Source organism: Kitasatospora sp. NPDC057015 (assembly GCF_042673745.1).
GTDB lineage: Bacteria > Actinomycetota > Actinomycetes > Streptomycetales > Streptomycetaceae > Kitasatospora.
In genome coordinates this window covers 56,843-113,629 of sequence record NZ_JBHUSG010000033.1, presented here as the reverse complement: position 1 = coordinate 113,629, position 56,787 = coordinate 56,843, and the positions used below count along the sequence as shown (strand labels likewise).

Genomic DNA, 56,787 nt, shown 5'->3' with positions numbered 1-56,787 from the left:
CGACCACTTCCCACAATCCATCAGGAACGATCCATCCCCACTCAGCACTCCCCATGACCCATACAACGAGACCACCACCACGTAGGACACGGTCTTAGTGGCCCGCCGGGACGCCGACCAGGGGACGGCACGGCGATGAATGCGGGGGCGGGACCCCGCCGGCCCGGGGGTCGGTCGGTCATCGGCGATGGACCGGTTCCGACGCGATGGTGGCAGCGCACCCTGCCGGCGCGTCCCGTCATGCAGTGCCGCCCGCCTGTCCGGCCGGCGCTCCACCGACGCGGCCGTGCCGTGGACCGGCCTGCGGTGATGCCGGCGGGTCCCGCGACAGGACGAGAGTGCGCCGGGAGCGACACGTCCGGCAAGGGCCACCGAACAACCCGTTACCCAGCCGTGTCCCAACCCGGCAGCGCTGCGCCGGGCGTGGACCGACATGTCGCGGCGAGCATGAAAGCCGGATCTCCGCCCGTACGATCGACGCTGCGGGGCCGGTCGGGCCAGCGCCGGGCCCGAGCCCGGACGCACGGGAGCACCGGCGTCGGGCTGGCGATCGTCCAGCTGTCGTGTCCGCCCAGGGCGGTACCGTGACGCTCACCAGCCGCCCCGGGAAGAGCACCTTCACCGTGGTGCTGCCTTCGGAGGCCCTGCCGTCACCGCCTGAACCGGCCACGGTTTGACAGGTGGGGCACGTCGACCGTCGGGCGGGCCTGCTCGCCGACGCACGGAAGGTGCGGCCCCGGGCAGCGCCGGCGGGGGTCTCACGGGCGGCGCCTCAGGTGACGGACCGGACCCGAGAGGTGCGGCTCATCGTCCTGAGACGGTCAGGGTCACGAGGTTCTGATCAGGCGACCGGTCACCCGGGTAGGGCGGATCCGCACCCAGAGATCGCGGATTCCGGCCGCCCAGGACTCCGCTCCGGGCTGCGCGGCGAGCCCCAGTGCGGTGTCGTCGTCGATCCGTTCGGCCGTGCCGACGACGAGGACGCTCCAGCCTCCACTGTGGGGGTCGTCGAGGTGGTCCACCTCGAAGGCGACCTCACTGCCGTCCGCAGCCGCGGCAGTGCCCCTCCGGGAAGTCCGGTAGACGACCGAATGCGCGTCGACGAGGTAGTTGACGGGCAGGATGGCGGGGCTCGACTGCGAGGACAGGGCCAGCCGCCCGATGCCGTGATCCGACAGCAGGTCCCAGCATTCGTCCGGGGTCAGCTTCGCCAACGTGGGATCCGGTCCCGGCGGTGGCTGCCCGGGCGGAAGGTCGGCTCTCCCGTGCAGAAGCTCGTCGTAGGTCATCTGCAGAACAGCGGCCAGCCGCACGACGGCAGCCGGGTCGAAGTCCTCGCCGAGTTCCTCCAGGTGCTGGAGGTACCGGAGTGACATACCCGCTCCGTTCGCCAGCTCCGCGCGGGTGATTCCGAGCTGCCGGGTGCGCAGGGCGATGCGCTCGGCCACACTCCCCCTGGCGGGTGGGGCCCCGCGGGTCTCCTCGGGCGGGGGGCTGCTTCCGGTCATGTCATCGACCTCCTGCGGTCAAGCGTGTCATCGGTGGCGGGGGAAGGGGGCTGCCGACGGCTCCGGTCCGGGTAGGGCGAGGCGCCCGCACTCACTGGTCGCCGAACTCCGGGCGACGGCGGGGGCGGCGGGGACGGCCGGACCATTCGGGTTCCACACCCTCCCACTCCTTCGCCCAGGCCGCCGTGGTGCGTCGGTCGATCCGGCGGTTCCCGAGCCAGTAGGCCGCGAAGACGGCGCCCGACGACAGCATCATGGTTCCCGTCCCGGTCAAGGCGGCCGTCGTGGCGATTTCCGTCCCCGGACGGGGCGCGGACACCGGCAGCCCGTGGTCATCGACCCAGACCGTGCTCTCCGTTCCTGCCGGAGCAGCCGAACCGACCCCGATCGGGCCGCTGCCGCGCACGCCGGCCGGGAAGTGCCAGACCGCCTGCGCGTGGAAGCCACCGACCCCGGATCGTGAAGCCGGCCTGTCCGCCACGGCCGCCGCGACGGTGGTCGCGGTGACGCGATGGCGGTGCTGCCCGTCGTACCGTGCCTCCCGCTGGCCGACGCGAAGAACGGCCAGCGCCGTCAGCAGCGCGAGGGCGAACGAGATCAGCAGGGCGATCGTGAGGGCGACGACGAGACGGCTGCGTTGCATGTCGCTTCGGCGGCCGAGGGGGTTCGGCTCGCGGCCGGCCGCCCTGCGGACGTGCGTGCGGAGTGCGGCCCTGAGGGCATGGCCGGCCGCTCCGGGGCGTGCGGATGCCATGGCGCTCCTCCTCTCCGGGAACCGGCCCTGGTTCTCGCCCGCGGGTGACCGGGACCGCTGGGCCCGAGCCACGCCGGTGAGGTCATGATCCGAACCGTTGGCCGGTGACGAGTTCCGGGTGGATGCTGAGGTATCCCCTGGTGGGTCGGTGTCCCCAGTGCGGGGGCCCCCGATGCCTCAGACCCGCGATCTTCACGGGGTCGGTCACCAGGCGGGACCGGCCGACGACGAGCACGGTCCAGCCTTGGAGCGTCTGCTCGTCGAAGTGGTCCGTCTGGAATCCGACCACCTCCCCGTCCATCAGGTCCGCCCGCCAGCTCGCGGGCAGGGGGACGACCACCTCACCGAGGTTGTCCAGCGTGAAACAGGAGGGAGTGACGGCGGGCATCGCGTCGTCGGTGTGGATGAGTCGCCCGATCACCGTCTGGTGGAGCAGCTCAAGACTCTGTTCCCGGGTGCACTGCTCGGCTCCACGGCCGGTCGCCGATCGCACCTCAGGGGCGTCGCCGTTCGGGGTGTCGGAGTGGTCCACCGGGCTCACCTCCCGATGCCACTGTCGCGGGTTGCGGTTCGGTGGCCGCCCCGCTGCGCGGGGGACCGGACGGTCCGGGCCGCCGGGGAATCCCCCGAGCAGTCGGGCCGCGACTCACCACGGGTGCGACAGTCCGGGTGGGCATCGAGGGCGGATGGCGGGGGGAATTCCTGCACATGACGCCAACCTCTCCGACGAGTCCGTGGACGGAGTCTCCCCGCCCACTCACCAGCGTGCGCGTCCCGGTCGTCCCGTTCCGGGGGCCGTCCGGGTCGCCCGGTGCGCCGAACGGCCCTATTCGCCGGTCTCCGGCCCGTTGATCCGGGATCGGCCCACCCTGCGGGTCAGTTCGACGGCGTCCCTCGTTCCGCCGCGGGAAGCGGTACCCGCCACACCAGCCGGGTGCCGCCGTCGGGGCCGGCACCGGCCCGGAAGCTCCCACCGAGGTGCTGCGCCCGCTCCGCGAGGTTGGCGAGCCCGCTTCGGGGTCCGCCTTGTGGGAGGCCGACTCCGTCGTCGGTGACCGTCAGGTTCAGCTCGCCGTCCGCGCTCAGGTCCACCTCGACCCGGTGGGCGCGCGCGTGGCGGACGACGTTCGACAGGGCCTCCTCCAGGACGGCCACCAGCGCGTCGGCCACCGGCGGAGGCACCCGGAGGTCCAGCAGTCCGTCCATCCTCAGCCCGGGGGCGAAGCCGAGGCCGGCGGCCGCCCGGTCGACCGTGTCGACCACCCTTCCGCGCAGCCCGTGGGCGACCGGTCCGCGATCCTTCGCCCGCAGCCCGAAGATGCTGGAGCGGATCGTCCGCACCGTCTCGTCGAGGTCGTCGATGGCCCGCAGCACCCGCTCCGACGCCTCGGGGTGCTCGATGAAGCGGGTGGCGCCCTGCAGGGTCATCCCCGTGGCGAACAGGCGCTGGATCGCCAGGTCGTGCAGGTCCCGGGCGATCCGGTCGCGCTCCTCCAGCAGCGCGACCTGCTCGGAGTCCCGGCGGCGCTCGGCCAGTTCCATCGCGACGGCGGCCTGGCCCGCGAAACCCGCCAGCGGGGTGGCCTCCTCCGGTCCGAAAGCCGGCTTGCCCTCTGCCCGGGCCAGCATCAGCACACCGCGGACCCCTCCCGCCGCCGTGCCGATCGGCACGGCGGCGGCCGGACCGAGCCCGGCCCACCGCGGCGGCCCGGCGGTGATCCTCGGGTCCTTGCGCACGTCAGCGGTGGTGACCAGCCCGCCGGTCCGGATGGCGGCACCGACGAAGGATCCTTCCCTCGGCAGGACGAGCCCCCTGTGCACTTCCGCGTCCAGTCCGACGGCGACTCTCACCTCAAGGCTCCGGCTGTCCGCGGAGGGCAGTGCCACAACCGTCAGGTCCGCGCCGGCGATGTCGGCCGCCCGCGCGATCAGAAGGTCGAACACCTCCTGCTGGGAGCTGCCCGACAACAGACTGTTGGTGACCTCTGCCGTCGCTGCCAGCCAGCGCTCGCTCAGCCTCGCCTGTGTGTACAGTCGGGCGTTGTCGACGGCCACGCCGGCCGCCGCCGCCAGGGTTTCGAGAACGGCTTCGTCCTCGGCGTCGAACTCCGCGCCACCGCGCTTCTCGGTCAGGTAGAGGTTGCCGTAGACCCTGTCGCCGACCCGGATCGGCACGCCCAGGAAACTGTGCATCGGCGGGTGGTGCTCCGGAAGCCCGTACGAGGACGGGTGCTCGGAGATCTCCGCCAGGCGCAGCGGCTCCGGATGGCGGATCAGCTCGCCCAGGAGGCCGTGCCCGCTCGGTAGCGCACCGATGTGCTCGATCCGCTCCTGGTCGATACCGACGGGAATGAACCGGGACAGGCGCTGGTCCTCACCGATGACACCGAGCGCTCCGTACTCCGCGTCCACGAGGGTGAGCGCGGCCTCCACGATGTGCCGGAGCACCTGGTCGAGGTCCAGTTCGCGGCCGACCACGAGCACCGCCTCCAGGAGGCTGTGGATCCGACGCGCGGTGTCCTGCGCGCTGTCCAGCCGCGACTGCAGCGCACTCAGGAGGTCGTCGAGACCGGGCTGCACCGAGTCGGTGGGGCCCGGCTCCGAGGGTGAGCCCACCGCATCGCTCCGTTCGCAGATGGCACAAGGTCCACGGCCCCCGGGTCCCAGACTAGGGCGGGCGACCTGGGCTGTCCCTCCGGTCGGATTCCGCTGGGTGGTGACGGTCCGGTCGGGCCTGTCACGCGCCGACCGCCGGGCGGCTTCGGCGTGCTCCAGGCCCTGGGGCGGCAGGTCGGACGGCGGGGTGGCACCGGGAGGAGTACAGGTCGCCTTGGCCTCCGTCCGGAGCGCTGCGGTGGCCGACCGTCACCGCGGTCCTGCCGTGCCGGGGACGCTGCCGGGTTCCGTGCCGCCTTGGTCCAGACGGAACGGCGGATAGGCGTCGGTCATCAGTGCGGCGTAGGCGGCGACCCTCAGCACCCAGCGGTCGAGACCGACGACGAGATCGAAGATCCCGAGCGGGTAGCGGCCGGTCACGGCCAGGGCGACCCCCGCGAACAGCACCAGCAGGCCCACCAGGCCCCCGCCGGCCCAGTCCTCCCGGCCCCCGCCGCCTACGAAGATCGCTACGAGGGCGTACTGCGGGATCGCCAGCAGCCACCACTTGACCAGTACCAGGCCTCGCGAGAGCTGCTCGGGGTAGTCGATGTCCAGGTGGGCGGGGTAGTCGGCCTCCTCCCCCAGGGTGAACGGCGGGTACCGATCGGTGCCCAGCGCTCCGTAGGAGTAGTAGGACACCCTCCAGGACCATCGCAGCACGCCGAGATTGAAGTCGAAGACCGGGCGCGGGTAGCGGCCGGTGAAGAGGATCGCGAAGAAGGCGACCACGCTGAGGAGGACGAAGGCGATCCAGAGGAAGAACAGGACGATCCAGTGCGGGATCGCCAGGACCCACTTCACCAGCCACAACCAACGTGACAGTGGCAGGTCGAGTCGCGCGTCGACGCGTACCGGCTGGCCGGTTGCCGAGGGGGCCATGCGGATCATCTCCTTCGGATACACCGCGGTCATGGCTGCCACGGCCATCCTGCGTCGTCCTGCGTCGTCCTGCGCCTCCGGCCGCCAGGACCGGCAGCCCTCCGCCGAACCCGGGCCGGTCGTTTCGGTCACCTGCGGCGGAAGGCCGGCCGTGGCGTTCACGACCGGCCGAGACCGTGGTCCTCGGGATCGAGGACGTCGGAAACGGCGAGCCGGGGCGTCGGCGTGCCCTCCGGCCCGTAGCCGAGGCGGATGAGCACCTGCGCGCAGCCCGGGCCGTGCCGGGAGTCGCCGGCGGCGCGACGCAGTTCAGGCCATTCCATGGCTTGGTGCAGGAGTGATGACCGGACCTGGTGCGTGGTCGCGACCAGCAGCACATGCTCCAGTGCCATGCCGGCGTGCAGCCAGTCCACCGGTGCGTCGTCCCAGGTGGCGAGGACCGCGATGCAGGGGTCCGACTCGAACGGAGTCGGCGGCAGGGGCTCCGCGGGGCGAGCGGCCGAGAAGTCCCGCACAGGCATCCGACCGGCGCTGTCCTGCGGACCCAGCGCGGCAGGGGGGATCCCGTAGGCGGGAGCGTCCGGCCCCTGGACCCAGCTGCGGCTCTCCGAACTGCGCACGGGATCGGTGGTGTTGCGCCACTCGGCTTCCGCGGTCAGCTGCATCAGGCGGTTTCGCTCCTCACCGACCGGGAACCGCAGCAGCGCCTCCTCCGCCTGCGCGGTCTCGGCGAGTTGGTCGAGCACCGCGGCAGGGATCGGCTGCCCGGTGAACGGGGTCCGGACGGTGTGCCGGCGCCAGATCGCGGCGTACAGGTCGGCGGTGCTCGCGAGCTGGACGCGGGATTGCTCGTCCAGCTCGATCGCGGCCAGCAGATCGGGTTCGGTGGAGTCGGGCAGCAGCCGCACCAGGGGCGCCCAGCCCATTCGGCGGGCGGCGACCCGAAGGTTGAGAACCGCCGCTCCGACGGACATGTGCAGCGCCCGCTCGTCCGGATCGGTGACCGGCAGCGAGCGTTCCCGGCGGGCCCGCACCTGGACCGTCGAGGTGGCCGGGTCCAGCCGGAAGTGCCACGGCTGACTGTTGTGGATGGACGGCGCGGCGAGCGCGGCGGAGAGCAGCGTCTCCAGCGCCGCATCGTCGAGAGCCAAGATGTCCATGGCGTCCTCCCTGCGTCGGTCGGCGGGGTCAGCCGGATACCGGCCCGGCGGGACCGGATCTCAGGGTGTCGAGGCGGTGGCGGTACTCGTCGGCGTCGATCTCGCCCCGGGCGTAGCGCTCGGACAGCACCTGTTCGGGCGACGGCGGCGGGACGAGCTGCCCGTCGGGCGGGCTCTGCGGGGGCAGTTGACCGAGGTAGCGGCCGAGGGCGACCGCGACGACGACCAGCGTTCCCAGCAGCAGAAGGATGCCGACGGCCATCAGGCCGAAGCCCCAACCGCCCATGTCATGGTCGTTCCAGTACCTCATCGCAGGCTCCCGGTGGTGAGAGGGGAGGCTGTTGCCTCACTCCCCACGGTGCGCCCGGTCGCGGCTCCTGGCTTGGGCCGACCGGCTCGATCCGCCGGGCCGATCAGGGTCCGTGCGGCCGGGTCGGATGCCGCTCGGCGTCGGCGTGGGCTGCGATCACGGCCGCCTGCAGCCTGCGGCCGCGGCCAGGCGCGTCAGGCTGCGGCGACGGCCCTCACGTCGACATCCACCACTCCGGGAACGGCCCGGACCAGACGTTCCAGGACGAGGAGGGCCGGGGCGTCCGGCAGGGTGCCCGACAGGACGATCCTCCCCTCCTCGGCCCGGACGTCGACCGCTGCCGCCTGCTCCGGGGAAAGGGTTGCGAGAAGCTCGAACTTCACCTGTCCGGCAAGATCCTCGTCGGCCCGGAGGTGAATCCTGAGCAGGTCACCGCGGCTCACGATCCCGACCAGATAGCCCTCGTCGTCCACCACGGGGAGTCGTTTGAGGTGTCCGCGCGCCATGGCCCGGCCGGCCTCCGCCGTCGGACTCCCCGTGTGCACGGTGACGGCCGGCTCCGACATCATCTCTCCGGCGGTGAACGCCTTCGTGCGGTCCGCTTCCCGGTCCTGGGTGGTGAGCAGGTCGGCCTCGGAGACGACGCCGATCACCCGGCCGTCACCGGCAAGGACGGGAACGGCGCTGACCTTCCAGCGTTGGAGCGTGTCCAGGATTTCTCGGAAGGTCGCATCGCGGCCCACGGCGACGACGGCGTGGGTCATCACCTCACCGACGGTGTTCCACTGGCGTGTCATGGCGTGCTCCTGAGGGGATCGGGCGGTGTGCCTGCGGGGCCCGGGCCGGCGCTGCCTTCCCGGAGAACGCTGAACGACAGCGGCCCGAGCAGGTCGGACAGGCGTTGCAGGACGTCGAGGAAGAGGTCGTCGATGGCGAGGAGCCCGACCAGCCGGTGCCCGTCCAGTACGGGCAGGCGCCGCACCCCGGTCCGGCGGAAGGCCCGGTAGGCGGCCTCCAGATCGTCGGCCACGCCCACCGTGACGACGGGGGCGGACATGAACGCGGACACCGGCGTCTCCGGGTCGGCGCTCGGGGCCAGCGCCCGGACGACCAGGTCGCGGTCGGTGAGGATGCCGTGGAGGGTGCCGCGCTCGGCGACGAGCACGCAGCCGACGGCCTCGTAGTCCATGCGGCGGGCCGCCTGTCGCGCGGTGGTGTGCGGCGGCACGGCAATCGGTGGGGTGATCATCAGATCGGCGACTCGCATCGCTGCTGCTCCAGGGGATCGAGATCTCGGGTGCACGGGGTACGGATCCGCACCGCATGTGCGCGGCCTCGACGCCCGACAAGTACGCCCTCCTAGTAGCGGCTGCGGGCGCCGGTCCGCAGGTCATCTCCCCGCGCGGTAGGCGCGGGGGTGCTCCACCGGGACGTCGGTGTCGTCCTCAATCCAGTCGAGCGTCTGGTGCACGGCGACTACGCCGTCGACCGCCCGGCACAGTTGCTCGGCGATCGGGATCAGGCTCCGGCGCGGCAAGCGGCCGGTGAGCGTCACGATGCCGTCCTGCACCCCCACCTGGACATCGTCGGGGGCCAGCCAGAGGGTCTGGCCGAGCACGTCGTGCATGATCTCCTGGCGGATCGCGGCGTCATGGCGCAGGAAGACCTGGAGCAGGTCGCGGCGGCTGACGATGCCGACCAGCCGGCCTGCCTCGTCGACCACCGGAAGCCGCTTCACCTTGTGGCGGTCCATCGCGCGGGCGGCCTCGGGAATCGTCCACCCCGCGTGGGCGGTGACGGCCGGGCTCGTCATCAGCCCGCCGGCGGTCTCCGCCTCCGCCCGTGCGCGGTCGTGCGCGTCCAGCCAGCGGCCGGGAGCGCGCCCCTCGGGGTCTGGCAGCACCGCCTCCTTACGGATCAGGTCGGCTTCCGAAACCATGCCGATCGGGCGCCGCTGGTCGTCGACGACCGGGATCGCGGTGATGTCGTTGCGGTGGAAGAGCCCCGCGATCTCCTTGAACGACGTGTCGGGCCCGGCGGTGACGACCTCCTGGGTCATCACGTCACGGACGCTGCGGTGCTGCATGGTCCTCACCCCTTCACGGGTAGTGCCTTCCGTCCTCCCACTGTCCGCCCACCCGTGGCGGTCGCACAGGGCCGTTCGGTCCAGACGCCCGGGCCGGAGCGGCCCACCACACCGACCGCTCCGCCGTCCGGCTGGAGCACGGGAAGCCCCCCCCGCCAGGACGCGGTGATCGCCGTGACCAGCGGTGATCGCCGTAACCATGCGGGCGGAGTCGGCGCTCGGGACAACGGCGACGGCGACGGCCGGCCTGCTCGTCCGGTGGCGGACCGGCGCCCGGCCGGGCGCCCGCGCGGTGTCGGTGTGGGCGAAGGACTCGGTCGGCGCGCCGTCGAACATGCTGTGGTTCATCGTTCCTCCGGAGCGTCCGTGTCCGGCGGCCGGCACAGTCGGCGCAGGTAGGGGTCGAAGACGGGCAGCGGTTCCAGGCGGATTCTGGCGTCCACACACAGGAGTCCGTCCGGCCCGGCCATCAGCGGGTTGAGGTCGGCCTCGGCGAGTTGGGGGAGATCGACGGCCAACGCGGACAGCGCGGCGAGCACCCGCCGCACGGCGGCCACGTCGACCGGCGGCATTCCCGGGCGGCCCAGGAGCATCGGGGCGCCGCGCAGTTCCGTCACCATCGTGGTGAGGTCGCGTTCGGTCAGCGGGGCGAGCCGGGTCGACCGGTCGTCGAGCACGTCGGTGGCGGTGCCGCCGAGCCCGAGGACGACCAGGGGGCCGAACACGTGGTCCTGCACGATGCCGGCGAGCAGTTCCAGGCCGGGCCGAGCCATCGGCTGCACGACGACGCCCGCCATCCGGTCGCCGAAGCGCTCCGCGAACTCGTGCCAGACCGCCCGGACTTCGCTCTCCCGCGCCAGGCCGGTGCGGACGGCCCCGGCCGCGCTCTTGTGGACCTGCTCAGGCCAGTAGGCCTTCATCGCGACCTTGCCGTCGTGGCCGACCTGGCGTAGCGCCCGCGCAGCGACGACGGTGGCGTGTTCGTCCCGGGCCCAGAGCGACGTGGTGAGCGGGAGTCCGTAGGACTCCAGGAGTCGGGCGGTCGCGGACGGGTCGAGCCAGCCGCCGTCCGGGTGGGCGGCGAGGAAGTCGTCGGCGAGCGCCCGGGCCGCCCCGGGGTCGGTGCCGGTCGCCTCGGCGTCCGGGCCGGCCGGCTCCGCCAGCCACCGCGCCCGGTCGCGGGCGTGGGCGAAGGCCCGGGCGGCGGCGACGGCGTCGGCGTAGACGGGGAGGAGCCCGCCGTCGGCGCAGGTGAGGTACTGGACCGGGACCTCCTGGCTGATCCGGACGGCGGAGACCGGGATCCGGCGTCGGGCGGGCGCGTCCAGCAGGGTCCGGACGGGGTCCTGCCGCGCGTCCACAACCAGGGCGGTCGGCACCAGGCAGACCAGCAACGCGTCCACCGCTCCGCTGTCGACCAGCGTGTCCACGCACGCGCGCAGCTCGCCGGGATCGGCGGCCGCGGTGGTGTCCACGGGATTGGTGGCGCTCGCGCCCTCGGGGAGACGGGCGAGCAGGCCGGCCGCCAGGTCCGCGGGCAGCGTCGGCAGGTCCAGCCCGGCCTCGGCGCAGGCGTCGGCGGCCAGGATGCCGATGCCCCCGGCGTTGGAGACCACGGCGACGGTGCCGCGGGTGCCGGGCAGCGGCTGGCTGTGCAGGAGGGCCGCGGTTTCCACCAGCTCCGCGATGCCCCGGGCCGCGGTGATTCCCGCCTGGCGGAACAGCGCCTCCCGGGTCACCGTCGGTGTGGCGGCGGCCGCCGTGTGTGAGGCGGCGCCCCGGCGTCCGGCGGCGGAGCGACCGGCGTCGACGGTCAGTACGGGGAACCTGCGGGTGACCCGGCGGGCGGTGCGGGCGAAGGCCCGCGGACTGCCGAAGGATTCGAGGTGCAGCAGCGCCAGGTCGGTACGGCCGTCGCTCTCCCACCACTGCAGCAGGTCGTTGCCGCTGACGTCGTACTTGTCCCCGAGGGAGACGAAGCTGGAGACGCCGATGCCGAGCCAGGCGAGCCGCTCGATCAGGGCGATGCCGACGCCGCCCGACTGGGCGGCCACCCCCGCGGTGCCGGGCAGCGGGAAGGCACCGCCGAACTCGGCGTCCAGGGCGACCGCCGGGTCGGTCTGGACGATACCGAGGCTGTTCGGGCCGACCAGGCGCATGCTGTGACGGCGGCAGGCGTGCATCAGCTGCCGGGCGGTCGCGGCGTCCAGACCGGAGGTGAGTACCACCAGGGCCCGGGCCCCGGCCCGGCCGCACTCCTGCGCGACGCTCGCCACCGCGGCGGGCGGCACGGCCAGCATAGCGAGGTCGGGCACTGCGGGCAGGCCGGTGACCGATGGATGGGCGGGCTCGCCGGCGACCGTGTCGGCGTGCGGGTTGACGGCCCACACCGGGCCGGCGAATCCACCCTGGCGGATCTTGAGCAGCACCGCCTGGCCGACCGAACCGGGCCGCCGGGAGGCGCCGACCACCGCGACGGAGCGGGGCCGCAGCAACGCCGTGAGGCTGGCCACGCCGGCGGCCCGGCCGCGTTCGTCGACGGCCTCGTGGTAGTGCTCGGCGGCCTCGTCCAGCGCGACGCGCACGTGGATCCCGCCCTGCTCGAAGCGGCGGTGGACGGGGAGCCCGAGGTCGGAGAAGACCTTGTGGACCGCCCGGTTGCCGGCGAGGGTGTCGGCCTCGATCGAGTGGATGCCGCGTTCGCGAGCCGCATGGATCAGGTGCTCGATCAGCAGGGTCCCGACGCCACGGTGCTGCCAGGCGTCGGCGACGGCCAACGCCAGCTCCGCGGTGTCCTCGTGCCCCTCCTCGGTCTCGTAGTCGGCCTCTCCGACCAGCTCGCCGCCCGCCCAGGCGCCCAGCGCGAGAAAGCCGGGACGGGGCGGCCCGCACAGCCGGTCGGCGGCGAGCCGCGGTGCCCGGCGGCTGACGCCGAAGAACCTCATCCTGCGGCTCGCCTCGGACATCCGTACGGCGTGCAGGTCGAACGCGGCCGCCCGGTCCGCCGGTTCGAGTGGCCGGATGATCGCGGTGGTGCCGTCGGCCAACAGTGCCTCGGCGGCGGACGGCAGGCGCTGGACGGTGGACATCTGCGGCTCCCTCGATCCGGCCCGGCCGTGGCAGGCGCCCGGTGGCGGGCCGATTCCAGCGTCCGCCCGCACCGCGGTGCCACACCAGGGCCGGTCGGTCCGCCGGCCGCCTCCGTCAGGGTCCGTTCATCTCGTCCTGGGGCCCGAACGGCCCTGGTAACAGGTCCCGGGCCCGGCGAAGGATGGGAGTCGGGGAGGTGACAGCTGTCGACGGGCCACGGGTGCCCATGACTGGAAGGGGACGATGTTCATGAGTACAACGGATCGCGGTCGCGCCCAGGTGGACCCCGCGCACCCCGGCGACGTCGGCCGCCGCGTCGCACACCGCCGTAAGCAACTGGGCCTCACTCGCGAGCAGGTGGCGGTGCGGGCCAAGGTGGCCGTCAGCTACCTCGAATACCTGGAGTCGCAGCCGGCCGCCGTCACCCTGGAGACGATCACGGCGCTGGCCGGCGCGCTCGGCACCTCGGTCCGGTATCTGCTCGGCGGCGGATTCGACTCGCCGCCCGGACAGGCCACGCCGGTCCTCCGCCCGGTGGTCGAGGAACTGCAGCCCTGGGAGTGCTGGGCGAAGATGGAACCGGGTGGAGTCGGCCGGGTCGCCCTGTCCACGCCCGAGGGTCCAGTGGTCCTGCCGGTCAACTACCGCATCCTGGACGGCACGGTGCTCTACCGCACCACCGCGGAGAGCACCACCGCCGCCGCGGTGGGCGAGCGGGTCGCCTTCGAGGTCGACCAGCTCGACGGGGCGTTCGGCGTCGGCTGGAGCGTCCTCGTCACCGGCCCGGCCCATCAGGTCACGGAGGCGGATGCCATGGAATGGTTCGGGAAGCACGCCGATCCCCGGCCCTGGGTGGGCGGCCGACGCGACACCTGGGTGCGGATCCGCCCTGAAAAGATCACCGGACGCGTCATCCGCACCGCCGAGACGACGCCCTCCGACGACCCGTCGTGAGCGACAGGCACGGGCGCTCCCGGAGCTCCGCACCCTCCGATCCCTGGCGACTCGGCTACGAGGGCTTCGACCCGGCGGACGAGGGCGTCCGTGAGGTCCTCTGCGCGGTCGGCAACGGCTACCTGGTCAGCCGCGCCGCCGCGCCGGAGAGTCACGCAGACGGCGTCCACTACCCCGGGACGTACCTGGCCGGCTGCTACGACCGGGCGATCTCCGTGATCGGCGGTCGGACCGTCGAGAACGAGGACCTGGTCAACTGCCCGAACTGGCTCCCCCTCACCTTCCGCCCGGCGAAGGGCGACTGGTTCACCGGACCCGCCGCGTCCGAGAGCCTGGAACTCGATCTGCGCGCGGGCGTCCTGACCCGGCGGGCGCTGGTCGTGGACGGGCACGGCCGCCGGACCCGGCTGACCCAACGCCGGATCGCCAGCCAGGCCCAGCCGCATCTGCTCGCGCTGGAGACGGAGCTGGTCCCCGAGAACTGGTCCGGCCGGCTGGAGGTCCGCTCAGCGCTCGACGGGGACGTGTCCAACAGCGGCGTGGCGCGCTACCGGGGCCTGACCGGCCGGCACCTCGTACCGGACGGGCAGGGTGTGGACGCCGACGGCACGCTGTGGCTCCAGGTGGCCGCCACCGGATCGCCGCTGCGCGTCGCGCTGGCCGCCCGGACACGCGTGCACCGGGCCGGCGTCACCGTCCCGGCAGCCCGCACCGACGAGGTCCGAGCGGGCTGGGCGGCCCAGGTCCTCGTCCTGGAGGCGGTGCGGGGATCACCGGTCACCGTGGAGAAGACGGTCTCGGTGTACACCTCCCGCGACCCCGCGATCGGCGCTCCGCTGCGCGCCGCCCGGACACTGGTGCAGCAGGCACCCGGCTTCGGCGACCTCGCCCGTGACCACGCCCTGCGCTGGACGGAGCTGTGGCGCCGCTGCCGGATCGACGCGGACTTCGACGGCATCGGCACGGTGCGCCTGCACCTGTTCCACCTGCTGCAGACCTACTCCGAGCACTCCGTCGACCTCGACGTCGGCATCCCGGCACGCGGCCTGCACGGAGAGGCCTACCGCGGGCACGTCTTCTGGGACGAACTGTTCGTCCTCCAGCTGCTCAACCTGCGGTTTCCCGAGCTGGCCCGCGCCGTTCTGCGCTACCGCCACCGCCGGCTCGACGCCGCCCGGCAGGCCGCCCGGGCCGTGGGCCTGCGGGGCGCGATGTACCCGTGGCAGAGCGCCGCCGACGGCCGGGAGGAGTCCCAGCAGCTGCACCTGAACCCGCTCTCCGGCCGCTGGCTGCCCGACCACAGCCACCTCCAGCGCCACGTCGGCTCCGCCGTCGCCTACAACGTCTGGCAGCACTACCAGGCCACCGGCGACCTGGACTTCCTCGCCGGCACCGGCGCCGAGATGCTGGCGGAGATCGCCCGCTTCTGGTCCTCGTCGGCCGTGTACGACCCGCACCGCGAGCGGTACTCGATCCGCGGCGTCCTCGGACCGGACGAGTACCACGACGCCTACCCCTGGTCCGACCGGCCGGGGCTCGACGACAACGCCTACACCAACGTGCTGGCCTCCTGGGTGCTGGCCCGCGCCCTGGACGCCGTGGAGGCGCTGCCCGACTACCGACGTGACGAACTGCTGGAGCGGCTCGGGCTCGACCGGGCTGAACTCGACCGCTGGCAGGAGGTGAGCCGACGGCTGCACGTGCCCTTCCACGACGGAGTGCTCAGCCAGTTCGACGGCTACGAGCGCCTCGCCGAACTCGACTGGGCCGCCTACCGCCGGCGCTACCCCGACCTGCGCCGGCTGGATCGCATCCTGGAGGCCGAGGGCGACACGGTGAACCGCTACAAGGCGTCGAAGCAGGCCGACGCCCTGATGCTGTTCTACCTGTTCTCCGCGCACGAGGTGCGCGGCCTCCTGCGCCGGCTCGGCTATCCGGCCGGCCACGAGCTGCTGCGCCGCACGACGGACCACTACCTGCGGCGCACCGTCCACGGTTCGACGCTCAGCGCGGTGGTGCACGCCTGGGTCCTGACCCGCAGCGACCGGCGCGCCTCCTGGAGGTTCTTCCGCGACGCCCTCGACGGCGACCTCACCGACGTGCAGGGCGGGACCACGGCCGAGGGCGTCCACCTCGGTGCCATGGCGGGCACCGTCGACCTCCTGCAGCGCTGCTACACGGGTCTGGAGATCCGCCAGGACACGATCTGGCTCGATCCGCGGCTGCCGTCGGCGATCGGCCGGATGGACCTGGATCTCCGCTACCGCGGCCACTGGGGCATCGCGCTCTCCCTCGACCGGCGCTCGGTCGAGGTCAGCCTTCGCGAGAGTCACCAGGAGCCCGTCCGGGTCGGCTTCCGGGGCTCGTCGACGACCGTCCGGCCGGGCGGGAGTCATCGGTTCTCGCTCTGAGCCCGGCCGCCTGCCGCTCCCGGGCCCGGCCGCCGGGCCTCGGGCGCGGGACGGTCAGCCGCCGCCCCCGGCCCGGTCGACCGTGAGGTCGAGGAAGTGGGTGGAGCAGGAGATGCACGGATCGTGGTTGCGGACGGCCCGCTCGCACAGCACGGTCAGCTCGGCGTCGCTGGGATCCCCCGACCGCAGGTGTTCCTGCACGGTGCGGCGGAGGTCCTCCTCGATCGCGTCCTGGTTCTGCGCGGTCGGCGGGACCAGGACGGCTTCGGTGACGGTTCCCTCGGCGTCGAGGGTGTAGCGGTGGTGGAGCAGGCCACGTGGCGCCTCGGTCGCGCCGTGCCCGGTGCCGGCGCGTGGCGGTACGTCCAGGCAGGGGCTCGGCGGGGGCTCGTAGGCGTCGATCAGGCGCAGCGCCTCGTCGACGGCGTACAGCACCTCGATCGCCCGGACGACGATGCTGCGGTAGGGGTTGCGGCAGACGTCTCCCTGCCGCGGGTCGCCGAGCCCCGCGTCCTGGGCGGCCTGGAGGGCGATCGGGGACAGCAGGTGTCCGCTGATCGCGTACCGGGCGAGCGGGCCGGTCAGGTGGCGGCGGCCGTCCAGCCGGGCGTGCAGGGCGGTGGAGTGCGGGACCTGCCTCTCGACCACGTGGTCGCCGAACTCGCGGACGCCGAAGGTGCGGGTGGGCAGTGCTCGCCGGCTGGTGGCGGGCAGCCCGGCGGTGTGCGGGGCGGGCATGACGGTCGGCGTGCCCGACTCGATGGCGTAGCGGTCGGGCTCGGCCAGGGCGAGCAGGTCGTGGTCGCACCCGGCTTCGGGGAAGTCGAAGCCGGCCACCCAGCGTACGGTGAGCGCGGCGTCCTCCCGGGCCCTGCGCAACTGTTCCTCCAGGGGCCGCAGTTCGGACCTGCTGGGCACTCGGTGGAAGCCGCCCAGGCGGACGTTGACCGGGTGGACGGCCCGGCCGCCGAGCAGCTCGATGATCGCGTTTCCCGCCTGTTTGAGCCGCAGTCCCCGCTCGACGTCGGCCCGCCTGGACCGGGCCAGTTCGACGACGTTCGCGCAGCCGTGGAAGTCGGGCGCGTGGAGCAGGTGGACGTGCAGGGTGTGGCTCTCGATCCATTCGCCGCAGTAGATCAGCCGTCGCAGGGCGGCCAGTTGGCCGTCCACGGTGACACCGCAGGCGTCCTCGATGGCGCGGCAGGCGCTCAGCTGGTAGGCGACCGGGCAGATCCCGCAGATCCGGGAGGTGATGTCGGGCGGTTCGGTGTGGGAGCGTCCACGCAGGAAGGCCTCGAAGAACCGCGGGGGTTCGTAGACGGCCAGCCGCGCCTCGGTGACCTCGTCGCCCCGGATCCGCAGGTGCAGGGAGCCCTCGCCCTCGACCCGGGAGAGGGCTCCGACGTGCAGCACCCTGGAGCCGCGATGGGTCACTGTTCCAGCTCCTTCCGTGCAGCCGCGTCGAACTCGGGCGCGGCGGTGTTGAAGGTGCGCAGGACCCGCACCACGTCGAGGGTGTCCATGCCGTCACGGCGCAGCAGCGGGACGAAGGCGGGGAAGTTGGTGGAGTCGCTCGGGCCGAAGCAGCCGTAGCAGCCGCGTCCGTAGGCGGGGCAGATGGCGCCGCAGCCGGCGTGGGTGACCGGCCCGAGGCAGGGGGTGCCGTGGGCGACCGTCACACAGACCGTGCCGCGCTGCTTGCACTCGAAGCAGACGCTGTGCGCGGGGACGGCCGGTCGGCGCCCGGCCAGGTGGGCGGTGATGACCTCCAGGAGCTGGCGGCGGTCGATCGGGCAGCCGCGCAGTTCGAAGTCGACGGGGACGTGGGCACTGATCGGGGTGGAGGTGGCGAGTGTCGCGACGTAGTCGGGGCGGGCGTAGACGGCGGCCTGGAACTCGGCCACGTCGGCGTAGTTGCGCAGCGCCTGGACGCCGCCGGCGGTGGCGCAGGCGCCGATGGTCACCAGGCGCCGGGAGACGGCGCGGATGTGGTGGATCCGCTCGACGTCCTGCGCGGTGGTCACCGAGCCCTCGACCAGGGACAGGTCGTACGGGCCCGGCGCGCTCGCGCTGGAGGCCTCCAGGAAGTGCGCGATCTCCACCTGCTCGGCGAGGCCGAGCAGTTCGTCCTCGCAGTCCAGCAGGGTGAGCTGGCAGCCGTCGCAGGAGGCGAACTTCCAGACCGCGAGCCTGGGACGCCGACGGGGTTCGCCGTTCATCTCACAGCTCCCTGACCAGGAGGAGCGGTTCGGCGGTGGTCCAACTGACCACGGGGCCGTCGCGGCACAGCAGGAGTGGCCCGAGCTGGCAGTGTCCGCAGTGGCCGGTGGCGCAGTGCATGGTCCGCTCCAACGAGACCATGATCCGGCCGGGATCGGCGCCGCGGTGCACCAGCTCGGCCGCGGTGGCGCGGATCATCGGCTCGGGGCCGCAGACGAAGGCCGCCGTCGTGCCCGGGTCGAAGGCGGCGCGGTCGAGCAGGGCGGTGACGACACCGACCTCCCCGCTCCACCGCACGTCCGGTCGGTCGACGGTGACCAGCACGCGGGCCCGCGGCGCCCATGCCCGGGTCTCCCCGGCGTAGAGCAGGTCCCGCGGGGTGCGGGAGCCGATCAGGACGTTCAGCCGCCCGTACTCCCCCGGTGCGGCGAGAGCGGCGCGTACCAGTGGGCGCAGTGGTGCCAGGCCGATGCCGCCCGCGACGACCAGCAGGTCGCGGCCGGCGGCGGCGGGGAGCTCCCAGTCCGTACCGAACGGGCCGCGCACCGCGACCGTGGCTCCGGCCTCCAGCCCGTGCAGGGCGGCGGAGACCGCACCGACGCTGCGGACGGTGTGCGTCAGCCGGTCGCCGTCGATCGCGCTGACCGACAGCGGGATGTCACCGACGCCGAACGCGTACACCATCGCGAACTGCCCGGGTACGAAGGGTGGCAGGGCCGATCGGACGGGCTCCAGCACGATCGTGGCGATGCCCGGCGCCTCGACCGCGCGGGCGGCGACCCGGTAGGGAACCGGGGGCTCGGCGGAGCGCGCCGTCGCACCGGGCGCCGTCATCCGTCACCTCCGCCGGCCCCGGCGCCGGGTGGCCCGTAGAGGTCGAGCAGGCGGGTGCGGGTGGCTTTCAGCCGACGGGCGATCACCGCTGCGACGGCGCCGGTCACCGCCAGGCCGAACGCCGGGTCCTGCCCGCACGCGGCACGGACGCGCCCCGCGTCGAACTCGGCGGCCCGCAGGGTGCCGCGGGCCTGGGCACCCAGGTGCCACCGGTAGGGCTCGAACAGCCAGGACCAGCCGAGCAGATCGCCTTCGCCGAGGGTCTCCACGACGGGTGGCCGCCGGCCCGGGACGTGGAGGTCCAGTGCCGCGCCCCCCGAGCGGATGATCCAGAACCGGTCCGCGGCCCCGCCCTCCTCGAAGATCCGGGCGCCCGCGGGGATCTCGACCTCGTGGGCGAACGCGGCCAGCCTGTCCCGGTGGGCGGGCGGCAGGGCGCCGAGGAAGCCGTGCGGCGAAGTGGTCATGACGGGTTCTCCGGACCCGGCGGGCGGCCGACCCGGCTCTCCCGCTCCCGGTGGAGCGCGTGAGCCTCCTCGGTGATGTCGATGCCGACCGGGCACCACACGATGCAGCGCCCGCAACCGACACAGCCCGAGCTGCCGAACTGGTCGAACCAGGTGCCGAGTTTGTGGGTGGCCCACTGGCGGTAGCGGCTGCGCGGCGACTCCCGGACTGAGCCGCTGGGGAGGTGGGAGAAGTCGAGGTCGAAGCACGACTCCCAGTGCCGCCAGCGCTCGGCGTGGTCACCGGTCAGGTCCGTGACGTCCTCGGTGCTGGTGCAGAAGCAGGTCGGGCAGACCATGGTGCAGTTGCCGCAGGTCAGGCAGCGGGCCGCGACGTCGTCCCAGCGTTCGGCCGTGAGGGTCTCGCGCATCAGGGTCCGCAGGTCCACCGGCGGCATGCTGCGGCCCATCCGGTCCGCCGCCTCGGCCACGCGCTCGCGCGCCGCCCTCCGGGTCGCGGGGTCGGCCGGGCTCCGCGGAAGGCCGGCCAGCACCGACTCACCCTCCTCGCTCCCCGCGCGCACCAGGAAGCGGTGGCCTTCGGCGTCCAGCACCTCGGTCAGCGCCAGGTCGAAGCCGGGCCCGGCGGCGGGGCCGGTTCCCATCGACACGCAGAAGCAGGTGGCGCCCGGCTCCGTGCACTCCACCGCCACCAGGAAGGCCCGCTCGCGGCGCCCGCGGTAGGCCTGGTCGGTGTGCCTGCCCCCGGTCAGCACCCGGTCCTGGATCGCGATGGCCCGCAGGTCACAGGGGCGCACCCCGAGAAAGGCGTACGACGGAGGTGCAGCGGTGTCCTCGGTGACGACGAGGTCGCCGTCGGCGCCACGGTCGGCGCTCCATTCCCGCACCCGCGGCGGATGCAGGAAGTTCTTCCAGGACTGCGGCCCCGCGCTGTGCGCGAAGGCGGCGCCGTCCTCGCGGGCCCGAAGCCGGTACGTTCCGGCCTCCAGTTCGACCCCCCACCCGAAGGGCAGGTCCGCCCCGGAGCCGAGCTCCGCCAGCACGATCGCCCCGTCCCGCACGGTCGGGCCGATGACCGTGCGGCCGCGGCCGGCGAGGACCGCGACCAACGCGTCCAGGCCGTCCTTGTCGATCACCGCCGAGCCGCCGGCGTCCGTCGCCACCCAACCTCCCAGGCCGATGCCCCCGCTGCCCAGTATGGGGAGGACGGCGCGCCCCGGCAGGGGAAGACCGGTCCGGTGTGCTCCAGGTGGCTCTCCGGCGAGCTCGTGCGGGCCTCGCCGGGGCCCGACGCGGCTCGGGGCCGGTACGAGCGGGAAGGGCAGGTGGGGTGACTACCACTGCCCGCGTCACCGTCATCGGTGTCGGCAACGAGTACCGGCGTGACGACGGTGTCGGCTGGGCCGTCGTCGCCCGGCTGGCGGAACACGCCCGAACGCGCCCCTTGCCGGGCCGGACCTCGCTCGTGGTGTGCGACGGCGACCCCGCCAGGCTCATCTCCCACTGGGACGGGGCGGACCTCGCGATCGTCGTGGACGCCGCGCACACCCACCCCGGGCAGCCCGGCCGGGTGCACCGCCTCGTGATGGACGACGGGCGGATCGCAGCGGCCGACCGCGCGACGAGCTCCCACGGGCTCGGCCTCGGCGATGCCGTGGAACTGGCCCGCGAACTGGACCACCTGCCGCGCCGGCTGATCGTCTACGCCGTGGAGGGAGCCGACTGCTCCCCGGGAGCGGGTCTGTCGGCTCCGGTCGAGGCCGCCGCGGCGCGCCTGGCCGAACAGATCGCGCAGCAGATCGCGCGGCACCACGACGGAGTCGGCAACCGCTGAGAGCCGTACGGGCCGAGGGCCGTACGGTGCCCGCCGGCCCGCCGGACAGGGCCCGAACGGCCCTGTCCGGGGCGGCGCGGCAGGCGGACAGTGTGAGAGCAGGAAGGCCCCCGGCGAAGGAGTGAGGACCATGCAGCACCGCACCGTCCGCGACGTGATGACCCACGGGGTCGTCACCGCACGGCCCGACACCCCGTTCAAGGAGATCGCCGAACTCTTCGAACGCAACGGCATCGCCGCCGTCCCGGTGGTCGACGACCGGGACCAACCGCTCGGGATCGTCTCGGAGGCGGACCTGCTCCGCACGCAGGCACACCTCCCCGACCCGCAGGGCCACACGGTCAGCCTCCCGGCGGACTCCCGCGTCAGCGCCGTGACCGCGGCCGAGACCGCGGAGGACCTGATGACCAGCCCGGCGGTCTGCGCGCGCCCCGAATGGAGCATCGTCGAAGCCGCCCGGACCATGGACCGCGAGCGGATCAAGCGCCTGCCCGTCGTCGACGAGGCCGGGCGGCTCACCGGTATCGTCAGCCGCTCCGACCTCCTGCGGCTCTTCCTCCGGCACGACACGGCCATCCGTGAGGAGATCGCCCGCGACATCCTCGACCGGACCCTGCACCTCGCTCCCGGCGCCGTACGGGTCACCGTCCGGGACGGTGTCGTGACCCTGGCCGGGCGGGTCGAGGAGTCCGGCCTGATCCCCGTGGTGGAGCGCCTCTGCGCGTCGGTCGACGGTGTGGTCTCCGTCCACCAGGCCATCGAACACCCCTCGACGGCATCACCGGCCCGGGCCACCGCGCCGACCGCCTGAAGTCCCCTGACCGGCCCGGCCGACCGTCCGACAGACACCGCGGCCGGTCCGCCCGGCCACGGCCGAGAACGAGGAAGCGCGATGCACAGGGTGACACCGGCGGGGCAGCGGATCGTGGTCGGCGTGGACGGCTCCCCCTCGTCCGAACAGGCCCTGCGGTGGGCCGTCACCCAGGCACGGCTGACCGGCGATCCGGTCGATGCGGTGATCTGCTGGGCCCTGCCGACGGTGTACGGGCGGGCGCCGATGTCGGTGGACCGGGAGCTCGGCCGTGCCGCCGGGAAGGTGCTGGACCAGGTGGTCGCCCGTGCCTTCGGCTGGGTCCGGCCGGCGGAGGTCCGCACGACGGCTCTGCCGGGGAACGCCGCCGAGGTGCTGGTCGAGCGCTCACGGGGGGCCGACCTGCTCGTGGTGGGCAACCGGGGCCGCGGCGGGTTCGGCGCCGCCCTGCTGGGGTCGGTGAGCCAGTACTGCGCGCAGCACGCGTCGTGCCCGGTCGTGGTGCTCCGCGACGGCGCCGGATGATCAGCGGACCTCCCCCGGACCCGACCGCCGCCCGGCCCGGCTCGCCGGCCGCGACGACGGGCGACGGTGGCGGCAGCGCCGGGCCCGCGTCACGACCGGGCCGTCCGGCGGGTGTTTGGGGCCGGAGGGCCCATGTCCGCAATCCGGATGCGGAGCAGGATGAAGGCGGGACCGGAAGAGGAAACGGGTGCCGACACCCCGCGCAGCCCGGAAGACCGACCGGAAGGACGTCCCGGACATGACCGCCACCGGCAGCATCGAGCAGCACCGGACCAAGCAGTGGACGCTGCACCTGCAGGTGTTCGAGGACGGCGACCTCACCACCGTGCACGCCGTCCTCGACACCGGCGACAACACCCTCCGCAGCCGCGCCACCGCGCGGCGCAGCCCCAACGACCCGGACGTCCCCGAGATCGGCGACGAGTTCGCGGCGGGGCGCGCCCTGGTCGACCTCGGTCACCAGCTGCTGCGCGCGGGAGAGACCGACACCGCGGCCCTCGACCCCGGCCTCCGCTCATGACGCCGGGCCGGCCGCCCACCCTCGACGGAGCGAGTCCCACCAGGGAGCGGTCCACCATGGACGAGCAAGCACTGACCCTGACCCAGCTGCGGTTCCTGGCCTCCGCCGCCGGCACGGCGCCCTCACTGCACAACAGCCAGCCGTGGCGCTTCGTCCCCGTACCCGGCTCGCCCGCCGTGCGGGTGTACCTCGACCGCGAACGGGCCGTACCACTGACCGACCCGGACGGCCGGGCGCTGCACATCTCGGTGGGGGCGGCGCTGTTCAACCTGCGAGTCGCCGCGCTGCGGCTCGGACGGGACCCGGAGGTGCGGATCCTCCCCGACCCGGCCGAACCGGACCTGGCGGCCGAGATCGCTCTCTCCCGCCCAGCGCCGTCGGCGCCTGCGTTCGGGCCGGAGCTGTTCGAGGCGATCCGGCATCGCCACTCCAGCCGCCGGCCGTTCAGCAACCGCGACGTGCCCGAGGCCGTCCTCGGCGAGCTGACGGCGGCGGCCCTCGGCGAAGGGGCGGTGCTGTCCCCCCTGGAGGAGGACGGGGTGCGCCGTGTGCTCGCCCTCACCACCGACGCCGAGCGCCGCACCGGCGCCGACCTGGCGCGGATGGCCGAGACCCGCAGCTGGCTACGGCTGGAGGAACAGGCCGCGGACGGGATACCCGCGGCGGCGCTCGGCCCGCAGGACCGCGACGCCCGGGTGCCCATGCGCGGCTTCACCCGCCGGACGCTGCCCACGACGCCACCCGAACGCTTCGAGGCGCTGCCCCAGCTGGCCCTCCTCACCACCCACGGCGACGCACCCGCCGACTGGCTCCGCGCCGGCCAGGCCATGCAACGCGTCTGGCTGCTGGCGACGACCCACGGCCTGCGCGCCTCCGTCCTGCACCAGGCCGTCGAGTGGCCCGACACCCGCTGGGGCCTGCGGGACCCGGCCGAGGGGGTCGGCCACGTCCAGCTCGTGCTGCGTCTCGGCTACGGCCCGCCCGGACCCGACACCCCACGCCGCCCGGTCGACGAGACCCTCGACCTGACGGGTCACCGGGCCGCAGGTGCCGGCGGGGAGTCCTCGTGCTGACGCACCGCACCGTCCGGGACGTGATGACCCGCGATGTCGTCCGCGTCGCACCGGCGACGGGATTCCGCGCGATCGTCGAGCTTCTCCACGCGTACGGCATCACCGCCGTACCGGTCGTGGACGATGCCGACCGGCCGGTCGGCATCGTGTCAGAGGCGGACCTCCTGCGCACCCAGTCGGCCCAGGAGGACCCCACCGCTCTGCAACCGCCGCCGGCCGGAGGACCGGACAGGGCCGGGGCGGCCACCGCGCAGCAGTTGATGACCAGCCCCGCCGTCTGCGTCGCACCCGGTGCCACCGTGGTGGCCGCTGCCCGCCTGATGGCCGGCCGGCACATCAAGAGGCTGCCGGTGGTGGACGGGGAGGGCCGGCTCGTGGGCCTGGTGAGCCGCGGCGACCTCCTCAAGGCGTTCCTCCGGGACGACCGGGCCATCAGACAGGACATCGTCGAGGAGGTGCTCGGCCACGTGGCGGGCGTGAGCCCGGCAGCCGTCGGTGTGGAGGTCGCACAGGGCCGGGTCGTCCTGAGCGGCACCATCGAAGCGCCGCACCTCGTACCGATCGTGCTGCGTCTGTGCCGGTCCGTGGACGGCGTCGTGTCGGTCACCGACCGGACGGGGCGGACACCCGAGCCGATGACCCTCATCACCCATCCCGAGCAACACCGGAACGCGGAGGTCCGTCATGGGAACCACGCCTGAGAACGCACACCCCGTCGTCGTCGGCGTCGACGGATCGCCCTCCTCACGGGCGGCGCTCCGCTGGGCCCAGCGACAGGCACGGCTGGAGGACTGCTCGGTCGAAGCCGTCGCCGCCTGGGACCACCCGCCCATGAGCGGCTGGGGCCTGTCCGTCCCGGGGCCCGAGATCGAGGACGCGGCCAGGCTGGCTCTGGCCGACACCGTGAAGCGGGAGCAGGACCCCACCCTGCCCCCGGTCCGGCAGCGCACCGAGTGCGGCCACCCGGCGGACGTCCTGCTGCGGGCCGCCCGCGGGGCGCACCTCCTGGTGGTCGGGAGCAGGGGGCTGGGCGGCTTCACGGGGACGCTGCTCGGCTCCGTGAGCCGGCACTGCGTGGAACACGCGCCCTGCCCCGTCGTCGTGGTGCGCGGCACCGGCACCTGACCGGCCGAGGACATCGTGGACGGCCCGGTCGTCGTCGGATTCGACGGATCACGCAGAGGTGAGCGGTCGTGCAGGCAGTGATCGTGTACGAGAGTGTGTACGGCAACACCCGGACCGTCGCCGAGGCGATCGCCGAGGGTCTGCGGGGCGCCCGGCCCGACGCTGTGGTGCGGTGCGTCCCGGTGGCCGCGGCGGGACCGGAGCTGACCGGCAGCGCGGATCTCCTGGTGGTCGGCGGGCCCACCCACGTGTACGGGATGAGCTCAGGGCCGAGCCGCCGGATGGCCCGGCTCGCCGCCGCCGGGGCGCCCGCGGGGAACGCGCCGGATTCGCGCGGCCCGGGGCCCGACACAGGCCCCGGGCTGCGGACCTGGTTCCGATCGCTCCCGAAGCCCCGACCGGGCACCCGCGGGGCCGCCTTCGACACCCGTGCCGACATGCTGTTCAGCGGCGGAGCCGCCCACGGGATCGCCCACAGGCTGACCCACCACCACTACGACCTGGTGGCCGCCCCCGAAGGATTCGTCGTGGAGGGCACCGGCGGCGCGCTGCGCACGGGCGAGCGCGAGCGGGCCGCGGCGTGGGGAGCATCGCTGGCCTGATCACCTGCCAGGCCGCCGCCCAGGAGTCCACCTGTTCCCAGCCGCCCCGCCCGCGGTGCACGGCACCCTCGCATCACACCGCGAGCAGGCCGTGGCCGGCGAACACCGACCTGGCTGCTTCCAGTTGCTCAGCGCTCGGCGACGGCGTGCCTTCGAGCGGGAAGCGACTCCCTCGGGCCCGGTACTTGGCGGCGCCCAGCGTGTGGAAGGGCAGGACGTCCACCCGCGAGACGTTGCCGAGCGAGGCGGCGAACTGCGCGACGCCCTCCATGTTCGCCGGCCCGTCGGTCAGCCCGGGAACGAGCACGAAGCGGACCCACACCTCCTTGCCGAGGTCGGCCAGCCGGCGGGCGAAGTCCAGGGTGGGTTCCAGGTGTTGCCCCGTGAGGCGCAGGTAGAGCTCGCGGTCCCAGGACTTGACGTCGAGCAGGACGAGGTCGACGTCGGCCAGCAGCCGGTCGTCGGCCCGGGCGCCGAGGAAGCCGGAGGTGTCCAGCGCCGTGTGCAGCCCCAGCTCGTGCTTGAAGCGGTGGAACAGTTCGGCGCAGAAGGCGGGTTGGAGCAGTGGCTCGCCGCCGGTGAGGGTCGCGCCGCCGCCGGCCGCGTGGATGAAGGCGGCGTGCTTCGCGGCCTCGGCGACCACGGCGTCGACGCCGGTGCGGGTGCCCTCCAGCATCCGCCAGGTGTCCGGGTTGTGGCAGTAGAGGCAGGTCAACGGGCACCCGGCCAGGAAGACCACGAACCGGGTGCCCGGGCCGTCCACGCCGGTGGACACGTCCCAGGAGTGCACCGAGCCGGTGCGGGCCGGGGGCGGCCCGACCGGGATGGCGGTGCCGAGCGTGACAGCCATGGGAAGTCCTCCTGGGCCGGCTACAGCGAGCCGTGGAAGGTGCGGTTGACCACGTCGAGCTGCTGCTCACGGGTCAGCCGGACGAAGTTGACGGCGTAGCCGCTGACCCGGATGGTCAATTGCGGGTACTTCTCCGGGTGCTCCATCGCGTCCAGCAGCGTGGCGCGGTCGAGCACGTTGACGTTCATGTGGAATCCGCCCACCGCCGTGAAGCCGTCCAGCACCCCGGCCAGGTTGGCGATCCGCTCCTGCGGGGTGCGGCCGAGCGCCTCGGGGGTGACGGTGTTGGTCAGCGAGATGCCGTCCTGGGCGTGCTCGTACGGCAGCTTGGCGACCGACAACGCGCTGCTCACGTAGCCGTGCCGGTCCCGGCCGTTCATCGGGTTGGCGCCCGGCGAGAAGGGTTCGCCGGAGCGTCGTCCGTCGGGGGTGTTGCCGGTCTTCCTCCCGTAGACGACGTTGGAGGTGATGGTCAGGACGGACTGGGTGTGCTCGGCGCCCCGGTAGGTGGGGTGCCTGCGGACCTTCGCCATGAACCGCTCGACCAGCTGGACCGCGATCGAGTCCGCGCGGTCGTCGTTGTTCCCGTAGGCGGGGTACTCGCCGTCGATCAGGTAGTCGGTGGCCAGGCCCGTCGCGTCGCGCACCGGGGTGACCCGCGCGTACCGGATGGCGGCGAGGGAGTCGGCCGCGACCGCGAGGCCGGCGATCCCGCACGCCATGGTCCTGCGCACGTCGCGGTCGTGCAGGGCCATCTCCAGGCGCTCGTACGCGTACCTGTCGTGCATGTAGTGGATGACGTTCAGGGCGTGGACGTACGTCTCGGCCAGCCAGTCCATCTGCCGGTCGAGCTTCTCCATGACCTCCTGGTAGTCGAGGACCTCCGAGGTGAGCGCGCCACTGTCCGGGCCGACCCGGGCGCCGGACATCTCGTCCCGGCCGCCGTTGATCGCGTAGAGCAGCGTCTTGGCGAGGTTGACCCGGGCGCCGAAGAACTGCATCTGCCGACCGACCGCCATCGCCGACACGCAGCAGGCGATGGCGGTGTCGTCGCCGAACCGCGGGCGCATCAGCTCGTCCGACTCGTACTGGATGCTGGAGGTGTCGATCGACGCCTTCGCGCAGAAGTCCTTGAACCCACGCGGGAGTCGCGGTGACCAGAAGACCGTCATGTTCGGCTCGGGCGCCGGGCCCAGGTTGTACAGGGTCTGCAGGTAGCGGAACGAGGTACGGGTGACCAGCGGGCGGCCGTCCTCGCCGATGCCGCCGATCGACTCGGTGACCCAGGTCGGGTCGCCGGAGAACAGCTGGTCGTACTCCGGGGTGCGCAGGAAGCGGACGATCCGAAGCTTGACGACGAAGTCGTCGACCAGCTCCTGGGCGCCGCTCTCGGTCAAACGGCCCTCGGCGATGTCCCGTTGGAGGTAGACGTCGAGGAAGGTGGAGGTACGGCCGAGCGACATGGCCGCGCCGTTCTGCTCCTTGACGGCCGCCAGGTAGGCGAAGTACAGCCACTGGACGGCCTCCCGCCCGGTCCGCGCCGGGCCGGAGACGTCGTGACCGTAGGCGGAGGCCATCTCCTTGAGTTCGCTCAGGGCCCTGATCTGCTCGGCGAGCTCCTCCCGGGAGCGGATCACCTCCTCCAGTCGGCCGGGGTCCGCCGGTGCGGCGTCCAGTGCGGCCTTCTCCTCCCGCTTCGCCGCGATCAGCCGGTCCACCCCGTAGAGCGCGACCCGGCGGTAGTCGCCGATGATCCGGCCGCGGCCGTAGGCGTCCGGCAGTCCGGTGATGATCCCGGCCCGGCGGGCGGCCAGGATGTCGGGGGTGTAGGCGTCGAACACGCCCGCGTTGTGGGTCTTGCGGTAGGTGGTGAAGACGGTCGCCAGTTCGGCGGAGACCGGGTAGCCGTAGGTCTCCAGGGCTCCGGCCACCATCCGCCAGCCGCCGTTCGGCATGATCGCGCGCTTCAGCGGGGCGTCGGTCTGCAGGCCGACGATCAGCTCGCGGTCGCGGTCGATCCAGCCGGGGGCGTGCGCGGTGATGGTGGAGGGGATGTCGTGGGCGACGTCGTACACGCCCTTGGCCCGCTCCTCGGGGAAGCGGTCGGTGATCTTCTTCCAGACCGCCGTGGTGCGCTCGGTGGGGCCGGCCAGGAAGCCGCCGTCGCCCTCGTACGGGGTGTAGTTGTGCTGGATGAAGTCGCGGACGTCGATCGCGTCGCGCCACAGGCCGCCCTTGAATCCGGCCCAGGCACTGCGGCCGGTCGTCTCCGCCTGCTCGGTGGTCATGGTCGCTGTTCCCCTTTCGGTGCCCTCGGCACCTCGCTGGTCCGGCCGGCGGTTCGCGCGGCCGGGGGCGGCTCCGGATGCGGGGCCGCCGGTGCTCAGATCCGGTGGCCGTAGTAGGCCTGGCGCATCAGCTGCCGCATGTCGTCGAGCATCGGCATCCGGGGGTTGGCCGGGGCGCACTGGTCCTCGTAGGCGTTCATCACCTGCTGCGGAAGGGCCGCCAGGAAGGCCGCCTCGTCCACCCCCGCCTCCTTGAAGGAGCGGGGGATGCCGACCCGGTCGCGCAGTCCCTCGACGGCGCACGCCAGCGATTCGACGCCCTGCTCCGGGCTGTCGGCGGGCAGCCCGAGCGTCCGGGCGACGTCCTGGTAACGCTCGGGGGCGACGTAGCTCTGGTACTTGGGCCAGCCGGTGACCTTGGCCGGCGCCGCGCCGTTGTAGCGGATCACGTGCGGCAGGAGCAGGGCGTTGGTGCGGCCGTGGGCGATGTGGAAGGTGCCGCCCAGGGTGTGGGCCATGGCGTGGACGACGCCCAGGAAGGCGGAGCCGAAGGCCATGCCGGCGATGGTGCCGGCGTTGTGCATCTTCTCCCGGGCCACGGGATCGTTCGGCCCGTCCGTGACGGCCCGCTCCAGGTTCTCGAAGATCAGCCGGATGCCCTGGAGGGCCAGGCCGTCGGTGAAGTCGTTGGCGTAGACCGAGACATAGGTCTCGATGCAGTGGGTGAGGGCGTCGAAGCCGGTGTCCGCGGTGACCGCGGCCGGCAGGTGGGTGGTGAGCGCCGGGTCGCAGATGGCGACGCTCGGGGTGAGGGCGTAGTCGGCCAGCGGGTACTTCTGGCCGGTGGCGGTGTCCGTGATGACCGCGAACGGGGTGACCTCGCTGCCGGTGCCCGAAGTGGTCGGGATGCAGACCAGCTTGGCCTTCTCGCCGAGGTCGGGAAAGGTGAACGCGCGCTTGCGGATGTCGAAGAACTTCTCCTTCAGGTCGGCGAAGTCCACCTCCGGGTGCTCGTACATCAGCCACATCACCTTGGCGGCGTCCATCGGCGAGCCGCCGCCGAGCGCGATGATGGTGTCGGGCCGGAAGTCACGCATCAGTTCGGCGCCCCTGCGCACGGTGTCGATGCTCGGGTTGGGCTCGACGAAGTCGACCACCCTGACCTCTACCGGCTCGCGGCGCCGGTCCAGGATGCCGCGGATCCGCTCCAGATGGCCGACCTCCACCATGGTCCGGTCCGTGACGACGACGATCCGGTGGGCGTTCGGCATGCCGGCCAGGTACTTGACGGAGTTGCGCTCGAAGTAGATCTTCGGCGGGACCTTGAACCACTGCATGTTGGTGTTGCGCCGCCCGATCCGCTTGATGTTGACGAGGTTCAGCGCGGAGACGTTGCCGGCCACCGAGTTGTGGCCGTAGGAGCCGCAGCCGAGCGTGAGCGAGGGCACGAAGGCGTTGTAGACGTCGCCGATCCCGCCCTGGGAGCTGGGTGCGTTCCAGATGATCCGGCACGCCTTCACCGCGTGTCCGAACTCCTCGGCGAACGCCGCGTCCTCAGTGTGCACCGCCGCGGAGTGCCCGAGACCGTTGAACTCCACCATGGCCGCCGCGAGTTCGATGCCGCTTCGGCGTGAGCCGGCGGTCAGCACGGCCAGCACCGGGCACAGCTTCTCGCGCGTCAGCGGCTCGGAGGGGCCGACCCGCTCCGCCTCCACCAGGATGACGGAGGTGTCGGCGGGCACGGTGAACCCGGCGGCCTCGGCGATCCGCGCGGCGGAGCGGCCCACCACCGCGGCGTTCAGCCGGTCGCCCGCGCAGGAGTTCCCCTCTCCGGCGCCGAAGAGGTGGCGCTCCAGCAGAACCTTCTCCTCGCCGGTGGCGAGGTGGGCCTTCAGCCGACGGAACTCCGCGATCGCCGCGTCCCGGATCTCCGCGTCCAGGATGACGGCCTGCTCGGAGGCGCAGATCATGCCGTTGTCGAAGGACTTGGACAGCACGATGTCGTTGACCGCCCGCTTGAGGTCGGCGCTCTTCTCGATGTACGCGGGCACGTTGCCTGCGCCGACGCCGAGGGCGGGCTTGCCGCACGAGTAGGCGGCCCTGACCATCGCGTTGCCGCCGGTGGCGAGGATGGTGGCGACGTCCGGATGCTTCATCAGGGCCTCGGTGGCCGCCATCGACGGCTGCCCGATCCACTGGATGCAGTGCGCCGGAGCCCCGGCCGCCACCGCCGCGTCCCGCACGATCCGGGCCGCCTCGGCGGAGCAGTGCTGCGCCGCGGGGTGGAAGGCGAAGACGATCGGGTTGCGGGTCTTCAGCGCGAGCAGGCACTTGAAGATCGTGGTGGAGGTCGGGTTCGTCACCGGTGTGACGCCGGCAACCACGCCGACCGGCTCGGCGATCTCCACGATCCCGTCGATCTCGTCCCTCCGCACCACCCCGACCGTCTTCGTCCGGGCCATCACGTGGGTGACGTTCTCGCAGGCGAAGACGTTCTTGACCGCCTTGTCCTCGAACACCCCGCGCCCGGTCTCCTCCACCGCCAGCACCGCAAGTCCGGTGTGCTCGGCGATCGCCGCCAGGGAGGCCTTCCTGACGATGTGGTCGACCTGCTCCTGGGTGTAGGAGGCGTACTCCCGCAGTGCGGTCGTCGCGTCGGAGACCAGCCGATCCACAGCGGCCGCCGCGACAAGGGCCGACGGGGCGGGAACGGCGGGCTCGGTGACGGTTGGCACGATGACCGAACTCCGCGCGGGCTCGGCACTCTTCGCACGCTCGGCGCTCTTCGCGGTCAGCGGGCTGCGGGGCATGGTGAACCACCTTTCAGTTCGTCGTCCGGGGGCTCTTCCGGTCGTCCCGGCGCCTCGTCACACAGCTTTCCGTGACGGCGGCACGCCGGGCCCGGCCGGACGGGGCAGGCCTTCGGGCCGAAGGTCCCTTGTTCGCAGGGTGGTTGGTCCCGCCGGCACTGCGGCACGCGGTGGCCTTGGCCCGGCCGGCACCGAGCCGGCCCTGAACCGACCCCTCGCCCGGGCCCTCGGCCGACCGCGGCCACCGGCGGCCCTCTCAGTCGTGCGGCACCACGGCGACCGGGACGTGGGCGCGGTGGAGGACGGCATGGGCCACCGGCCCCAGGCGGGGCGCCGCCATGGGGTGCCCGGGCGCCCGCCGTCCCAGCACCACCAGGGACGCCCCGCGCGAGGCCTCCAGCAGCGCCTCGGCGGCGCCGCCGTCCACCACCTCGGCCCACGTGCGGACGTCGGGGAACTTCTCCCGCCAGCGCCCCAGCGCGTCCTGGAGGTGCACCAGCCGATCCGCCGTCAGCGACCGCGTGATCGCCTGCTGCTCCAGCGGAGCCTGTGTCCGGTAGGGGCCCGCGGGGGCCGTCCGGGCCTCCACCGCGCGCAGGACGCCCCCGCGGCGGGCCGCCTGGTCGAAGGCGAACGCGAGCACCGCGTCGCAGGGCCGGTCGCCCTGCACTCCCACCACGACTTCGCCCCGCTCACCGGCCGTTCCGCCGGCGCCGTCCCGGACCAGGACGACGGGGCACCGGGCGTGGGCCGCCGTCCGAAGCCCGACGGATCCGACCAGCAGGCCTGCGACGCCGCCGAGCCCCCGGGAGCCGAGGACGAGCAGGCCGTCCCGCTCCCCTGCGGCGGCCAGCGCATACGAAGGGGTTCCGGGGATCCGCTCGCAGGTGGTCTCCAGGTCCGGCAGCACGGCCGAGATCCGGTCGCTGATCTCGGTCACGGATCGGGGCAGCCGATCCACCGGCTGCCCCGCCCGGGCGAGGTCGCCGCCCTCCGCGTCCACCACGTGGACCATCCGCAGGGCCCGTCCGGTTCGACGGGCCTCCCGCGCCGCCCAGCCGGCGGCTGCCGCGCTCTGCGCCGATCCGTCGACTCCCACCACTACGGCGTGGTTCATGACCGTGTCCTCCATCGCCTCGACCGGCCGCGGCGGGGATGCGCGCGGCCGCTGTCCATCGACACACTCCTGCCGCGTCCTCGGCCCGGCCCAGGGGCCGGCCGGCCTCACCGCGGCCCCGAAGGTCCCGGTGTTCGAGCTCGGACGCCCGGCACCACGGCGACCGGGCAAGCCGCCTGGTGCGGGACGACACTGGCGACGGGGCCCAGTCGGCCCACCGTGGCGCCGGACCGTCGCCCGAGGATCAGCAGCTGGGCCGGGCCCCGGCCGAGGCCTCGACCAGCACCAGCCCCGGCGAGGCGAAGGCCGCGGCGCTCCTCATCCCGAAGGGACGCGGGTCCGCCTCTGCGGACGCCGACCTGGGTCGGCGGGTACGGCGCCGCTCCCTGCGGGCGCACGGGCGCGGTGCGACTGCGCCAGGGGCCCGCGCCGGCGTCACGCTCCCGGCCGGTCGTGCACAGGGCCGGCCGGGCCCAACACGCGGGCGGAGCCCGGGACCTGCGGCCCTGGGCCGGAGGCCGGCCGGCCCCTACCCGCCGCTGCCCCCAGCGGCGGAGGCTGGCGGAAGCTGGCAGAGCCTGCCATCCGGTACCGGTGCACCGCACAGCGCGGGCCCCGGTCTTCACCACCATCCGTCCCCCTCACAGCACTGGAGACCAATCCCCATGACCCAGTACCTGCTTGCCGGTGTCGACGGCTCCCCGCAGAGCACCGCAGCAGCCCGATGGGCCGCCGACGAGGCCGTCCGCCGCGGGATCCCCCTGCGGCTGGTCCACGCGCGGACCTGGCTCGACAACATCCACGCGGACCCGTCCCGGCCGACGGACGTGCGCGCCCTCACGCTGCGGATGCTCTCCGACGCCCGGAGGGAGGTCCTGCGCTCCCACCCGGAGTTGGAGGTGCACACCGAGCTGATCGGCGGCGGCGAGCCGGTCGACGAGCTGGCCGAGGCCGCCACCGCAGCGGAGTTGCTGGTCCTCGGCTCGCGGGGCCTCGGGGGATTCGCGGGGTTGCTGGTCGGCTCGGTCGGCCTCGCCGTCGCCGCCCGCTGCGAGGTGCCCACCGTGCTCGTCCGTGACATCGAGGTCGAACGCCCCGGGGATCCCGACGCACGGGAGGTCGTCCTCGGCGTCGACTCCCACTCTCCCTCCCCCGACGTCGTCGACTTCGCCTTCCACCAGGCCACCCGGCTCGGGGCCGTGCTTCGTGCCGTCCACGGCTGGACGCCACCGGCCGTCTGGGGGTACGCCGGGTGGGTACCCCCGCAGGCCGAGGCGGAGCAGTTCCGCGCGATCGAGAGCGAACTGCTCTCGGACGCCTTGACCGGCTGGCGGGAGAAGTACCCGGACGTCGTCGTGGTCGAGGACTGCCGCCTCGGCACCGGCTCCTCGGCCTTGGTGGACCTGTCCGCCGACGCCGCCCTCGTGGTGGTCGGACGGCGCCGACGCCCGCACCACGCGGGAATGCGGATCGGTCCGGTCGCCCACGCCGTCCTCCACCACGCACAGGCACCGGTCGCCGTCGTCCCGCACGACTGAGGAGCGGGTCGAGCGCGCCGGTCCTCCCGACGCGGCGTGGCGACAGCCTGGTGTGCGACCGCCACTCGTCCCGTGCGCCGCGGTCGCAGCATCCGCGGCGCCGTACAGCAGGGCGGTGGGTCGCGGGAGAGCCCCGGGACCCACCGCCTCCTGCGCTCCCGCGGCGAAACCTCGGCAGTCGGCAGCTGCACTTCGAGCCGGAGCATCCCACGGCGTCCGGGCGGCCACGGCCGGTCCGGGAGCGCGGCTTCGACCGGGGCCCTGCCCTGCCGGGCACGCAGAACGGGCGCGGGACCTGGGACGGCCCCACCCGTCTCAGGTCCCGCGCCCCTGGCCGGGCGTACCCCCACAGCCGCCCGGCCGGACCGGTGGCCGCTACCTCGCCGGGGTGATCAGCCCGAAGTGGCCGTCGTGGCGGTGGTACAGGACGTTGCCGCGGCCGGTGGCAACGTCGGTGAAGAAGAGGAACGGCAGGCCGGTGAGGTCGATACGCGCGACGGCCTCGGCCAGCGCGAGCTCCGGAACCCTGGCCGTGCTCACACTCAGGCCCCGCTCGGGCTCGGGTTCCGCCGGGCCCGCGCAGGCGAGGTGGAGGTCGCCGGTGCCCTCGTCCCGGTAGACCACGCTGTCGCGTCCGGCCCCGGCCTCGGTGAACAGGTGGAAGTCGTAGTCCATCGCCTCCATCTCCAGCACCGCGGCCCAGACCGCCTGGCGGGACAGACTGTAGGTCTTGTGCCGGACGATCCGCCGGTCCTCCGGCGCGCGGTGGCGGTGGTGCGGGCGGTGCCCGCGGCGCGCGGCGCCGTCCCAGGCCTCCGAGCCGGCCGGCGGAACCGCGTGGTGGCGGCGGAGGTCCGTGTGCTGCCGGATCCTGGCCAGCCGGGCGGCGAGCCGTTCCTGCACCAGGTCGACGGCCTCGCGCATGGTCGCGGCCGCGACATGGGCCCGGACGGGGAGGCCGTTGAGATCGATCACGACCTGGGCCAGGGCCGGCTTGAGGATCGCGTGGTTGGCCTCCTGGGTGAGCTTCACCCGGGCCGCGAGTACGGGCTCGTCGAGCCGCTCGATCACGGCCAGCACCTTTGCCCTGGCGTAGTCGGGCGCGCCGAGCGACACCTCCCCCCTGGTCTCCAACCGGATGTCGACGGGCGGGGTCTGCAGACGGATCATCAGAGATTCCTTCCTTCGTAGGGTCAGACTGCCGCGTGAGCGGTGGGTGTGCCGAGGGCCGAACGTCCCCACGGCCGGGCCTTGTGGCCCGAAGTCCCCGCCCGGGTGCGGGCGGACGGTGGTGCCGGTGGCACCGGGCATCGCGCCGCGGGCGTCACCGAGCGGGCCGAGGGCGGCCGGTGGCGGCGACGAACGACCGGCGTGCCTGAACCACCGACACGACCGGCCCCGACCCGGGCTGCCGACGCCACGTCAGTCGGACACAGGGCCGTCCGGCCCTACCGACTTCGCCGCGGCCGGGCCAGACTCTCCCCAGGTTTCCTCCACCCGTCGTGTCGACGGGCCCACGAGTGCGGAGATGTGATGGCGGACAGTGCGGCGGGCAGCGCGGGCGACCCGGTGAGGGTGTTCCTCCTCGATGATCACGAGGTCGTCCGCCGCGGCGTGCACGACCTCCTGGACGCCGAGCCCGACCTCACCGTGGTCGGCGAGGCGGCCACCGTCGAGCAGGCGATCGCCCGCGTCCCCGCACTGCGTCCGGACGTGGCCGTGCTGGACATGCGACTGCCGGACGGCGACGGCGTGACGGTCTGCCGGGAACTGCGCTCGCGGATGCCCGGCCTCGCCTGTCTGATGCTCACCTCCTTCGACGACGAGGAGGCCCTGCTCGACTCGATCATGGCGGGTGCCGCCGGCTACGTGCTCAAGCAGATCAGCGGCACCGACCTGGTCTCCGCCGTCCGCACGGTCGCGTCCGGGCAGTCGATGCTGGACCCCGGTGCGACCACCCGGCTGATGGCACGGCTTCGCGGCGACACCGGGCCGCAGGCCGCCTCGGCCTTCCCGGAGCTCACGGACCGGGAGCGGGAGATCCTCGCCCTGATCGGCGAGGGCCTGACGAATCGCCAGATCGGCGAGCGGCTCTACCTCGCCGAGAAGACCGTCAAGAACCACATCTCCCGGCTGCTGGCCAAGCTCGGCGTCGAGCGGCGTGTCCAGGCCGCCGTCATCGCCACCCAGGCCATGGCCGCCCACGACCACGCGACCGGGCACCACGCACGATGAGCAGGCCGGACCGGTGAGCACGACCGATTCACCCCCGGGGCCTCCCGGGGGTGAACGGGGGACCATCGGCCCCTCCCCCACGAGCCGCTCCGAGGCGACCATCGATGCCATGAAGCCGGATCAGATCCCCTCGGTCGAACACCCACCGCTGGACATGCGGCAGTGCCTGCGGCTGCTGGCCGCCACCCGGGTGGGCCGTGTCGTCTACACGGTCGGAGCCCTGCCGGCCGTCCTGCCCACCCGCTACCGCCTGGGCACCGACGGCAGCGTGCTGCTCTCCGCCGCCGCCGGGTCCGAGCTGGTCCGGGCCGTGTCCGGCGCCCTGGTGGCCTTCGAGGCGGGCGAGGTCAGCGAGTCGGACGGCAGCGGCTGGAGCGTCACCGTGCTCGGCCGGGCGGACGTCACCGAGGCGCCGGCGCCGCACGAGCCAAGCGTCCTGCGCCGCCCCGGCCAGGTGTCCATCCGGATCCACGCCGAACTGGTGACCGGACGCCTCCTGCCGGACGCCCGGGCCTGCCGAACGTGACAGGCGGGCGGGACGCCCGGGCAGGCGACCGCACTCAGACGCCCAGCGGGACCGACCACACCACCCGAGCCCCGCCGCCCGGCGGGCTCACCAACTCCATTGCTCCGCCCAGGCCCTCGGCCCGCTCGGCGAGGTTGCGCAGGCCGCTGCGCCTGCCCTGCGCCGGAATCCCCACCCCGTCGTCCTGCACCGTCAGCACGACCTGCGTCCCCGTCGCCTGCAGCGCAACCTCGACCCGCCCGGCCCCGGCATGCCGGGCCGCGTTGCTCAACGCCTCGCCCAGGACGGCCACCACGTGGTCCGCCACCGCCGTGGGAACGTCGGTGTCCAGCAGACCCTCCATGCTCAGCCGTGGCGCGAAGCCCAGGGCCGCCTGCGCCGCCTCGACCGTCTTGACCACCCGGGCCCGCAGACCGTTGCCGGCTGCCTCGTCCCGCGCCCGCAGCCCGAAGATGGTCGACCGGATGATCTTGATGGTCTCGTCCAGGTCCCCCACCGCCCGCAGCACCCGGTCCGACGCCCCGGGATGCTCGATGAACCGCGCGGCACTCTGCAGCGTCATCCCGGTGGCGAAGAGCCGCTGGATCGCCAGGTCGTGCAGGTCCCGGGCGATCCGGTCGCGGTCCTCCAGCATCGCCAGCTGCTCGGCGTCCCGGCGCCGGGAGGCCAGTTCCAGGCCCAGCGCGGCCTGGTCCGCGAAGCCGAGCAGCGGTCCGATCTCCCGGTCCGTGAACACGGCCTCCCCCGGCCCGCGGGCCAGCAGCAGCACGGCGTCGATGTGCCCGGCGCTGCGCCCCAGTGGCACCGCCACCGCCGGGCCCAGCAGCTCCCGCCGTCGCGGATCGCCCGTCAGACGCGGGTCGGTGGCCAGATCGGTCGTCGTCACGGGCGTGCCCCGGGTGCACGCCGCCCCTGAGAGCGTGCCCTCCCGCGACACCACCAGACCCGCCCTGTCGGCGGCGTTCCCACCGAGCGCGAGCTCAAGGCGCAGCATCTCACCGGCTTCCGGCACGACCACGTCCGCCAGCTCCGCGCCGGTGATCTCCCGCGCCCGCTGCGCGATCAGCTCCACCACCTGGGCACGCGAACTCCCCGACAGCAGGGTGCGGGTGATCTCCCCGCTCGCGCTCAGCCAGCGCTGCTGGCGCTGGGCCTCCTCGTACAACCGCGCGTTGTCGATCGCCACCCCGGCCGCCACCGCCAGCGTCGCGATCACCGACTCGTCATCGGCGTCGAACTCCTCACCGCCGCGCTTGTCGGTGAGGTACAGGTTGCCGAACACCTCCTCCCGCACCCGTACGGGCACCCCGAGGAAGGTCCGCATCGGCGGATGGTTGGCGGGGAACCCGTAGGAGGCCTGATGCTGCGACAGATCCTCCAGTCGGAGCACCTTCGGGTGGCTGATCAGCTCACCCAGCAGGCCCTTGCCCGTCGGGTAGGGACCGATCCGGGCGATCTCCTCCTCCGACAGCCCGACCGTCAGGAACTGCGACAGCGACTCGCCGTCCGGACCGATCACCCCGAGCGCCGCGTAGCGGGCGTCGACCAGGACGGCGGCGGCCTCCACGATCCGTCGCAACGCCTGCGTGAGGTCCAGTTCGCGCCCGACCGACAGCACCGCCTCCAGCAGGCTGTGCACCCGGTCCCTCGTCCCGCGGGCGGCGTCGATCCGCGCCTGCAGTTCCTCCAGCAGTTCGTCGAGCCGCAACTGCGGAATCCGCGAGCGCGCCACATCGTCGTCCCCGCCCACGGCGGCCTCCTCCGGTCCTGATGCCCGGAACCGATTCTCGCAGAGCCCCACACGGTCCCGCCGGGGCTCCCTCCCTCCCTTCGGATCGAACACCTCGTGACGAGCCGGTGATCACCCTGGCGACGTCACGCCCTGGCCGGCCTCCGAGTTCACGCCGGTGGTCCGGACCGGCTTCGCGGGCGACGGCGGACGAGAAGCATGACAGTGCGTCAATCCTTTAACAGTCACCGGTACAGCGTGCTCATGCCGCGGCCGCACCGCGGCACCCCAGACTGGGCCGACTCCGCGACGGCGCAGCCGTCTTGACCAGATATCCGAGGGAGCACGACATGCCACCTGCCGACAAGAGACAGATCCCCGCCGGCCCGCCCGCGGTCCAGCAGCTCAGGACGAACTCGGTCGGTCTCGCCGGTGTGGTCTTCATGGCACTGGCCACCGCGGCGCCGATCACCGCCATGACGGGCAACCTGCCGGTCATCGTCGGCGGCGGCAACGGCGTGCACGCGCCGGCCGGCTTCCTGTTCGTCACCCTGGTACTGACGGTCTTCACCATCGGCTATGTCGCGATGGCCCGGCACATCACCACCGCCGGTGCGTTCTACGGGTTCATCTCGCACGGTCTGGGCCGGGTGGTCGGCATGGCCTCGGGCCTGCTGGCGGTGCTGGCGTACGTGGTGTTCGAGGCGTCGATCGTGGGGATCTTCGCGTACTTCGCGGAGCAGACCTTCGCGGCGGAGTTCGGCGTCCACTGGCCGTGGCAGGTGTTCGCCCTGGCGATGCTCGCCGTCACCGCGGTGCTGTCCTACTTCCACCTGGAGGTCGCGTCCAAGGTTCTGGGGGTCTTCCTGATCGGTGAGGTGGTGATGCTGCTCCTGCTCGCGGGTTCGGTGCTGGCGCACGGCGGCGGTCCGGGCGGCCTGCACCTCGGCACGCTCAACCCGAGCGGCGCGTTCGCCGGCGTCAACGCCGGCGTGGGCCTGTTCTTCTGCTTCTGGTCGTGGATCGGCTTCGAGTCGACCGCGATGTACGGCGAGGAGTCCCGCAACCCCAAGCGGATCATCCCGCGCGCGACACTGCTGGCGGTGCTCGCCCTCGGGCTGCTGTACACCTTCGTCACCTGGATGGTGCTGTCCGGCAACGGCCCCACCGAGGCCGTCGCCACGGCCGCCGGCAGCAGTCCGCTCGACCTCTTCCTCAGGCCGGCGCAGACCTACCTCGGGCACTGGGCGGTCACCGCCTTCCAGTGGCTGATGTGCACCAGTGCCTTCGCCTGCGGCCTGGCCTTCCACCAGTGCGCCGCCCGCTACCTGTACGCGATCGGCCGCGAGGGCTTCCTCCACCCCGCCCTCGGCCGCACGCACCCGCGGCACGGCTCCCCGCACATCGCCTCGTTCACCCAGACCGCCGTCGCACTCGCCGTCGTCGGGGGCTTCTGGGCCACCGGACAGGACCCGTACGTCGGCCTGTACACGCTCACCGCGATCCTCGGCACCCTCGCCCTGCTCGTGGTGCAGACCCTCTGTTCGTTCTCGGTGATCGCCTACTTCCGCCGCAACCACCCCGAGTCGCGCCACTGGTTCCGTACCTTCACGGCGCCGCTGCTCGGCGGGCTCGGCATGCTGGCGGCGATCGTCCTGCTCGTGGTCAACCTCGACACCGCGGCCGGCGCGGCTTCGAAGATCTTCTTCTTCAAGCTGATCCCGTGGATCGTCGGCGCCGTCTTCGCCGGCGGCATCGCGCTGGCCCTGTACATGCGGGCCCGGCACCCCGCCCGCTACGAGGTGATGGGACGCCTCGTCGTCGAGGACTCCCAGGAGCGGGCCGAGGAAGCCGTCCCCGCCACCGTCTGACCCCGTCCTCTCCGCGAAGGGAACCCCCACATGCCCCGCTCGCAGCACGCCCGGCTGATCGCCCGGGCCCTCACCGACCACGCCACCGCCGAGCGTCTTCGGATGCCGGCCGACGAGTACCGCGGGCTCCGCGACGAAGCCCGCGCCGAGCCGGAGGGGCCCTCCCGCCGGGCCCTGCTGACCCGTGCCGCCGCACTCGGCCTCGGCCTCACGGGCCTCGGCGCCGCCGGTCTCGGCGCCGCGCCCCGGGCGCGCGCGGCCACCGCCGTGACCACCAGGTTCACCGGCCCGATGCCCCGCATCGCCATCATCGGCGCCGGAATCTCCGGCCTGACCGCCGCACTCACGCTGGCCGACAAGGGCGTCACCTCGACCGTCTACGAGGCGAACCCGTCCCGGATCGGCGGCCGGATGTACTCCGGCGGGAGCCCGTCCACCCCCGGGCTCTGGGCGCAGGGCCAGGTCTCCGAGTACGGCGGTGAGTTGATCGACACCGGCCATCACGCCGTCCTCCAGCTCTGTCAGCGCTTCGGTCTCGCGACCACCTCCGTACGGGCGGCCACACCGTCCGGCGCCGAGCAGATCCTGCGCTTCCAGAACGCCTACTACCCGCGCTCGCAGGCCGACAACGACTTCAAGGCGATCTGGCAGCTGATCAAGAACGACATCCAGGCCGGCGGCTCGGGCCCCACCTGGAACAACCACAACGCCGCGGCCGTCGGCCTCGACACCATGTCCGTCCGCGACTGGATCGACACCCGGGTCCCCGGCGGGGTCTCCAGCAGACTCGGCGCCCTGCTCGACGTGGCCTACGCGGTCGAGTACGGCGCCGACACCACCGCCCAGTCCGCCTACGCGCTCCTGCTGATGCTCTCCTGGCAGGCGAACCCCGGCAGCTTCAACATCTGGGGCGGTTCCGACGAGCGCTACCACATCACCGGCGGCAACGACCAACTGCCGCACGCCATCGCGGCCGCGCTCCCCGCCGGCACCGTCCAACAGGGCCGGACCCTCCAGGCGGTCACCCGCAACTCCAACGGGACGCAGACCCTCACCTTCGCCCTGGACGGCGGCGGAACCAGCACCGTCACCGCCGACCACACCATCCTCGCCGTGCCACTGCCGATCCTCCAGCAGCGGATCGACCTCTCGGGAGCCGGACTCGACCCGATGATGCGCGGGGTGCTCGGCCACATGGCCATGGGTGCCTGCACCAAGCTCAACATGCAGTTCAGCAGCCGCCCCTGGACCGGCACCGGCCCCTGGCCGGGCGTCTCCAGCGGCGAGTGCTTCGCCGACCTGCCCTTCCAGCAGGCCTGGGACGTCACCAAGGGCCAGAACGGCAGCAACGGCATCCTCGTCCAGTACGGCGGCGGCACCCCGGCCCGCACCCTCAACCCGCCGGCCCCCTTCACCGACGCCACCAACAGCTACACCCGCAACCTGGCAGGCACCTACCTGAGCCAGATCGACCGCGTCTGGCCCGGCACCTCCGCCGCCTGGACCGGCCGCGCCACCCTCTCCGCCTGGCACCTCAACCCCTACTCCTACGGCGCGTACTCCTGCTGGCCGGTCGGCTACCTCACCACCTACGCCGGCTACGAGGGCACCGCCCAGGGCAACCTCCACTTCGCCGGCGAACACACCTCCTACGACTTCCAGGGCTACATGAACGGCGGCGCCACCGAAGGCACCCGGGCGGCGGGCGAAGTGCTGGCAGCCATCGGGGCGTAGCAACAGGCTCACCTCCACCGCGCTACCCGGGCCCACCGTCCGTCGTGATCGTCGACGGCCTGCGGAACCCGACCGGACCCGGGCCCGACCGCCGTCGCGGGGGCTCGGGTCCGACAGCAGGCGTCGGGGCCGGCCGGCCTCCCCGATGGTGGCGCCGGCGAGGAAGTGGCCGGCGGCGGAATCGGCCCAGCGCGCGACGGCGCCGGGTGCGGATCCCCACCCGGCAGACGATCTCGCCGTCGTCCGGCGGACGCGGCGCAGGCCACCCTCGAACTCCTCCTCGCGTCGTACGTGATGTCGAGAACGGGGTTGGCGGTGACGGTGACGCCAACCTCGGGGTCCGGTCCTCGCCGGATCGGAGATTTCTGCTCAGCCGCGGCAACCTTTCCGACTCGGGCGGCAACCAGGAGACGAGCACCGGGCCGACGGGCCGTCATGGCCGTCGACCGCGTGCTCGGGCGGGCCCCCGGATCCGGGAGGTCCTGCTCCCTGTCCCTGCACCCGTAAGGAACTGTGAGACGTGAGCAAGCGAGCCATACGCCCCAGGCGTGCCAGGATCGTGGCCCTGGGCAGCGCGGCGGCCCTGGCGGCGGCAGGCGTGGCCGGTGGCATCTGGGCGAGCGCGAACGCCGCCGCGCCGACCCCCGCCCCGGGCACGTACGCCCTGGCCAGCGCGGCCGGTGGGCTGTGCCTGGACGTACCGGGAGCCAGCAGCGCGGACGGTGTCCAGCTGAACCGGCACGCCTGCGGCGGCGCCGGGCAGGCCTGGCGGCTGAGCACCGTCAAGGGTGGCTTCACCCTGGTCGCCGTGCACAGCGGCAAGTGCGCCGGTGTGCGCGAGGCGAAGACCGGCGCCGGCGCGGCGGTGGAGCAGGAGGCCTGCACCGGCGGCGCAGCCGCCCAGACCTGGGCCTTGACGGCGGTGGAGGGGGGCTATCGCCTCGTCAACGCCGGCAGCGGCAAGTGCCTGGCGGTGAAGGACGGCTCGACCGCACCCGACACGCCGGTGCAGCAGAACTCGTGCGACTCGGCGCCGGCCAAGCTCTGGACGCTCAGGCCCGCCGGCACCGGCACCGGCACCGCACCGACAGCGAGCGCCTCTCCCTCTGCCACTGCCACTGCCACTGCCACTGCCACTGCCACTGCCACTGCCACTGCCACTGCCAAGCCGACCGTGACGGCGGCGCCCACGTCGAGCGCCACGGCCACCGTCACGGCCACCGCGTCGCCCACCGGCGGCGGGAGTGGCACGATCCCGGCGTGGCCGACGCCGACGGTCGACGTCCCGCTGACGGCCACTCAGCAGGTCGGCGCCTTCTTCGACGGCGGTGGCCGACGCTTCGTCGGCAAGGGCGCGCTCGGCTCGGGCGGTCAGTCCGAGAGCCAGCCCGCCATGTTCGAACTCGCCGACGGCGCCGTGCTCCAGAACGTCGTGCTCGGTGACCCGGCCGCCGACGGTGTGCACTGCAACGGAAGCTGCACCCTGAAGAACGTCTGGTGGGAGAACGTAGGCGAGGACGCGGCCACCTTCAAGGGCACCTCGGCCTCCCAGGTGATGACCATCGACGGCGGCGGCGCGCGCGGCGCCGCGGACAAGGTCTTCCAGCACAACGGCCCCGGCACGATGGTGATCAAGAACTTCCGGGTCGAGGACTTCGGCAAGCTCTACCGTTCCTGCGGCAACTGCAAGACCCAGTACGCCCGTCACGTCGTGATCGACAACGTCCTGGCGACCGTACCGGGCAAGAAGATCGTCGGCATCAACTCCAACCTCGGCGACACCGCGAAGATCTCCCGGCTCACCATCGCCGGGGACAGCAGCCAGAAGATCACCGTCTGCCAGCGCTTCACCGGTGTGACCAGCGGCGAACCCAAGGAGGCCGGCAGCGGCCCCGACAGCACCTCCTGCCTCTACAGCACGGCCGACGTCACCTACCGGCCGTAGTCTGCGCTCCCGTCGATGCCGTGTCCGGGGCGATCAGCCCGGGGCACGGCATCGGGCATGCACGGGCATCAGGCCGGCACGGACGTTCGAACCGGACGGGCATCGAACCCGACGGGCACCGCCCGCCCGGGTGGCCGACAGTGCTGCCCGCCCGCTCACCCGGTCCGGGCGAAATCACCCCAGACGGCGGGTCTGCCGGCAGCAGTCGTGGCATCGGCGCGGTAGGTGTCGTCCTTGGCGTCGCGTCCGCCGGTGGCGTGTCCGTACTGGCCGGCGAAGACGTGCTGGCCGACCGGCACAGTCCGTCCAGGCTTGAGGGTCCATCGGTAGAGCAGGAAGCCGCCGTCCTCGCGGACGGAGACGTCGAAGTCGGCGGCGGGCCGGGTCTGCCAGCTGCCGGCGTTCTTCACCCCGTCGGTCAGGGCGATCCGCAACTCGACGGTGAGCGCGGTGAGCGGACTGCTCGTCCTGAGGGTGACGTTGCTCTGCGCCCAGTCGTCGATGCTGTGCGGGTCGACCGAACCGTCGGCCCAGAGCGGGCCGTCCGTGGTGTGACTACGGACCGTCGACGACGCCGAGGGGTGACCGGCGAAGGGGGACGCGGAAGTGGACGAGGACGGGGACGGAGCGGGCGAGCCGGTGACGGCCCGTTCCGGGGTCCGGCCGGGCTCGTGCGGGGCTATGGACTGCGACGCGGACGGGGACGCGGACGGGGACGGGGACGGGGACGGCGAGGCGGTGGGCGACACGGTCTCCGACCGGGATGTGGCCGGGGCCGCGGTGACCGCCTGCTGCGGTGGATCGGGGACGTGGACGATGGCGGCCACCGCCAGACTGCCCACCGTCACCGCGCCGGCGGTGGCCATGGCCGCAAGAACGACCCTGGGCCAGGACAGAGCCCTGCCGCGCTCACGGTGACGCCCCCGGACGGCCGGCCCGGGGCCGGTCATGCCACGCTCCACCCGGGCGAGCATGCGGGCCCGGTCGGGCCGGTGGGCCTCGGCACTCGTGCGCAACAGGTCGCGCAGTTCCTCTGTCACCGGCTCCTGCTCCCCGTGAGACGGCCGGCGGCGCGAGGGCCGAGCAGGCCCTGAAGGTCGGCCATGCCCTTGGAGGTCTGGCTCTTGACCGTTCCGACCGATATCCCGAGGGCCAGGGCGGTCTCCTTCTCCGACAGGTCGAAGGCGTGCCGGAGCACCACACAGGAGCGCTTGCGGAACGGCAGCCGGGCGAGGGCGGCCCGGACGTCCAGGACGGCGGCCACATCCGGGTCGTCGGTGCGCTCCGGGTGGCGGGACCAGAAGAGCAGGACGCGACGCTTCTCGCGGACCGCGCCGCGGATCCGCCCGCGCGCCAGGTTGGCGACCGTACCGCGGGCGTAGGCGAGCGGGTGGTCGGCGCTGCGGACCTTGTCCCAGCGGTGCCACAGGGCGACCATGGCGTCCGCGGCGAGATCGTCGGCGGCGTCCGCCTCTCCGGTCAGCAGACGGGCGAGGCGGGCCAGCTCGGCATGGTGGCGTTCGAAGAATTCGTGGAACTCCGCGGAGGCCTCATCGGCGGTCATGCCCTCGGTAAGGCCTCTCGATGCAATGTTAGCGCTCACATTCAGCTGGGGCAGCCTAGCAGCCCGCTCGGGCCGCCGTTCGACCGCCTCCCGCCATGTTCGATCGGCGCCAACCCGGACCCGGGCCAGCGCCGAGCGGCCATGCCCCCGTACGGCGGCTCCCATCAGCTCAGCCCGCCGGGTTCCAGCCGTCACTGCCGGCCAGGTAGGCACGGGCCGTGTACCTCGCGGCCTGGGCGTCGGTCAGTTGCGGCCGGTTCGCACCCGTGCCGGCGCCGGGGCCGGTGTTGGCGTACTCGGCGAAGCGGGCGGACTTCCAGGAGAAGCCGCCCATGTCGGTCCACGGTGAGGCGCTCTTCACGGCGGCCGGCAGGCTGGTGCCGCGGATGACCAGCTGGCCGACCGCGTCCGGCCCGGTGTGCCAGGGGCGACCCAGGGAGAAGGTGTTCGCCTTGGCCGGGCTGTTGATCGCACTGTCGGTGATGAGGATGCCGTACGGCTTCGCGGAGGCGGTGTTGGGCGCGGACAGGTAGCCGTTGTTGCCGCCGGCGGCGGCGCCGCGATCCCGGAGCGTGATGTTCACGTGCTCGTACACGGCGGTGGCGTTGCCGAAGACGAAGTCGACGTCACCGGCGACGAAGGAGTTGCGGAAGTACTGCCGGTACTGCCCGGTCGCGGACGGCGCCCAGTTCAGCACGGTGTCCTGGTGGCCGATGAAGCGCGAGTTGACGTAACGCTGGCGGTCCCCGCGAGCGGCGAGGGCCACCCCCTGGGTGTCCGTGATCTCCGGGTGGGCCGATCGCTCGAAGGTGTTCTGCACCGTGATGCCGGTCAGCGTGGTGTCGTTCGCCGAGACGGTGAGGGTCGCACTGCCCTCGGTACCGTACGCGGAGCCGTCGGGCCTGCGGGTGCCGGCCGCGTTGTCGTACGTGATGACCACGTCCTCCGCGTTGCCGGTGGCACCCTTGACGGTCAGGCCCGCCTTGGCCACCGGGACGTTCACCACCTCGCGGTACGTGCCTTTTGCGACCAGCACGGTGTCGCCGGGCGCGGCCGCGTCCACCGCCGACTGCACCGTCCGGTACGCCGCCGAGCCGTCGGCGGCCACGGCGAGCGTCCGGGCCGCGGACGCCGTGACGGAGGCGGCGGCGTCGGCGTGCACGACCAGCGGCACGGCGCCCAGGCCGGCCGTGGTCACCGCCGCCGCCCCGAACAGGGCGAGCCGGCGGCGGCCGGGCGGGCGGCGGTGAGGGTATGCGGGCATCTGTGGTCACTCCTTGCGACGAGGGTCCGTTCGCCCTCCAGTTGCCGCCGGGAGAAGGAAGGTTGCCGCCGATCCGGAACGATTCTCGACGTGCCGTGCTGCCGCACCTGTCGCGGTGCCCACGAAACCGCGCGGCGCAGCAGGAACCGCACTGGTCGGCCCGCGCGCGCCCCCACGCCGACATGGCCTGCTCTCCCACAGGGGCGCCCTCGAACGAGCGTGCCTACGCTTCGTGGTCGCCCTCGCTGCGATGTTATCAATGACACATGGTCGAACAGCCCGACCGAGTCCGGACCGTGTCGAAGCGGTCGCTGGCGGCGAAGAACCCTCTCGGGAAGACTCCTCGGAGCGTTGCCGGCCAGGTCTTCGTGCTGCAGGTCGTGGTCGTGGTGCTGCTCGTCCTCGGGGCGATCCTGGCGCTGGTCCTGGAGTCGCGGCACGCCAGCGACGCGGAGGCCCGAAACCGTTCGGTGGCCGTCGCGGAGACGTTCGCGCACTCCCCCGGCCTGCAGGAAGCACTGAAGTCCCCCTCGCCGACGGCGGTGCTCCAGCCGTTGACGGAGGAGACGCGCCAGCAGGCCGGTGTGGACTTCATCGTGGTCATGGACACCCACGGGATCCGGTACACGCACCCCTTGCCCGACCGGATCGGCAAGCAGTTCGTCGGAACGATCGGTCCCTCGCTGGCCGGCCAGGTCTACACCGAGAGCGTGCACGGCCCGCTCGGCCACGAAGTCCAGGCGGTCGTCCCCGTCAAGGCCCCCGACGGGTCGGTCGTGGGTCTGGTGTCGGCCGGGCTCAAGGTCAAGAACGTCACCTCGGCCGGCGACCGGCAGCTGCCCGTCATCCTCGGCACGGGCGCGGCCGCACTCGCGGTGGCCACGACCGGGACCGCCCTGGTCGCCAGGCGGCTGAAGCGCCAGACCCGCGGCCTGGGTCCGGCCGAGATGACCCGCATGTACGAGCACCACAACGCCGTCCTGCACGCGGTGCGGGAGGGGGTGGTCATCGTCGGGCAGGACAAGCGGTTGCTCCTCGCGAACGACGAGGCGAGGGAGCTGCTCGGACTCCCGGCGGACGCGGAGAGCCGGTACCTGGGCGAGCTGCGCCTCGACCCCGGCACCGAGGAACTGCTGCTGTCGGGCAGGGTGGCCACGGACGAGGTGCACCGGGCAGCCGGCCGGCTGCTCGTGGTGAACCAGCGGCCGACCGACCGACACGACGGTTCGATGGGAACGGTCGCGACAATCCGTGACTCCACGGAACTCCTCGCGCTGGCCGGCAAGGCCGAGCTGGCCGGCAACCGCCTCGCCCTCCTCTACGAGGCCGGGATCGGCATCGGCACGTCGCTCGACGTCGTGCGCACCGCCGAGGAGCTGGCACGGCTCGCTGTTCCCGGCTTCGCGGACTTCGTCACCGTCGACCTCGCCGACCCCGTCCTGCACGGCGACGAGCCGAACGGCACCAGGCTGGACCTGCGCCGGGTCGCCGTCAACGGAATCCAGCAGGACCATCCCTTCTACCCGCGCGGAAAGCTGATCGACTTCGTCCCTTCCACCCCCCAGGCCCAGGGCTTCGGCAGCGGCCGGTCGCAGGTGGTGCCCGACCTCTCGGTCGCCCACGGCTGGCAGGCCCAGGACCCGGAATGGACGCGTCGGATCCTCGACTACGGCGTCCACACGCTCCTCACCATTCCGGTGACGGCACGCGGGATCATCCTGGGCGTCGCCAACTTCTGGCGGTCGCAGAAACCCGGGCCGTTCGACGACGGGGACCGGTCGCTGGGCGAGGAACTGGTCGCACGGGCCGCGGTCAGCATCGACAACGCCCGCCGCTACACCCGCGAGCACGCGATGGCCGTGACCCTGCAGCGCAGCCTGCTGCCGCGCGCCCTGCCGGAACAGAGTGCCCTCGACGTCGCGCACCGCTACCTGCCCGCACAGTCCGGAGTCAGCGGCGACTGGTTCGACGTGATACCGCTGCCCGGCAGTCGGGTCGCCCTCGTGGTGGGCGACGTCGTCGGTCACGGGCTGCACGCCGCGGCCACCATGGGCCGCCTGCGCACCGCCGTGCACAACTTCTCCACCCTCGACCTTCCACCGGACGAACTGCTCGGTCACCTGGACGAGCTGGTGAGCCGCATCGACCAGGAGGAGAGCGACAGCGGTACGGGGACCGGCGTCACCGGGGCCACCTGCCTGTACGCGATCTACGACCCGGTCTCCCGGCTCTGCACCGTCGCGACGGCGGGACACCCCGTGCCCGCGCTGGTCGGGCTCGACGGCGTCGTCGTCTTCCCGGAGCTCCCGGTCGGCCCGCCGCTGGGAGTGGGCGGCATGCCGTTCGAGACAGCGCAGGTGCGCCTGGCCGAAGGCACCCAGATCGTCCTCTACACGGACGGCCTGATCGAGGAGCGCACCCGCGACTTCGACGTCGGCATGGAGTTGCTGCGCAAGGTGCTCTCCCACCGCAACCGGCAGCCCGAGGAGAACTGCCGGGCCGTCCTGGACGCCCTGCTGCCCGAACGTCCGCAGGACGACGTCGCACTGCTGATCGCCAAGACCCGGGTGCTCGGCGCCGACCGGATCGCGGAGCGCGAGGTGCCGTCCGATCCGGCCGCCGTCGCCGACGTGCGTGCGTGGATCACCGCGACGCTGGACCGGTGGGACCTGGCCGATCTGGCGTTCGGCACGGAACTGGTTCTCAGCGAACTGGTCACCAATGCCATCCGCTACGGCTCCCCGCCGGTGCGGGTACGGCTGCTGCGCGACCGCAGCCTGATCTGCGAGGTCGCCGACGGCAGCAGCACCTCCCCGCACCTGAAGTACGCGGCGACGACGGACGAGGGCGGCCGCGGGCTCTTCCTGGTGGCCCAGCTCACCGAGCGCTGGGGCACCAGGTACACCTCGCAGGGCAAGATCATCTGGGCGGAGCAGCCGCTCCCCACCCCTGCCGAAAGCCCGGACGGGACCGAAAGCCCGGACCGGAAGAGGGGGGAACCCGAACCCGCACCCCCGGCGGCACGTCCGGTGGGGTCTCCCCCGCCCGCGTGAACCCGGCAAGGCGCACGACCGACACCCTGCCGGAAAGCGGGCGTCCCACTCCCAGCACCCCTCGTCCGGGTACGACGGCCCGGGCCCCACCTCCCCCACCCACCCCGCATCCGCCTGCCGTGGGCCGGAACTACCGGGTGCCGAAGAGCCGGTCGACGTAGCCGTTGCGGAACTTCCCTGCGGGGTCGGACGTGGCCATCAGCTCCTCGAAGGCCCCGAAGCGGGGGTACAGCGCGCGGATGGCCGCCGGTTCGGTGCTGTGGACCTTGCCCCAGTGCGGCCGCGCGCCGAACGGCTCCAACGCTGCTTCGACCGCCCGCACGGCCTCCCGCACAGCGGTGGGCTCCGGGTGCCAGGTGAAGTGGAACGCGACGCAGTCACGCTCGAAGGCCGGGCTGAGCCACAGGTCGTCTCGGGCGACGGTGCGGATCTCGCTGATCTGCAGGGCCGGGCTGATCCGCTCCCTGACGGCGTCCAGGGCGTCGAAGGCGGCCACCGTGTCCGAGCGGTGCACGAAGTACTCCGACTGCAGCTCGTCGCCGCTGCTGGGCGTGAAGTCCGGTCGGAAGTGCGGCAGCCGGGCGTGCCACGGCCCGACGACTCCGAGCTGGTCGGTGCAGGGTTCGGGCTCCAGGCCCGGGACGGGGTGGCGCGGGCCGTCGGCAAGCGTGGCCCCCAGCCACGTCGTCGGAGCCGTCTCGGCGCCGGTGCTCTTCAGCCACACCTGGTTGATCCGGTCGTCCCGCCAGTCGGTGAAGAGGCTGACGCTGTACGCCGCGGCCAGCACCTCCTCGAAGCTCTCGCGCAGCAGGGCGGCCGGAAGATTCTCGTACACCCACTGCCGAAGGCCGAACGCGGGCACCAGGTCCAGCGTCAGCCGGGTCACGACACCGAGTGCTCCCAGCGCCACCACCGAGCCGGCGAAGCCGGTGTCACCCCGGCTGATCGAAGTCAGGGTCCCGTCGGCCGACACGAGTTCGAGCGACCGCACGGCGGTGGCGATGCAGCCGTTCGTGACGCCGGATCCGTGGGTGCCGGTCGCGCAGGCACCGGCGATCGAGATGTGCGGCAGGGACCCGAGGTTGTGGAACGCGAAGCCGGCGCGGTCCACCGCGGCGGTGACCTCCCCGAACCGCAGGCCCGCCGACACGGTGACGGTCGCGGTCCGCTCGTCGATGTCGATCACAGGTGGCAGACCGGCCACGGAGACGAGATCGCCCTCGGTGTCCGCGATGGTGTTGAACGAATGACCGGTGCCGAGGGCGCGGATCGACCGGCCCGAGCCGACGATCTGCCGCAGTTCGTCGACGGACTCGGGCCGGTGGAACCGTTCGGCACTGAAGGCGACGTTCCGGGCCCAATTGGTCCTGGCCACGGTCATGGGGCGGGTCCTCCGTTGCTCGGGGTTTCCTCGACCTCGCACGCCGGCCACCGGGGGCCGCGTACCGCAGGTGATCGGTTGATGGGGCGTGACAAGGTCGAAAGGGCGTCCAGGGCATTCTCCCCGGCCCTCGGAGATCTGGACCCCGGCCGACGGGTGGCGCCATCTGCTGGAGGCGCGCGCCCCGGCAACGGCGGCCCCACCCGGCGGGGATCGAGAAGTCCTCAGTGCGGGGAGAGTTCGACGCCCGACTGCAGTCCCCCGGACGGCCCAGGCATGGGTGGCCGCCTCACTCTTGCGAGTGATCATTCGTGTCCATCCAATCGGATCAGGACCTCCCCCCATAGTGTTCGTCAACGAACCTTCAGCTCGAAGCCGGATCCCTGAATTGGAGGCACGAGCCAGATGACCGACGAGATCGTCCGCGCCGCGATCCACCCCGCCATCGGAATCGCCAGAGTCGGAAACTCACTGGAGGAGTACTACACCGCACCCGAGGTGCCCGACCCCGCGCCGCAGGGCCCGGGCTTCTACAAGGACTCCGCCGGCGCGATCAAACGTGAGGTGGCTCGCTTCCGGGTCTTCGGGTACAACGCCCTGGGCGAGGTGGTGGCCGAGCTGACGGCGGACAACGCCGACATCCGCTGGAGCGCGCACCTGGCGAACAAGAAGGCGGCCTGGTACCAGTTCCAGCTCGCCCTCGACATTCCCGACGCGGCGAGCGCCAATCCGTCCGGGCTGCGCAACAAGGAGATCACCGGCGACCTCCGCAAGGACCTGATCATCGATCCGGGCCCGATCGGCATCAGCGGGAGGAACGTCTCAGGGCCCGACTTCCACTTCCGCGACGGCAAGTTCATGGGGAAGGAGGTCTATCTCGGGGAACTCCGCACCGACGAGGACGGGCACCTGCTGGTGTTCGGCGGGTTCGGCGAGTCGGCCTCCTACAACGGCAAGCCGATCACCACCTACGCCAACAACGACGGCTGGCACGACGACATCGGGGACGGGCCGGTCACCGCGGCCGTCACCGTCGGCGGCCGCGTGCTGCCGGTCGACCCCGCCTGGGTCCTGGTCGCCCCACCCAACTACGCCCCCGCACTGAAGGGCATCCGCACCCTCTACGACCTGCTGTACGACGTGTTCGTCTGCGACGGATCGCTGCCGTTCCCGGACCGGGTCTCCTTCACCCGCCACATCGCACCGGTGCTCCAGCGCTTCACCGACCACCAGTGGGTCAACCACGGCTTCGCCGGCTACTACGGGCACGACGGTCTCGGCCATTTCACCACCCCGCAGATGCTGGCACGGCTCAGCAGCAACGCCCCCACCCGGCGCGCGCTGCGCCGACAGGTGTTCAACGCGCTGCGCGACTTCGGGCGCGACGGCCTCTCCCCCGTCCCCTGGCCGTGGCTGTACGGGGACGCGATGGCCATCCCGCCGCGCTCACCGCTGCACCACATGGCGTTCTCCCCCACCCAGTACCGGATGTTCCAGTACTGGGCCGACGGCGACTTCGAGGACGACTGGGACACCCTCGGGGCCACCCCGCCGCCCCGGACGCTCGCCGAGGTGCAACTCGCCGAGCAGCCGGCCGCCCTCGACCGCGCCGCACTGGACTTCTGCCTCGCCGACGCCTTCCACCCCGGCTGCGAGGTCACCTGGCCGATCCGACACCCCTCGATGTACATGGCGCCGTACCGGATCCGGCACCGGCCGGCCGACCAGCCCGAGCCCTCGTACGGCACGGTCCTCACCCCGGAGACCGCGCTGTCGGTGAACGGGCCGCTGTACGCCCAGGCGCCGGGCGACCTCTCCCGGTGGATGGCCGTCCCGTGGCAGAGCGACACGGCCAGCTGCCGTTCCGGCTACGAGCTGTCCCTGGGTCCGCGCCACGACCCGTACCTGCCGACGTTCTGGCCGGCCCGGGTGCCCAACCACGTCCTCACCGAGGACGACTACCAGGTGGTCGTGGACGAGACGCGCCCGCTGGCCGAACGCACCGAGGCCTTCGAGCGGCGAGCCGTGTGGCTGCGCGGACTGCGCGGGCAGAACACCGAGCAGCTCAACCAGATGATCGACGACTGGTACCGGCTCGGCATCGTCGAGGTACGCGAGGGCGCCAAGGACTTCCCCCACCGGATCCAGGTGGAGTCCAGGCCGTCCATCGACCTCGAAGGCGTTGCGCTCACCCAGAACCTGGTGACGCTGCACGTGCCCCAGGCCGCGGACGCGGCCCTCGCGTCGGTGGCGATCAACCAGGCGATCGCGGTCAGCGGCTACACCGCCGAAGAGGTGACGGCCGGCTTCATCGACAAGGTCGCACCCTTCCGCGACAACACCTGATGACCGGTCGAGGCACCGCCGCCGGCGACCACTACGACGTAGTGGTCGCCGGCGGCGGCCCGGCCGGCGCGGCCGCCGCCCTGACCCTGGCGCGTGCGGGCCGGACCGTGCTGCTCGCGGACGCCGGGAGCGGGCCGCCCAAGGTCGGCGAGTCCCTGCCCTCGGCGGCCAAGGTCCTGCTGAACGACCTGGGCGCCGGTCAACGACCCGTCGCGGCCGGTCACCTGACCTGCTATGCCAACCTCTCCTCCTGGGGATCGACCGCCCTGGGCCGCACGGACTTCATCAACGACCCGAACGGTCCCGGCTGGCACCTCGATCGGGCTCGGTTCGACCAGCACCTGCGCGAGGCTGCCCGCTCCGCCGGCGCCGAAGTAGCGGAGCGCACCACAGTCCGCCTGAAATCCCGTCAACCGGACGGACGTTGGACAGTCGCACTGCGCGGACCGGCCGAGCAGCGCATCGTCCGGTGCAACTGGCTGGTGGACGCCAGCGGCCGGCGGCGGGCGGTAGCCTCCGCCGGCCGGGCCACCACTCACCGCACGGACGGCCTGGTCGCCACCTGCCTGGACCTGGCACCCGACCCCTCGGGCCGAGCGAGTGAGACCTGCTCGCTGGTCGAATCCGCCGAGGACGGCTGGTGGTACACCGCACTGCTGCCCACCGGCCGCCGCCTGGTGGCCTACTTCACCGACGCCGACCTCGCCCCGCCTACGCCGCGCACCCACTCGGACTTCGACCGGCTGCTGCGGCAGACCCGGCACGTCGCTGCCCGGGCCGACGCCCACCCGTTGCCCACCGACGCGACCGTCAGGCGCGCCCCCGCCCACTCCTCCCACCTCGACACGCCCACCGGCGACGGCTGGATCGCCGTCGGCGACGCCGCCACCGCCTTCGACCCGATCTCGTCCCAGGGCATCCTCACCGCCCTGCACACCGGTATGACCGGAGCCTCGGCCCTGGCCGCCCACCTCAACGGGGACGGCGAGGCGCTGGAGTCCTACCGCGCCCGGGTGGCCGCGATCCTCACCGCCTACCGGCGCAACCACCACGCGGTGTACAGCCTGGAGCGCCGCTGGAGCGACCGGCCCTTCTGGCAGCGCCGGCACACGTCACTGCCGCACCCCTCCACACCACCCCACAGCATCCGCAAGGAGTTCGCATGACCACCCGTCACGGCCACGAGCACGAGGACCCTTCGGTCCACTCCTTCATCCTCTCCGGCCGGGACACGGTCTTCGGCTACCACCTGGCGATGTTCGGCATGGCCGAGCACCGCTACCAGGTCGTGGTCGAGTACGACCTGCCCACCGACATCGTCGACATCTACCTCAAGGACCAGGCGGACCGCCCGGCCAGCTGGCACGCGGTGCGCAACACCGAGGACATGGTGCTGCCCCCGATCAGCGACGGCTCGGTCACCGAGTACCCGGCCCGGCTCGACCGGGTCACCCAGACCGGCAACGGCGAGGACCGGATCTGGGAGCCCATCTCGGGCGGCTTCACCGTGCGGATCAAGCGGGTGCTCAACTTCCGCCGATTCAGTGAGGAGCCCTTCCCCGCGCACCTCACCTACCTGCTCTACGGCCGCGACAAGGAGGCCCACATCGCCCACCGCCTGGTGCAGCGCCCCCACTTCGAGCAGATCTTCACCCTCCGGCAGGTACCCGACGGCGTCCACGCGGACGATCTGGCGAACGCCGTCGAGATCACCATCCCCTCGGTGCCCGACAACGGGCACGACGGCCGGCCCTGGACCACCAGGCCGCTGCCCGACGGCAGCTATGCCGCCCTGCTCCACCGCGGCAAGGCGGCCCCCGTGCCGATCACCCTCGACCTCGGCGACGAACGCTGGTGGAACATCACCACGCTCAACGCCTGACGAGGGAGGGCCATGCAGACCGATCCGCTCCCCCGGTTCCTCAAGGTGCTCGCCCCGGCGAGCCGGGAGACCGTGCGGCGACTGCCCCAGGAGACCCAGGAGGAGATGGCCGCGAGGTGGGAGACCTACCTCACCGACGACACCGACCTGCTGTCCCTGGACGAGCTCGATCCGCACACCGCCGAAGCCAAGGCGGCCGAACACGTCGTCAAGGACTACTCCTGACCGTATGACTCCGCTCTGGGGCCGCCGACCGCCGGATCGGGGCGCTACCGCCCGATCCGGCGGTCGCCAGTTCCAGCGCGGAGAACCTGGTCGAACCGCGGCCAGGTCCCGAAGCAATGCAGCGCACGGCGCACGCCATCGCTCTCTACCGCGGTCGGGGCGCATCCAACGAGGAGAGGCGTTCCGCAGTCATCACGCTCGCGGGGATTCTTGAGGAGTGGCGTGACCTCGTCCGGACCGCGGGCGTGAACGGTGCGCCGTCTTGGCTCAACTCAGTGAGCCGTGGTGAACGCGCTCGGTGCGAGATCTTCTGCGACGTCACCAGCTACCGGCGGGCCGTTCGGCGAGTTCCCATTCATGGGAATCGGTCTAGCGGACCGCTATGAGGTGTCGTGCACCCTCGGCCCAGAAGCCTGGCGACATCGGGAACCGACCTGCGAGCGCGCCGCGGACACTGCTCCGCGCTGGGCACTTCGTCCCCCTCAGCCTGAGGCCCCTCGCGTGAGTCCGTCAGGCCCGGCCGGCCCCGGCACGGTGACGACAGGACACCGAGCGTGATGCAGCGCGCCCTGGCCGACGGACCCGAGCAGCTGGCCGGTGAAACCCCC

48 protein-coding genes (1 of these 48 running past the window's edge) are annotated in these 56,787 nt (G+C 72.8%); 21 read left to right on the top strand and 27 right to left on the bottom strand.

Annotated elements, in window-relative coordinates; genetic code table 11:
- Positions 1 to 827: 827 nt before the first annotated feature.
- The 11 genes from ACFTWP_RS27005 to ACFTWP_RS26955 all read right to left on the bottom strand — a co-directional run bounded on the left by ACFTWP_RS27005 (position 828) and on the right by ACFTWP_RS26955 (position 12,444).
- A complete protein-coding gene (locus ACFTWP_RS27005; protein ID WP_380267460.1) occupies positions 828 to 1,508 on the bottom strand; it encodes a helix-turn-helix domain-containing protein in 681 nt (226 codons plus the stop codon).
- Positions 1,509 to 1,599: 91 nt separating this feature from the next.
- On the bottom strand, positions 1,600 to 2,262 hold the full coding sequence (locus ACFTWP_RS27000; protein ID WP_380267459.1) for a hypothetical protein: 663 nt from the start codon (positions 2,260 to 2,262) through the stop codon (positions 1,600 to 1,602).
- Between the two features lie 82 nt (positions 2,263 to 2,344).
- Positions 2,345 to 2,794 carry a pyridoxamine 5'-phosphate oxidase family protein gene (locus tag ACFTWP_RS26995; RefSeq protein WP_380267458.1) on the bottom strand — a complete coding sequence of 150 codons (450 nt, stop codon included), beginning with the start codon at positions 2,792 to 2,794 and terminating at the stop codon, positions 2,345 to 2,347.
- A gap of 344 nt (positions 2,795 to 3,138) precedes the next feature.
- Positions 3,139 to 4,878: a GAF domain-containing protein gene (locus ACFTWP_RS26990; RefSeq protein WP_380267457.1), complete on the bottom strand. Its 1,740-nt coding sequence runs from the start codon at positions 4,876 to 4,878 to the stop codon at positions 3,139 to 3,141.
- Between the two features lie 249 nt (positions 4,879 to 5,127).
- Positions 5,128 to 5,799: a DUF4389 domain-containing protein gene (locus ACFTWP_RS26985; RefSeq protein ID WP_380267456.1), complete on the bottom strand. Its 672-nt coding sequence runs from the start codon at positions 5,797 to 5,799 to the stop codon at positions 5,128 to 5,130.
- A gap of 158 nt (positions 5,800 to 5,957) precedes the next feature.
- Positions 5,958 to 6,959, bottom strand: a complete 1,002-nt coding sequence (locus ACFTWP_RS26980; RefSeq protein ID WP_380267455.1) for an Acg family FMN-binding oxidoreductase — start codon at positions 6,957 to 6,959, stop codon at positions 5,958 to 5,960.
- Between the two features lie 28 nt (positions 6,960 to 6,987).
- Entirely contained in the window at positions 6,988 to 7,269 is a 282-nt protein-coding gene (locus ACFTWP_RS26975; RefSeq protein WP_380267454.1) for an SHOCT domain-containing protein, read from the bottom strand.
- A gap of 194 nt (positions 7,270 to 7,463) precedes the next feature.
- On the bottom strand, positions 7,464 to 8,066 hold the full coding sequence (locus tag ACFTWP_RS26970; protein WP_380267453.1) for a CBS domain-containing protein: 603 nt from the start codon (positions 8,064 to 8,066) through the stop codon (positions 7,464 to 7,466).
- Entirely contained in the window at positions 8,063 to 8,536 is a 474-nt protein-coding gene (locus tag ACFTWP_RS26965) for a CBS domain-containing protein (RefSeq protein ID WP_380267452.1), read from the bottom strand. Before ACFTWP_RS26965 ends, ACFTWP_RS26970 begins: the two co-directional genes overlap by 4 nt.
- 123 nt (positions 8,537 to 8,659) lie before the next feature.
- On the bottom strand, positions 8,660 to 9,355 hold the full coding sequence (locus tag ACFTWP_RS26960) for a CBS domain-containing protein (protein WP_380267451.1): 696 nt from the start codon (positions 9,353 to 9,355) through the stop codon (positions 8,660 to 8,662).
- Between the two features lie 344 nt (positions 9,356 to 9,699).
- Complete coding sequence (locus ACFTWP_RS26955) at positions 9,700 to 12,444, bottom strand: GNAT family N-acetyltransferase (protein WP_380267450.1); 2,745 nt, start codon at positions 12,442 to 12,444, stop codon at positions 9,700 to 9,702.
- A 250-nt stretch (positions 12,445 to 12,694) separates the two neighbouring features.
- On the opposite strand from ACFTWP_RS26955, the gene ACFTWP_RS26950 reads away from it, so the two are divergent.
- Both ACFTWP_RS26950 and ACFTWP_RS26945 read left to right on the top strand, forming a co-directional pair.
- On the top strand, positions 12,695 to 13,399 hold the full coding sequence (locus ACFTWP_RS26950; RefSeq protein ID WP_380267449.1) for a pyridoxamine 5'-phosphate oxidase family protein: 705 nt from the start codon (positions 12,695 to 12,697) through the stop codon (positions 13,397 to 13,399).
- Positions 13,396 to 15,810, top strand: coding sequence for a glycoside hydrolase family 65 protein (locus ACFTWP_RS26945; RefSeq protein WP_380267448.1), 2,415 nt, complete (start codon positions 13,396 to 13,398; stop codon positions 15,808 to 15,810). Before ACFTWP_RS26950 ends, ACFTWP_RS26945 begins: the two co-directional genes overlap by 4 nt.
- Before the next feature lie 54 nt (positions 15,811 to 15,864).
- Here the strand turns inward: ACFTWP_RS26945 and ACFTWP_RS26940 are convergent, their stop codons facing one another.
- Genes ACFTWP_RS26940 through ACFTWP_RS26920 form a run of 5 tightly spaced genes read right to left on the bottom strand, consistent with a single transcriptional unit; the run spans position 15,865 to position 20,494 of the window.
- Positions 15,865 to 17,244, bottom strand: coding sequence for a Ni/Fe hydrogenase subunit alpha (locus ACFTWP_RS26940; RefSeq protein WP_380267447.1), 1,380 nt, complete (start codon positions 17,242 to 17,244; stop codon positions 15,865 to 15,867).
- Positions 17,241 to 18,029 carry an oxidoreductase gene (locus ACFTWP_RS26935; RefSeq protein ID WP_380267446.1) on the bottom strand — a complete coding sequence of 263 codons (789 nt, stop codon included), beginning with the start codon at positions 18,027 to 18,029 and terminating at the stop codon, positions 17,241 to 17,243. The genes ACFTWP_RS26940 and ACFTWP_RS26935 overlap by 4 nt, the downstream gene beginning before the upstream one ends.
- A 1-nt stretch (position 18,030) precedes the next feature.
- Complete coding sequence (locus tag ACFTWP_RS26930) at positions 18,031 to 18,864, bottom strand: FAD/NAD(P)-binding protein (RefSeq protein ID WP_380267445.1); 834 nt, start codon at positions 18,862 to 18,864, stop codon at positions 18,031 to 18,033.
- Positions 18,861 to 19,331, bottom strand: coding sequence for a cyclic nucleotide-binding domain-containing protein (locus ACFTWP_RS26925; RefSeq protein WP_380267444.1), 471 nt, complete (start codon positions 19,329 to 19,331; stop codon positions 18,861 to 18,863). The genes ACFTWP_RS26930 and ACFTWP_RS26925 overlap by 4 nt, the downstream gene beginning before the upstream one ends.
- Entirely contained in the window at positions 19,328 to 20,494 is a 1,167-nt protein-coding gene (locus ACFTWP_RS26920) for a 4Fe-4S dicluster domain-containing protein (RefSeq protein WP_380267443.1), read from the bottom strand. Before ACFTWP_RS26920 ends, ACFTWP_RS26925 begins: the two co-directional genes overlap by 4 nt.
- A 167-nt stretch (positions 20,495 to 20,661) precedes the next feature.
- On the opposite strand from ACFTWP_RS26920, the gene ACFTWP_RS26915 reads away from it, so the two are divergent.
- The 8 genes from ACFTWP_RS26915 (at position 20,662) to ACFTWP_RS26880 (ending at position 25,821) form a co-directional block, all read left to right on the top strand.
- Positions 20,662 to 21,165 carry a hydrogenase maturation protease gene (locus tag ACFTWP_RS26915; RefSeq protein WP_380267442.1) on the top strand — a complete coding sequence of 168 codons (504 nt, stop codon included), beginning with the start codon at positions 20,662 to 20,664 and terminating at the stop codon, positions 21,163 to 21,165.
- Positions 21,166 to 21,295: 130 nt separating this feature from the next.
- A complete protein-coding gene (locus tag ACFTWP_RS26910) occupies positions 21,296 to 21,976 on the top strand; it encodes a CBS domain-containing protein (RefSeq protein WP_380267441.1) in 681 nt (226 codons plus the stop codon).
- An 81-nt stretch (positions 21,977 to 22,057) separates the two neighbouring features.
- Positions 22,058 to 22,501 (top strand): universal stress protein, encoded by a 444-nt coding sequence (locus ACFTWP_RS26905; protein WP_380267440.1) that lies wholly within the window; start codon positions 22,058 to 22,060, stop codon positions 22,499 to 22,501.
- A gap of 238 nt (positions 22,502 to 22,739) precedes the next feature.
- Positions 22,740 to 23,021, top strand: a complete 282-nt coding sequence (locus tag ACFTWP_RS26900) for a dsRBD fold-containing protein (RefSeq protein ID WP_380267439.1) — start codon at positions 22,740 to 22,742, stop codon at positions 23,019 to 23,021.
- A 56-nt stretch (positions 23,022 to 23,077) separates the two neighbouring features.
- Complete coding sequence (locus ACFTWP_RS26895; protein WP_380267438.1) at positions 23,078 to 24,094, top strand: Acg family FMN-binding oxidoreductase; 1,017 nt, start codon at positions 23,078 to 23,080, stop codon at positions 24,092 to 24,094.
- The gene (locus ACFTWP_RS26890; protein WP_380267437.1) at positions 24,088 to 24,795 is read left to right on the top strand and encodes a CBS domain-containing protein; all 708 of its coding nucleotides are present in this window, start codon (positions 24,088 to 24,090) and stop codon (positions 24,793 to 24,795) included. The genes ACFTWP_RS26895 and ACFTWP_RS26890 overlap by 7 nt, the downstream gene beginning before the upstream one ends.
- Positions 24,779 to 25,219 (top strand): universal stress protein, encoded by a 441-nt coding sequence (locus ACFTWP_RS26885; RefSeq protein WP_380267436.1) that lies wholly within the window; start codon positions 24,779 to 24,781, stop codon positions 25,217 to 25,219. The genes ACFTWP_RS26890 and ACFTWP_RS26885 overlap by 17 nt, the downstream gene beginning before the upstream one ends.
- 68 nt (positions 25,220 to 25,287) lie before the next feature.
- A complete protein-coding gene (locus tag ACFTWP_RS26880) occupies positions 25,288 to 25,821 on the top strand; it encodes a flavodoxin family protein (RefSeq protein ID WP_380267435.1) in 534 nt (177 codons plus the stop codon).
- A 73-nt stretch (positions 25,822 to 25,894) separates the two neighbouring features.
- On the opposite strand, the gene pflA is transcribed toward ACFTWP_RS26880, so the two are convergent.
- From pflA to ACFTWP_RS26860, 4 genes are all read right to left on the bottom strand, one after another.
- Positions 25,895 to 26,671, bottom strand: coding sequence for a pyruvate formate-lyase-activating protein (pflA, locus tag ACFTWP_RS26875; protein ID WP_380267433.1), 777 nt, complete (start codon positions 26,669 to 26,671; stop codon positions 25,895 to 25,897).
- 20 nt (positions 26,672 to 26,691) lie between these two features.
- Entirely contained in the window at positions 26,692 to 28,959 is a 2,268-nt protein-coding gene (pflB, locus tag ACFTWP_RS26870) for a formate C-acetyltransferase (RefSeq protein WP_380267432.1), read from the bottom strand.
- A 95-nt stretch (positions 28,960 to 29,054) separates the two neighbouring features.
- Positions 29,055 to 31,769 carry a bifunctional acetaldehyde-CoA/alcohol dehydrogenase gene (gene adhE / locus ACFTWP_RS26865; protein ID WP_380267431.1) on the bottom strand — a complete coding sequence of 905 codons (2,715 nt, stop codon included), beginning with the start codon at positions 31,767 to 31,769 and terminating at the stop codon, positions 29,055 to 29,057.
- A 256-nt stretch (positions 31,770 to 32,025) separates the two neighbouring features.
- Positions 32,026 to 32,886: a universal stress protein gene (locus ACFTWP_RS26860; protein ID WP_380267430.1), complete on the bottom strand. Its 861-nt coding sequence runs from the start codon at positions 32,884 to 32,886 to the stop codon at positions 32,026 to 32,028.
- A gap of 665 nt (positions 32,887 to 33,551) precedes the next feature.
- Here ACFTWP_RS26860 and ACFTWP_RS26855 point away from each other — a divergent pair.
- Positions 33,552 to 34,424 (top strand): universal stress protein, encoded by an 873-nt coding sequence (locus ACFTWP_RS26855; RefSeq protein ID WP_380267429.1) that lies wholly within the window; start codon positions 33,552 to 33,554, stop codon positions 34,422 to 34,424.
- 375 nt (positions 34,425 to 34,799) lie between these two features.
- Here ACFTWP_RS26855 and ACFTWP_RS26850 read toward each other — a convergent pair whose 3' ends face one another.
- Complete coding sequence (locus tag ACFTWP_RS26850) at positions 34,800 to 35,594, bottom strand: HPF/RaiA family ribosome-associated protein (RefSeq protein ID WP_380267428.1); 795 nt, start codon at positions 35,592 to 35,594, stop codon at positions 34,800 to 34,802.
- A gap of 363 nt (positions 35,595 to 35,957) precedes the next feature.
- Here ACFTWP_RS26850 and ACFTWP_RS26845 point away from each other — a divergent pair, with 363 nt between their 5' ends.
- Both ACFTWP_RS26845 and ACFTWP_RS26840 read left to right on the top strand, forming a co-directional pair.
- On the top strand, positions 35,958 to 36,659 hold the full coding sequence (locus tag ACFTWP_RS26845; RefSeq protein WP_380267427.1) for a response regulator: 702 nt from the start codon (positions 35,958 to 35,960) through the stop codon (positions 36,657 to 36,659).
- A 109-nt stretch (positions 36,660 to 36,768) separates the two neighbouring features.
- Complete coding sequence (locus ACFTWP_RS26840) at positions 36,769 to 37,185, top strand: pyridoxamine 5'-phosphate oxidase family protein (protein ID WP_380267426.1); 417 nt, start codon at positions 36,769 to 36,771, stop codon at positions 37,183 to 37,185.
- Between the two features lie 34 nt (positions 37,186 to 37,219).
- On the opposite strand, the gene ACFTWP_RS26835 is transcribed toward ACFTWP_RS26840, so the two are convergent.
- Positions 37,220 to 38,935, bottom strand: a complete 1,716-nt coding sequence (locus tag ACFTWP_RS26835) for a GAF domain-containing protein (protein ID WP_380267425.1) — start codon at positions 38,933 to 38,935, stop codon at positions 37,220 to 37,222.
- A 329-nt stretch (positions 38,936 to 39,264) separates the two neighbouring features.
- Here ACFTWP_RS26835 and ACFTWP_RS26830 point away from each other — a divergent pair, with 329 nt between their 5' ends.
- The 3 genes from ACFTWP_RS26830 to ACFTWP_RS26820 all read left to right on the top strand — a co-directional run bounded on the left by ACFTWP_RS26830 (position 39,265) and on the right by ACFTWP_RS26820 (position 44,464).
- Complete coding sequence (locus ACFTWP_RS26830) at positions 39,265 to 40,785, top strand: APC family permease (RefSeq protein ID WP_380267424.1); 1,521 nt, start codon at positions 39,265 to 39,267, stop codon at positions 40,783 to 40,785.
- Between the two features lie 30 nt (positions 40,786 to 40,815).
- Entirely contained in the window at positions 40,816 to 42,519 is a 1,704-nt protein-coding gene (locus ACFTWP_RS26825; RefSeq protein ID WP_380267423.1) for a flavin monoamine oxidase family protein, read from the top strand.
- Positions 42,520 to 43,039: 520 nt separating this feature from the next.
- Positions 43,040 to 44,464 carry a pectate lyase gene (locus ACFTWP_RS26820; protein WP_380267422.1) on the top strand — a complete coding sequence of 475 codons (1,425 nt, stop codon included), beginning with the start codon at positions 43,040 to 43,042 and terminating at the stop codon, positions 44,462 to 44,464.
- 155 nt (positions 44,465 to 44,619) lie between these two features.
- Here ACFTWP_RS26820 and ACFTWP_RS26815 read toward each other — a convergent pair whose 3' ends face one another.
- From ACFTWP_RS26815 to ACFTWP_RS26805, 3 genes are all read right to left on the bottom strand, one after another.
- A complete protein-coding gene (locus ACFTWP_RS26815; RefSeq protein ID WP_380267420.1) occupies positions 44,620 to 45,504 on the bottom strand; it encodes a hypothetical protein in 885 nt (294 codons plus the stop codon).
- Positions 45,501 to 46,028, bottom strand: coding sequence for a SigE family RNA polymerase sigma factor (locus tag ACFTWP_RS26810; RefSeq protein ID WP_380267419.1), 528 nt, complete (start codon positions 46,026 to 46,028; stop codon positions 45,501 to 45,503). Before ACFTWP_RS26810 ends, ACFTWP_RS26815 begins: the two co-directional genes overlap by 4 nt.
- A gap of 169 nt (positions 46,029 to 46,197) precedes the next feature.
- Positions 46,198 to 47,292 (bottom strand): pectinesterase family protein, encoded by a 1,095-nt coding sequence (locus ACFTWP_RS26805; RefSeq protein WP_380267418.1) that lies wholly within the window; start codon positions 47,290 to 47,292, stop codon positions 46,198 to 46,200.
- A gap of 266 nt (positions 47,293 to 47,558) precedes the next feature.
- On the opposite strand from ACFTWP_RS26805, the gene ACFTWP_RS26800 reads away from it, so the two are divergent.
- The gene (locus ACFTWP_RS26800) at positions 47,559 to 50,345 is read left to right on the top strand and encodes a SpoIIE family protein phosphatase (protein ID WP_380267417.1); all 2,787 of its coding nucleotides are present in this window, start codon (positions 47,559 to 47,561) and stop codon (positions 50,343 to 50,345) included.
- Between the two features lie 130 nt (positions 50,346 to 50,475).
- On the opposite strand, the gene ACFTWP_RS26795 is transcribed toward ACFTWP_RS26800, so the two are convergent.
- Complete coding sequence (locus ACFTWP_RS26795; protein ID WP_380267416.1) at positions 50,476 to 51,726, bottom strand: FAD-binding protein; 1,251 nt, start codon at positions 51,724 to 51,726, stop codon at positions 50,476 to 50,478.
- Between the two features lie 405 nt (positions 51,727 to 52,131).
- On the opposite strand from ACFTWP_RS26795, the gene ACFTWP_RS26790 reads away from it, so the two are divergent.
- From ACFTWP_RS26790 to ACFTWP_RS26775, 4 genes are read left to right on the top strand one after another with little or no spacing between them, the layout of a single operon-like run.
- Positions 52,132 to 54,072 (top strand): LodA/GoxA family CTQ-dependent oxidase, encoded by a 1,941-nt coding sequence (locus ACFTWP_RS26790; protein ID WP_380267415.1) that lies wholly within the window; start codon positions 52,132 to 52,134, stop codon positions 54,070 to 54,072.
- Positions 54,072 to 55,238, top strand: a complete 1,167-nt coding sequence (locus ACFTWP_RS26785) for an NAD(P)/FAD-dependent oxidoreductase (protein WP_380267414.1) — start codon at positions 54,072 to 54,074, stop codon at positions 55,236 to 55,238. Before ACFTWP_RS26790 ends, ACFTWP_RS26785 begins: the two co-directional genes overlap by 1 nt.
- Positions 55,235 to 55,954 (top strand): hypothetical protein, encoded by a 720-nt coding sequence (locus ACFTWP_RS26780; protein WP_380267413.1) that lies wholly within the window; start codon positions 55,235 to 55,237, stop codon positions 55,952 to 55,954. Before ACFTWP_RS26785 ends, ACFTWP_RS26780 begins: the two co-directional genes overlap by 4 nt.
- A gap of 12 nt (positions 55,955 to 55,966) precedes the next feature.
- Complete coding sequence (locus ACFTWP_RS26775) at positions 55,967 to 56,179, top strand: hypothetical protein (RefSeq protein WP_380267412.1); 213 nt, start codon at positions 55,967 to 55,969, stop codon at positions 56,177 to 56,179.
- Between the two features lie 482 nt (positions 56,180 to 56,661).
- Here ACFTWP_RS26775 and ACFTWP_RS26770 read toward each other — a convergent pair whose 3' ends face one another.
- A protein-coding gene (locus ACFTWP_RS26770; RefSeq protein ID WP_380267411.1) for a universal stress protein crosses the window boundary here: on the bottom strand, positions 56,662 to 56,787 show its 3' end. The gene runs 786 nt beyond the window's last position; 126 of the gene's 912 nt are visible here — the last part of the coding sequence; its start codon lies off the right edge, out of view; its stop codon occupies positions 56,662 to 56,664.

Coding starts and splice junctions, on each gene's coding strand:
- ACFTWP_RS27005 (WP_380267460.1), bottom strand. CDS start 1,508: ATGACCGGAAGCAGCCCCCCGCCCGAGGAGACCCGCGGGGCCCCACCC.
- ACFTWP_RS27000 (WP_380267459.1), bottom strand. CDS start 2,262: ATGGCATCCGCACGCCCCGGAGCGGCCGGCCATGCCCTCAGGGCCGCA.
- ACFTWP_RS26985 (WP_380267456.1), bottom strand. CDS start 5,799: ATGGCCCCCTCGGCAACCGGCCAGCCGGTACGCGTCGACGCGCGACTC.
- ACFTWP_RS26980 (WP_380267455.1), bottom strand. CDS start 6,959: ATGGACATCTTGGCTCTCGACGATGCGGCGCTGGAGACGCTGCTCTCC.
- ACFTWP_RS26975 (WP_380267454.1), bottom strand. CDS start 7,269: ATGAGGTACTGGAACGACCATGACATGGGCGGTTGGGGCTTCGGCCTG.
- ACFTWP_RS26970 (WP_380267453.1), bottom strand. CDS start 8,066: ATGACACGCCAGTGGAACACCGTCGGTGAGGTGATGACCCACGCCGTC.
- ACFTWP_RS26965 (WP_380267452.1), bottom strand. CDS start 8,536: ATGCGAGTCGCCGATCTGATGATCACCCCACCGATTGCCGTGCCGCCG.
- ACFTWP_RS26960 (WP_380267451.1), bottom strand. CDS start 9,355: ATGCAGCACCGCAGCGTCCGTGACGTGATGACCCAGGAGGTCGTCACC.
- ACFTWP_RS26955 (WP_380267450.1), bottom strand. CDS start 12,444: ATGTCCACCGTCCAGCGCCTGCCGTCCGCCGCCGAGGCACTGTTGGCC.
- ACFTWP_RS26950 (WP_380267449.1), top strand. CDS start 12,695: ATGAGTACAACGGATCGCGGTCGCGCCCAGGTGGACCCCGCGCACCCC.
- ACFTWP_RS26935 (WP_380267446.1), bottom strand. CDS start 18,029: ATGAACGGCGAACCCCGTCGGCGTCCCAGGCTCGCGGTCTGGAAGTTC.
- ACFTWP_RS26930 (WP_380267445.1), bottom strand. CDS start 18,864: ATGACGGCGCCCGGTGCGACGGCGCGCTCCGCCGAGCCCCCGGTTCCC.
- ACFTWP_RS26925 (WP_380267444.1), bottom strand. CDS start 19,331: ATGACCACTTCGCCGCACGGCTTCCTCGGCGCCCTGCCGCCCGCCCAC.
- ACFTWP_RS26910 (WP_380267441.1), top strand. CDS start 21,296: ATGCAGCACCGCACCGTCCGCGACGTGATGACCCACGGGGTCGTCACC.
- ACFTWP_RS26905 (WP_380267440.1), top strand. CDS start 22,058: ATGCACAGGGTGACACCGGCGGGGCAGCGGATCGTGGTCGGCGTGGAC.
- ACFTWP_RS26900 (WP_380267439.1), top strand. CDS start 22,740: ATGACCGCCACCGGCAGCATCGAGCAGCACCGGACCAAGCAGTGGACG.
- ACFTWP_RS26895 (WP_380267438.1), top strand. CDS start 23,078: ATGGACGAGCAAGCACTGACCCTGACCCAGCTGCGGTTCCTGGCCTCC.
- ACFTWP_RS26885 (WP_380267436.1), top strand. CDS start 24,779: ATGGGAACCACGCCTGAGAACGCACACCCCGTCGTCGTCGGCGTCGAC.
- pflA (WP_380267433.1), bottom strand. CDS start 26,671: ATGGCTGTCACGCTCGGCACCGCCATCCCGGTCGGGCCGCCCCCGGCC.
- pflB (WP_380267432.1), bottom strand. CDS start 28,959: ATGACCACCGAGCAGGCGGAGACGACCGGCCGCAGTGCCTGGGCCGGA.
- adhE (WP_380267431.1), bottom strand. CDS start 31,769: ATGCCCCGCAGCCCGCTGACCGCGAAGAGCGCCGAGCGTGCGAAGAGT.
- ACFTWP_RS26860 (WP_380267430.1), bottom strand. CDS start 32,886: ATGAACCACGCCGTAGTGGTGGGAGTCGACGGATCGGCGCAGAGCGCG.
- ACFTWP_RS26855 (WP_380267429.1), top strand. CDS start 33,552: ATGACCCAGTACCTGCTTGCCGGTGTCGACGGCTCCCCGCAGAGCACC.
- ACFTWP_RS26850 (WP_380267428.1), bottom strand. CDS start 35,594: ATGATCCGTCTGCAGACCCCGCCCGTCGACATCCGGTTGGAGACCAGG.
- ACFTWP_RS26845 (WP_380267427.1), top strand. CDS start 35,958: ATGGCGGACAGTGCGGCGGGCAGCGCGGGCGACCCGGTGAGGGTGTTC.
- ACFTWP_RS26840 (WP_380267426.1), top strand. CDS start 36,769: ATGAAGCCGGATCAGATCCCCTCGGTCGAACACCCACCGCTGGACATG.
- ACFTWP_RS26830 (WP_380267424.1), top strand. CDS start 39,265: ATGCCACCTGCCGACAAGAGACAGATCCCCGCCGGCCCGCCCGCGGTC.
- ACFTWP_RS26825 (WP_380267423.1), top strand. CDS start 40,816: ATGCCCCGCTCGCAGCACGCCCGGCTGATCGCCCGGGCCCTCACCGAC.
- ACFTWP_RS26810 (WP_380267419.1), bottom strand. CDS start 46,028: ATGACCGCCGATGAGGCCTCCGCGGAGTTCCACGAATTCTTCGAACGC.
- ACFTWP_RS26805 (WP_380267418.1), bottom strand. CDS start 47,292: ATGCCCGCATACCCTCACCGCCGCCCGCCCGGCCGCCGCCGGCTCGCC.
- ACFTWP_RS26800 (WP_380267417.1), top strand. CDS start 47,559: ATGGTCGAACAGCCCGACCGAGTCCGGACCGTGTCGAAGCGGTCGCTG.
- ACFTWP_RS26795 (WP_380267416.1), bottom strand. CDS start 51,726: ATGACCGTGGCCAGGACCAATTGGGCCCGGAACGTCGCCTTCAGTGCC.
- ACFTWP_RS26790 (WP_380267415.1), top strand. CDS start 52,132: ATGACCGACGAGATCGTCCGCGCCGCGATCCACCCCGCCATCGGAATC.
- ACFTWP_RS26785 (WP_380267414.1), top strand. CDS start 54,072: ATGACCGGTCGAGGCACCGCCGCCGGCGACCACTACGACGTAGTGGTC.
- ACFTWP_RS26780 (WP_380267413.1), top strand. CDS start 55,235: ATGACCACCCGTCACGGCCACGAGCACGAGGACCCTTCGGTCCACTCC.
- ACFTWP_RS26775 (WP_380267412.1), top strand. CDS start 55,967: ATGCAGACCGATCCGCTCCCCCGGTTCCTCAAGGTGCTCGCCCCGGCG.